This is a genomic window from Vibrio sp. 2092 (assembly GCF_033339635.1).
GTDB lineage: Bacteria > Pseudomonadota > Gammaproteobacteria > Enterobacterales > Vibrionaceae > Vibrio > Vibrio alginolyticus.
Genome location: NZ_JAWOUY010000006.1, coordinates 1 through 57,671, shown reverse-complemented (window position 1 = coordinate 57,671; position 57,671 = coordinate 1). Strand labels below are relative to the sequence as shown.

The 57,671-nt window shown below is 45.5% G+C and carries 51 protein-coding genes and 1 tRNA gene (1 of these 52 running past the window's edge); 29 read left to right on the top strand and 23 right to left on the bottom strand.

The annotated features are described in order from the left end of the window. From R7P80_RS12255 to R7P80_RS12245, 3 genes are all read right to left on the bottom strand, one after another. Positions 1–522, bottom strand: the beginning of a protein-coding gene (locus R7P80_RS12255; protein WP_213868543.1) for a mannitol-1-phosphate 5-dehydrogenase. 627 nt of this gene lie to the left of the window's left edge; only the first 522 of its 1,149 coding nucleotides appear in the window; it begins with the start codon at positions 520–522; the stop codon falls past the left edge of the window. Between the two features lie 111 nt (positions 523–633). Then, positions 634–2,586: a PTS mannitol transporter subunit IICBA gene (locus R7P80_RS12250; protein ID WP_005379710.1), complete on the bottom strand. Its 1,953-nt coding sequence runs from the start codon at positions 2,584–2,586 to the stop codon at positions 634–636. Positions 2,587–3,176: 590 nt separating this feature from the next. Continuing rightward, entirely contained in the window at positions 3,177–4,940 is a 1,764-nt protein-coding gene (locus tag R7P80_RS12245; protein WP_225491726.1) for a lysophospholipid acyltransferase family protein, read from the bottom strand. 233 nt (positions 4,941–5,173) lie between these two features. On the opposite strand from R7P80_RS12245, the gene R7P80_RS12240 reads away from it, so the two are divergent. Then, positions 5,174–5,893 (top strand): SIMPL domain-containing protein, encoded by a 720-nt coding sequence (locus tag R7P80_RS12240; protein WP_225491727.1) that lies wholly within the window; start codon positions 5,174–5,176, stop codon positions 5,891–5,893. Between the two features lie 223 nt (positions 5,894–6,116). Further along, positions 6,117–6,392, top strand: a complete 276-nt coding sequence (locus tag R7P80_RS12235) for a hypothetical protein (RefSeq protein ID WP_005379716.1) — start codon at positions 6,117–6,119, stop codon at positions 6,390–6,392. 95 nt (positions 6,393–6,487) lie between these two features. Here R7P80_RS12235 and R7P80_RS12230 read toward each other — a convergent pair whose 3' ends face one another. The 6 genes from R7P80_RS12230 to rpsU form a co-directional block, all read right to left on the bottom strand. Then, entirely contained in the window at positions 6,488–7,291 is an 804-nt protein-coding gene (locus R7P80_RS12230; RefSeq protein WP_017633488.1) for a MetQ/NlpA family ABC transporter substrate-binding protein, read from the bottom strand. Positions 7,292–7,552: 261 nt separating this feature from the next. Continuing rightward, positions 7,553–7,628: transfer RNA gene (locus R7P80_RS12225), tRNA-Ile, on the bottom strand. Positions 7,629–7,783: 155 nt separating this feature from the next. Continuing rightward, on the bottom strand, positions 7,784–9,646 hold the full coding sequence (gene rpoD / locus R7P80_RS12220; RefSeq protein WP_005395986.1) for an RNA polymerase sigma factor RpoD: 1,863 nt from the start codon (positions 9,644–9,646) through the stop codon (positions 7,784–7,786). Between the two features lie 99 nt (positions 9,647–9,745). Then, on the bottom strand, positions 9,746–11,512 hold the full coding sequence (gene dnaG / locus R7P80_RS12215) for a DNA primase (protein WP_005379719.1): 1,767 nt from the start codon (positions 11,510–11,512) through the stop codon (positions 9,746–9,748). 149 nt (positions 11,513–11,661) lie between these two features. Next, positions 11,662–12,105: a GatB/YqeY domain-containing protein gene (locus R7P80_RS12210; protein WP_054574265.1), complete on the bottom strand. Its 444-nt coding sequence runs from the start codon at positions 12,103–12,105 to the stop codon at positions 11,662–11,664. Positions 12,106–12,132: 27 nt separating this feature from the next. Next, positions 12,133–12,348, bottom strand: a complete 216-nt coding sequence (rpsU, locus tag R7P80_RS12205; protein ID WP_001145625.1) for a 30S ribosomal protein S21 — start codon at positions 12,346–12,348, stop codon at positions 12,133–12,135. 230 nt (positions 12,349–12,578) lie between these two features. On the opposite strand from rpsU, the gene tsaD reads away from it, so the two are divergent. Beyond that, positions 12,579–13,595 (top strand): tRNA (adenosine(37)-N6)-threonylcarbamoyltransferase complex transferase subunit TsaD, encoded by a 1,017-nt coding sequence (gene tsaD, locus R7P80_RS12200; RefSeq protein WP_213972999.1) that lies wholly within the window; start codon positions 12,579–12,581, stop codon positions 13,593–13,595. A gap of 176 nt (positions 13,596–13,771) precedes the next feature. Further along, entirely contained in the window at positions 13,772–14,587 is an 816-nt protein-coding gene (locus tag R7P80_RS12195; RefSeq protein ID WP_017635973.1) for an alpha/beta fold hydrolase, read from the top strand. Positions 14,588–14,621: 34 nt separating this feature from the next. On the opposite strand, the gene plsY is transcribed toward R7P80_RS12195, so the two are convergent. Further along, the gene (gene plsY / locus R7P80_RS12190; protein ID WP_005379857.1) at positions 14,622–15,233 is read right to left on the bottom strand and encodes a glycerol-3-phosphate 1-O-acyltransferase PlsY; all 612 of its coding nucleotides are present in this window, start codon (positions 15,231–15,233) and stop codon (positions 14,622–14,624) included. Positions 15,234–15,483: 250 nt separating this feature from the next. Here plsY and folB point away from each other — a divergent pair, with 250 nt between their 5' ends. From folB to R7P80_RS12175, 3 genes are read left to right on the top strand one after another with little or no spacing between them, the layout of a single operon-like run. Continuing rightward, entirely contained in the window at positions 15,484–15,843 is a 360-nt protein-coding gene (gene folB / locus R7P80_RS12185; protein ID WP_005387458.1) for a bifunctional dihydroneopterin aldolase/7,8-dihydroneopterin epimerase, read from the top strand. Continuing rightward, positions 15,840–16,322, top strand: coding sequence for a 2-amino-4-hydroxy-6-hydroxymethyldihydropteridine diphosphokinase (gene folK / locus R7P80_RS12180; RefSeq protein ID WP_005387457.1), 483 nt, complete (start codon positions 15,840–15,842; stop codon positions 16,320–16,322). The genes folB and folK overlap by 4 nt, the downstream gene beginning before the upstream one ends. 14 nt (positions 16,323–16,336) lie before the next feature. Then, complete coding sequence (locus R7P80_RS12175; protein ID WP_017636143.1) at positions 16,337–17,140, top strand: undecaprenyl-diphosphate phosphatase; 804 nt, start codon at positions 16,337–16,339, stop codon at positions 17,138–17,140. A 52-nt stretch (positions 17,141–17,192) separates the two neighbouring features. On the opposite strand, the gene R7P80_RS12170 is transcribed toward R7P80_RS12175, so the two are convergent. Further along, a complete protein-coding gene (locus R7P80_RS12170) occupies positions 17,193–18,413 on the bottom strand; it encodes a multifunctional CCA addition/repair protein (RefSeq protein WP_064353610.1) in 1,221 nt (406 codons plus the stop codon). Positions 18,414–18,550: 137 nt separating this feature from the next. Here R7P80_RS12170 and R7P80_RS12165 point away from each other — a divergent pair, with 137 nt between their 5' ends. The 3 genes from R7P80_RS12165 to ggt all read left to right on the top strand — a co-directional run bounded on the left by R7P80_RS12165 (position 18,551) and on the right by ggt (position 22,857). Then, positions 18,551–20,167 (top strand): ExeA family protein, encoded by a 1,617-nt coding sequence (locus R7P80_RS12165; RefSeq protein WP_033906082.1) that lies wholly within the window; start codon positions 18,551–18,553, stop codon positions 20,165–20,167. Beyond that, the gene (locus R7P80_RS12160; RefSeq protein WP_005387437.1) at positions 20,167–20,853 is read left to right on the top strand and encodes a general secretion pathway protein GspB; all 687 of its coding nucleotides are present in this window, start codon (positions 20,167–20,169) and stop codon (positions 20,851–20,853) included. Before R7P80_RS12165 ends, R7P80_RS12160 begins: the two co-directional genes overlap by 1 nt. Positions 20,854–21,126: 273 nt before the next feature. Continuing rightward, positions 21,127–22,857, top strand: a complete 1,731-nt coding sequence (gene ggt / locus R7P80_RS12155; protein WP_225492244.1) for a gamma-glutamyltransferase — start codon at positions 21,127–21,129, stop codon at positions 22,855–22,857. 88 nt (positions 22,858–22,945) lie between these two features. On the opposite strand, the gene R7P80_RS12150 is transcribed toward ggt, so the two are convergent. From R7P80_RS12150 to R7P80_RS12140, 3 genes are all read right to left on the bottom strand, one after another. Beyond that, a complete protein-coding gene (locus R7P80_RS12150) occupies positions 22,946–23,557 on the bottom strand; it encodes a TIGR04211 family SH3 domain-containing protein (protein ID WP_005379900.1) in 612 nt (203 codons plus the stop codon). 178 nt (positions 23,558–23,735) lie between these two features. Next, positions 23,736–24,995: an inorganic phosphate transporter gene (locus R7P80_RS12145; protein ID WP_005379898.1), complete on the bottom strand. Its 1,260-nt coding sequence runs from the start codon at positions 24,993–24,995 to the stop codon at positions 23,736–23,738. A 131-nt stretch (positions 24,996–25,126) separates the two neighbouring features. Then, positions 25,127–25,807, bottom strand: coding sequence for a TIGR00153 family protein (locus tag R7P80_RS12140; protein ID WP_005379896.1), 681 nt, complete (start codon positions 25,805–25,807; stop codon positions 25,127–25,129). Between the two features lie 212 nt (positions 25,808–26,019). Between R7P80_RS12140 and R7P80_RS12135 the strand changes: the two genes are divergently transcribed. Continuing rightward, on the top strand, positions 26,020–27,552 hold the full coding sequence (locus R7P80_RS12135) for an inorganic triphosphatase (RefSeq protein WP_158159554.1): 1,533 nt from the start codon (positions 26,020–26,022) through the stop codon (positions 27,550–27,552). 41 nt (positions 27,553–27,593) lie between these two features. Here the strand turns inward: R7P80_RS12135 and R7P80_RS12130 are convergent, their stop codons facing one another. Continuing rightward, the gene (locus R7P80_RS12130; protein ID WP_025768395.1) at positions 27,594–28,367 is read right to left on the bottom strand and encodes a potassium channel family protein; all 774 of its coding nucleotides are present in this window, start codon (positions 28,365–28,367) and stop codon (positions 27,594–27,596) included. A 105-nt stretch (positions 28,368–28,472) separates the two neighbouring features. Between R7P80_RS12130 and R7P80_RS12125 the strand changes: the two genes are divergently transcribed. The 3 genes from R7P80_RS12125 (at position 28,473) to hldE (ending at position 34,184) form a co-directional block, all read left to right on the top strand. Then, a complete protein-coding gene (locus R7P80_RS12125; protein WP_005379890.1) occupies positions 28,473–29,729 on the top strand; it encodes a methyl-accepting chemotaxis protein in 1,257 nt (418 codons plus the stop codon). 113 nt (positions 29,730–29,842) lie between these two features. Then, on the top strand, positions 29,843–32,686 hold the full coding sequence (glnE, locus tag R7P80_RS12120) for a bifunctional [glutamate--ammonia ligase]-adenylyl-L-tyrosine phosphorylase/[glutamate--ammonia-ligase] adenylyltransferase (protein ID WP_225492245.1): 2,844 nt from the start codon (positions 29,843–29,845) through the stop codon (positions 32,684–32,686). A 67-nt stretch (positions 32,687–32,753) separates the two neighbouring features. After that, positions 32,754–34,184 (top strand): bifunctional D-glycero-beta-D-manno-heptose-7-phosphate kinase/D-glycero-beta-D-manno-heptose 1-phosphate adenylyltransferase HldE, encoded by a 1,431-nt coding sequence (gene hldE / locus R7P80_RS12115; protein ID WP_017633601.1) that lies wholly within the window; start codon positions 32,754–32,756, stop codon positions 34,182–34,184. A gap of 178 nt (positions 34,185–34,362) precedes the next feature. Here hldE and tolC read toward each other — a convergent pair whose 3' ends face one another. Further along, the gene (gene tolC / locus R7P80_RS12110) at positions 34,363–35,691 is read right to left on the bottom strand and encodes an outer membrane channel protein TolC (protein ID WP_005379884.1); all 1,329 of its coding nucleotides are present in this window, start codon (positions 35,689–35,691) and stop codon (positions 34,363–34,365) included. 229 nt (positions 35,692–35,920) lie between these two features. Between tolC and nudF the strand changes: the two genes are divergently transcribed. From nudF to parC, 6 genes are all read left to right on the top strand, one after another. Next, positions 35,921–36,571: an ADP-ribose diphosphatase gene (nudF, locus tag R7P80_RS12105; RefSeq protein ID WP_017633602.1), complete on the top strand. Its 651-nt coding sequence runs from the start codon at positions 35,921–35,923 to the stop codon at positions 36,569–36,571. Further along, positions 36,571–37,014, top strand: coding sequence for a DUF1249 family protein (locus tag R7P80_RS12100; RefSeq protein WP_017633603.1), 444 nt, complete (start codon positions 36,571–36,573; stop codon positions 37,012–37,014). The genes nudF and R7P80_RS12100 overlap by 1 nt, the downstream gene beginning before the upstream one ends. A 61-nt stretch (positions 37,015–37,075) precedes the next feature. Next, positions 37,076–37,882, top strand: a complete 807-nt coding sequence (cpdA, locus tag R7P80_RS12095) for a 3',5'-cyclic-AMP phosphodiesterase (protein WP_047101984.1) — start codon at positions 37,076–37,078, stop codon at positions 37,880–37,882. Between the two features lie 47 nt (positions 37,883–37,929). Beyond that, a complete protein-coding gene (yqiA, locus tag R7P80_RS12090; RefSeq protein WP_005379875.1) occupies positions 37,930–38,514 on the top strand; it encodes an esterase YqiA in 585 nt (194 codons plus the stop codon). 249 nt (positions 38,515–38,763) lie between these two features. Further along, positions 38,764–40,644, top strand: a complete 1,881-nt coding sequence (parE, locus tag R7P80_RS12085) for a DNA topoisomerase IV subunit B (RefSeq protein WP_005387417.1) — start codon at positions 38,764–38,766, stop codon at positions 40,642–40,644. Between the two features lie 3 nt (positions 40,645–40,647). Then, complete coding sequence (gene parC / locus R7P80_RS12080; protein WP_017633605.1) at positions 40,648–42,933, top strand: DNA topoisomerase IV subunit A; 2,286 nt, start codon at positions 40,648–40,650, stop codon at positions 42,931–42,933. A 37-nt stretch (positions 42,934–42,970) separates the two neighbouring features. Here the strand turns inward: parC and degS are convergent, their stop codons facing one another. From degS to zapG, 3 genes are all read right to left on the bottom strand, one after another. Beyond that, the gene (gene degS, locus R7P80_RS12075) at positions 42,971–44,035 is read right to left on the bottom strand and encodes an outer membrane-stress sensor serine endopeptidase DegS (protein ID WP_017633606.1); all 1,065 of its coding nucleotides are present in this window, start codon (positions 44,033–44,035) and stop codon (positions 42,971–42,973) included. Between the two features lie 190 nt (positions 44,036–44,225). Beyond that, on the bottom strand, positions 44,226–45,593 hold the full coding sequence (locus R7P80_RS12070) for a Do family serine endopeptidase (protein ID WP_025768400.1): 1,368 nt from the start codon (positions 45,591–45,593) through the stop codon (positions 44,226–44,228). 200 nt (positions 45,594–45,793) lie between these two features. Continuing rightward, on the bottom strand, positions 45,794–46,237 hold the full coding sequence (gene zapG / locus R7P80_RS12065) for a Z-ring associated protein ZapG (RefSeq protein WP_005379861.1): 444 nt from the start codon (positions 46,235–46,237) through the stop codon (positions 45,794–45,796). 195 nt (positions 46,238–46,432) lie between these two features. Here zapG and zapE point away from each other — a divergent pair, with 195 nt between their 5' ends. The 8 genes from zapE to sspB all read left to right on the top strand — a co-directional run bounded on the left by zapE (position 46,433) and on the right by sspB (position 53,123). Continuing rightward, positions 46,433–47,536 (top strand): cell division protein ZapE, encoded by a 1,104-nt coding sequence (zapE, locus tag R7P80_RS12060; RefSeq protein ID WP_005387411.1) that lies wholly within the window; start codon positions 46,433–46,435, stop codon positions 47,534–47,536. Between the two features lie 251 nt (positions 47,537–47,787). Continuing rightward, the gene (gene rplM, locus R7P80_RS12055) at positions 47,788–48,216 is read left to right on the top strand and encodes a 50S ribosomal protein L13 (protein WP_005372872.1); all 429 of its coding nucleotides are present in this window, start codon (positions 47,788–47,790) and stop codon (positions 48,214–48,216) included. Between the two features lie 15 nt (positions 48,217–48,231). Beyond that, positions 48,232–48,624: a 30S ribosomal protein S9 gene (rpsI, locus tag R7P80_RS12050; RefSeq protein ID WP_005372876.1), complete on the top strand. Its 393-nt coding sequence runs from the start codon at positions 48,232–48,234 to the stop codon at positions 48,622–48,624. Positions 48,625–49,298: 674 nt separating this feature from the next. Continuing rightward, entirely contained in the window at positions 49,299–49,889 is a 591-nt protein-coding gene (gene petA, locus R7P80_RS12045) for a ubiquinol-cytochrome c reductase iron-sulfur subunit (protein WP_005372877.1), read from the top strand. Beyond that, positions 49,889–51,154 (top strand): cytochrome b, encoded by a 1,266-nt coding sequence (locus R7P80_RS12040; RefSeq protein WP_005372880.1) that lies wholly within the window; start codon positions 49,889–49,891, stop codon positions 51,152–51,154. The genes petA and R7P80_RS12040 overlap by 1 nt, the downstream gene beginning before the upstream one ends. Then, entirely contained in the window at positions 51,151–51,888 is a 738-nt protein-coding gene (locus R7P80_RS12035; protein WP_005372881.1) for a cytochrome c1, read from the top strand. Before R7P80_RS12040 ends, R7P80_RS12035 begins: the two co-directional genes overlap by 4 nt. Positions 51,889–51,984: 96 nt before the next feature. Continuing rightward, entirely contained in the window at positions 51,985–52,620 is a 636-nt protein-coding gene (gene sspA, locus R7P80_RS12030; protein WP_005372897.1) for a stringent starvation protein SspA, read from the top strand. A gap of 17 nt (positions 52,621–52,637) precedes the next feature. Next, positions 52,638–53,123, top strand: a complete 486-nt coding sequence (sspB, locus tag R7P80_RS12025; RefSeq protein ID WP_213917033.1) for a ClpXP protease specificity-enhancing factor — start codon at positions 52,638–52,640, stop codon at positions 53,121–53,123. Between the two features lie 71 nt (positions 53,124–53,194). On the opposite strand, the gene R7P80_RS12020 is transcribed toward sspB, so the two are convergent. Genes R7P80_RS12020 through R7P80_RS12005 form a run of 4 tightly spaced genes read right to left on the bottom strand, consistent with a single transcriptional unit; the run spans position 53,195 to position 56,645 of the window. Continuing rightward, a complete protein-coding gene (locus R7P80_RS12020; protein WP_017633609.1) occupies positions 53,195–53,863 on the bottom strand; it encodes a BON domain-containing protein in 669 nt (222 codons plus the stop codon). Between the two features lie 21 nt (positions 53,864–53,884). Beyond that, a complete protein-coding gene (locus R7P80_RS12015; protein WP_005372901.1) occupies positions 53,885–54,475 on the bottom strand; it encodes a phosphoheptose isomerase in 591 nt (196 codons plus the stop codon). A 3-nt stretch (positions 54,476–54,478) separates the two neighbouring features. After that, positions 54,479–54,847: a YraN family protein gene (locus R7P80_RS12010; protein ID WP_005372903.1), complete on the bottom strand. Its 369-nt coding sequence runs from the start codon at positions 54,845–54,847 to the stop codon at positions 54,479–54,481. Further along, complete coding sequence (locus R7P80_RS12005) at positions 54,834–56,645, bottom strand: penicillin-binding protein activator (RefSeq protein WP_005372905.1); 1,812 nt, start codon at positions 56,643–56,645, stop codon at positions 54,834–54,836. The genes R7P80_RS12010 and R7P80_RS12005 overlap by 14 nt, the downstream gene beginning before the upstream one ends. Before the next feature lie 68 nt (positions 56,646–56,713). On the opposite strand from R7P80_RS12005, the gene rsmI reads away from it, so the two are divergent. Continuing rightward, positions 56,714–57,577, top strand: a complete 864-nt coding sequence (gene rsmI / locus R7P80_RS12000) for a 16S rRNA (cytidine(1402)-2'-O)-methyltransferase (protein ID WP_005372907.1) — start codon at positions 56,714–56,716, stop codon at positions 57,575–57,577. Positions 57,578–57,671 lie beyond the last annotated feature (94 nt).

Sequence of the window (57,671 nt, the reverse complement as noted above, 5' to 3'; positions counted from 1 at the left end):
TTCTAGTGGGTCATCGTTCGCCGCTTCTGCTGGTGGTACGATACGGTCTACCGCTGAATCGACAAAGCCAACCAACTCGTCTGCTTTCGCGTGCAATGATTCATCCAAGTGTTTGTACACTTCACCTTTTAGGTGTGTGGTGCCACGAACCATGTTTTCACACGCTATGATGTTCAATGGTTTATCGTTACCTGCTGCAAAGCGTTTAGCAATGCCGGTAGCGATGGTTTTTGCAATGATGTCCAGTACGTTAGGGCCAACCGCTGTTGTTACCAAGTCGGTTTTTACAATGCGGTCGATGACATCTTCACTGGCTGAGTTTACCGCGGTGACGTGAGTTACTGTGTCGATTTGGCACTCAGTACCGACCACTTTTACTTTGTATTCTTGCTTGTGACTCAGTTGGTCGACGAGTGGAGCGTCAACGTCTGCAAATGTGACCTCGACTTCTGCATCTGCTAAGAGTTTTCCGATGAAGCCACGACCAATGTTACCTGCGCCAAAATGAACTGCGTTTTTCATAATTCTTACCTACCAATGTCTAAAATGTTGACTTACGAAACTAGGGGGAGGCCAACCGCATAGGGGGTGACAGCTGACCTCATTTGCCTCAGGAGCAAATTAAAGGGGTAATTAAGCCGCTTGTTGACCGCCAAGGATGTTCAGAATCTCTTCCACATCGTTGGTGCTGGTTAGCTTCTCAATTGCCTCCGGCTCATCGAGCGCGTTCGTAATGGTGGTAATCACCTGGATGTGCTCATCGTTCTTAGCGGCAATGCCGATAACCAGTTTCGCTACATCATCGTCGTCTTCAGTAAATTGGATACCCGATGGGTATTGGCAGATTACAATGCCGGTTTTCTTCACGCGGTCTTTCGCTTCTACCGTGCCGTGAGGCACTGCGATAGATTCGCCTAGGTAAGTTGGAACCAATGCTTCACGCTCAAACATTGCGTCTACGTATTCTGGTTCTGCGTAGCCAAGTTCGACCAACTTGTTACCCGCGAAGCGAATCGCTTCTTCTTTGTTGGCAGCTTTCAAACCTAGGTGAATGTTTTCACGCTGGATTTGGAACACCGACGTTTGCTGTGGCTCGAAGTTGTCGTCGTTTGCTGCCACGAGCGAAACTTTTACCATTTGGTCGTCATTGGCTGCGGATTGGTTTTGCGCTGCTAGTAGTTTGGTGACTAGCTGGTTGTACATCTCGCTGTCTAGGAAGTTAGTCAATGAAATGTGGTGTGCGTTTGGAGCATGCTTACGTGCACGATCCGTTAAGTCTTTATGAGTAATCACGATATCTGCACTCTCTGGTAAGCTGTTAATGGCAAGGTTGGTTACGTGGATGTTCAGACCTGCGTCTTGAACCTTTTTGCGTAGCATGCTCGCGCCCATTGCACTCGAGCCCATGCCCGCATCACAAGCGACAATGATGCTTTGTACTGTCGCTAGGTCTACGTCACCTTTGCTTTGGCTGTTTACCACCGCATCGTTTTTAGATGCAGATTTCATGTCTTTCATTTGTGATGTTGCTTTTTCTAGTGCTGCTTCATCACCGTCTTCTTCTGTTGACGTTTGTGTCTTCATTAGCAGTGCTGCTACGGCGAATGACACGCCTGTTGCTGCTGCGATAGACGCTAGAACACCAACGATTGAGCCTTTCTGAGTCATCAACAAGATTGCAAAGATTGAACCTGGTGATGCTGGAGAAACGATACCTGCGTTAAAGATAGTTAGAACGAATACGCCAGTCATACCGCCTGCGATAGCCGCAAGGATTAGGCGAGGGTTCATTAGGATGTATGGGAAGTAAATCTCGTGGATACCGCCGAAGAAGTGGATGATTGATGCACCACCTGCCGTTTGACGAGCCGTACCTTTACCAAATACCATGTAAGCTAGCAGGATACCTAGACCAGGACCTGGGTTTGCTTCGATTAGGAAGAAGATCGATTGACCTGTCTCAGACGCTTGTTGGATACCCAGTGGAGAGAAGATACCGTGGTTGATCGCGTTATTTAGGAACAGGATCTTCGCAGGTTCAACGAAGATTGAAGTCAGTGGTAGTAGGTGAGCAGAAACTAGGAAGTTAACGCCAGCCGCCAAGCCACCAGAAAGAATTTTTACGAATGGACCGATAAAGATGAAAGCAAGGATCGCACATAGCATGCCGATGATGCCCGCAGAGAAGTTGTTAACCAACATCTCGAAGCCACTTTTTACTTTACCATCGATGTAGTTATCGAATTTCTTGATAGCCCAGCCGCCCATTGGGCCGACCATCATTGCACCCATAAACATTGGGATGTCTGTACCGACAATCACACCCATTGTTGTGATTGCACCGACTACCGCACCACGATCGCCACCAACTAATTTACCACCGGTGTAACCGATAAGTAGTGGCAGCAAGTAGGTAATCATTGGGCCAACCATAGAGGCTAACGTTTCGTTTGGTAGCCATCCAGTTGGGATAAATAGAGCAGTGATAAAGCCCCACGCGATAAACGCGCCGATGTTTGGCATTACCATGTTTGACAGAAAACGACCAAAATTTTGTATCTTGATCTTGGCATCTGGTGATATCATAACAATTCCCCGTTCGATGTTCTGATGAATCTTGTTGTAGTAAACGGTTCGCCAAAACCGTTTGTTTGATTGCTTAGTACCCAATCAATTTACCACACATTTTCCAATTGGAACTGACAACGGGTTTTTCGTGATCTACGCCCGCATTTCTTAGGCTGAGAAACGGTTTTTAAGTGACCAAGTTCAACTTATTAACTTGTAACTTAATAACAAAAAGCCACTTTCAAATCTGTCAATAAAAATCTTAGTGATCAATTCGATCTTCTGGCAAATTTAAAATCAAAATACTTTGTGACTTTGATCACTTTTGATTTCTTTTGAAATTCAAATTAAATACCACTGACGATCAATGTCACATTTTGTGTTGATTTGGTCTGGATATAAAATGTGACCTGAGTCGCTTTTGGTGTTTTGTGAAAGTTTGTGACGGGATTGGTGTGATCAATGTCATTGCGACTCTTCGATAGAATGTATTTATAAAAGTCTTTTCGGCGTACTTCACGAAGTGCTCTTATCTAATTGATAGAAAAGTAAAAGAGAGTCGATCCACTGCTTTTATTGACTCACAACTCCCTTCTTACTCACTGCTCTTACTTATGGTTGCAATTAGCATGGTAGGTGAGGTATTCATGAGTTTGCTCGCGTCCCATATACCTTGCCAACGTCTTTTCTTGAACATCGCGCAAATCCACCGTAATCAACCCATCTAGAGCATTATTGAATGCAGGGTCGACATTGAAGCACACCAGTTTGCCATTGAGGCTTAAGTACTGACGCAGTAACACGGGCACACCTTTCCCTTCATCGATTCTGGCAATTACGCGTGATAGTAACTGTAAATCTCCCAGAGCAGTAAGCATGCTGGTGTTCCAGTCACGGTGGTGCTCAGGAAGTGGGTTAGAAGGCGTGACATACTCTGCGCAGTTGCTATCGTAGTGGTGCAGTGTCATTGATTGAGCCAGCAATTGGCGTGCAGTATCGCTATAGTCGTTGCTAATGCTCACCGGACCAAATAGGTGAGTGTAATCTGGGTTTTGATGAACGAAGGTTGCGATGCCTTTCCACAGCAGCAGTAGCGCGCTCATGCTCTTTTGATATTGCTGCGCAATCACCGAGCGCCCCATCTCGATGGATTTACCCATTTGATCGATAAAGCGTTGGTCATAGTTAAACAAGGTTCGTGAATACAGACCTGCTACGCCGCGCTTTTCAATCAGTTGATCAACCAGACCTAAACGATACGCGCCCACCAAGCATTGGTTCTCTCTATCCCACACAAACAGATGCAGGTAATCATGATCGAAATGGTCAATGTCTATTGCTAGTCCCGTCCCTTCGCCAACCTGTCGAAAATTGAGCTCACGTAGGCGACCAATTTCATGCAGTAGGGAAGGTATATTCTGCGACTCCGTGCAGTAAACATCGAACTCACCACTTGTTAGCAGCTTGGACTCTTTTGGTAAGTTGTTCAGCTCTTCAAGCAATTCGCCTACGGGTAACCCTGCCGCTATTGGTGAGAGCCGTTCTGATGAGGAAGAGGGCTTCACTGATTGGGTTTCACGATTGAGTAAGTAAGTGTTGAGCCGCAAATAGTTCACCACTTGATCATCGTTAAGTGTGCTGATTTCTTTGAATTTGATTGATTGGCCAAAAGACAAGTTGATGGTTTGTGCATGTTTGTTCAGCAGTTCTCGCCCGAGCAGTAGGGTACGCAAAAGTGGATGGATTTTCCCTGCCATATAGAAGCGTTTCGAGTTTTGACCGCTGATGAATACCGGAACTGTCGTTGCTTTGTTTTTTCGGATTAGGCTGCTTACGCTTCGACTCCACGCTTTATCTTCCAAGCGTTGCTGTTTGGCATCGACTAACTGGGAAACCTCACCGGCAGGAAAGACAAGCAATAAGCCGCCACTTGCGAGGTGTTTATTGGCCGCTCTGAGGGCCTTCATATTCGATTTGACGGCGTCTTTGCCTTCAAACACATCGACACCAATGAAGAGCTGATCTAACTCCGGCACGGTTTTCAGGTATTGATTGGCTAGAATTTGGATATCGTCTCGTACCATCAACAAGAGTTCGGCCAAGATGACGCCTTCCACACAACCAAGCGGATGGTTCGCCACAATGACGGTAGCACCTTGTTTAGGTACTGAGTCGAGTGAACCATGAGCAATGCGATAATCGATACCTAAGATATCCAGCGTGAAGCGGAGAAAAGTTTTGGTATCGGCATTAACGGGGCGTTGGGCGTAGAACTTATCAAGTTGGTTTAAACCGGTTGCCCATTCAGCAACGTTTTCACCAATGCCAAACGGCGTTTTACGAGGGAGACGAAAAGGGGTTGAACTATCCATATTTACCTCAGCGTACAAGTTGCTGATTGGATAGTAGAAATTACAGATGACAGTTCAGAGGCAAATGCATGAGCCTTTGGTGACAAACTAATGAAGCTTTATTGACTAAAGAAAACGGTATATCACTGTGCTATGAATCAAAACTCGCGTTATGTCTCCCTCTTAAAACAATAGATAGGCTATCTTGTTTAGAACAAAGATTAAGCTAAGTTGATATTTATCAGGGGGAAATAATGGAACGAGTTTCCAATAAAGCAGCACTTTGGATTGGGCTAAGTTTGATACTTGGTCTTGGCATCCTTGGCTATTTTATGCAGCAGACGGCGGTGAAATACCGAGCCTATGAAAGAGTCGTTACAGTAAAAGGTTTGTCGGAGCGTGAGTATCCTGCTGATACGGTGATTTGGCCGATTCAATTTACTCTAGCGAGTAATGATATGGGAGCCATGTTTGATGAAATTGACCAGCAAACCCGTTTGATTTTGGACTTTCTAAGTGCCAAAGGGCTTCCTGAAACCAGCGTTTCCCTCTCTTCCCCAGCGGTCATTGACAGAAAAGCACAGCAATATGGGAGCGAGCAAGACATTGAGTATCGTTATTTGGCCTCGCGAACCGTTACGGTTTACAGCCAGAGTGTTGATGTTGTTCGAGCGGCAATCAATGAAATAGGTGAGTTAGGAAAACAAGGCGTTTTGCTTAACCAAGATCCTTATGCCAATCGTGTTGAGTACAGCTTTACTAAGCTGAATGATGTGAAGCCAGACATGATCGAAGAAGCGACTAAGAATGCGCGTGAAGTGGCTGAGAAATTTGCGACAGACTCACAAAGTTCACTGGGTAAGATCAAACGTGCAACTCAAGGGCAGTTCTCGATTTATGACCGAGACAGCAATACGCCTTACATTAAGAAAGTACGAGTGGTATCGACGGTTCAATATTACTTATCTGATTAAAGTTGCGCTCATATAGTCAATAGTTGGTCGTTCCATCACCTTCTATTTGTAGAGGTATCTATGCTCTGTGATAGGGAAATCAGTCTTCGATGACGCTATATACAAGTACTTTTTTATAAAACTAAGTTCTTAACAGTGATGAGGTGAGTTTGATAATAATCAAGCTCACTTGTTTCTTATGAGCGTAAGTTAGTATGACTTATTGCTAGAAGGAATTAGTATCATGGCATACAAGCACTTTGTTAGAGAACTACTGGGTTTAGCGATTGTTGTCTCTGTCGTCTTTGGCGTATTAGGCGTGATGTTAGAGCTCTTCGCACTGACGGCACTTTGGGAGCATCAGCAAACGATAGCCGATGTTTTTTTCCATGAATCTCTCTACTTCATCGTATTTTTAATCCCACCATACTTCCTCTGGAAGTTGATTAACCGCCCTGAATTGGTTTCTGCTGATCAAGCTTATTTGGCAATGAAGTTAGAGGCTGAAAGTCGACAATGAGTCGATTTAGTGAGTAATGAAAAGAAGAGGCTATGAGAAAACATTAGCCTCTTTTCTATCTGATTCGTGGGGCAAAGTATTCGCTGCTTTATTGATTAAAAAGCTGCTTCGATTGTGCCTTTGAAAGTGCGATCGAGATAATCACGAATCGCTTGAGATTGATAAATAGAAACGAACTTTTTATACGCTTCATTATTTTTGTCTGCGTCACGAGTGGCGATGACCATGACTGCTAATGGGGCGTCTTTTGCTTCAAGATAGATACTTTGTTTCTTCGGATCTAAACCAGAAGACATTACGTAGTTCATTGTAATCGCAGCCGCGTCCACATCATCTAATGTTCTTGGTAGCTGAGCGGCATCTACCTCGACAAATTCAAATGATTTTGCGTTTTTTGTGATATCAGTTAGGGCGGCTTTATGGCCAACACCCTGTTTCAGCTCAATTAAACCTGCATCGGCGAGTAGCAACAGACCACGACCACCGTTGGTAGGGTCATTTGGAAGCGCTATACGTGCATTGTTTGGAAGCTCTTGCAGTGAGCGATACTTATTGGAATAAAGCCCCATACGCATAAGAATGGACTGACCAATTGATACTAATTGGGCGTTATGGCTACTGTTGAAGTTGTCTAAAAATGGCTGGTGCTGATAGCTATTAATATCGATGCTACCATCGCTAAGAGCGGCATTAGGTGTCACGTAGTCAGAAAACTCAATGACTTCGACATTCAAACCTTGCTTCGCTGCCTCCTTCGCTACCGCCTCGACTACTTGTGCATGTGGTCCAACTGTCGCGCCCACTTTAATGACAGAGTCATCTTTTTCTCCACAAGCGCTTAAGCCGACTACTGCCGTGAGAATCAAAGCTAGTTTCTTTAAGTGACCAATACTTTTCATTGTAGCTCCATTTTTGATTTAGACGTCCATACGTTTATATGTCCATACTATCAGAAGTTGTCTGAGGGTCAATGGTTTAAATCACGAGCAGACATTTTGTTTCTATTGCTCGTATAGAAAGCCAGATAATAGTTAAAGAAGAGGGGAAGAAGAAAAGCTATTACGAGGTTAGTGACGAGTTACCGCAACCGAAACTGTACCCAAAGATATAAGATACAAAAAAGGCGTAGTAGGTATTAACCTGCTACGCCTTTCGAAATATGGTGGCCCCTCGCAGACTTGAACTGCGGACCAATCGATTATGAGTCGACTGCTCTAACCACTGAGCTAAGGGGCCTTAATAGGACAACGATTATAGGGGAAGCGTTGCAAGGTGTCTAGATACCAACTAGGGCAATTGCGCTTAGTTTTTATCCACTTAGAACAGTAGATAATAAAAAAGGTGACCTAAAGTCACCTTTTTTGATTTCTAAAAGCTTGTATGCGCTGCGATTATTCGTCTAGGAAGCTGCGCAGAGTCTCTGAGCGGCTTGGGTGACGAAGTTTACGTAGTGCTTTTGCTTCGATCTGACGGATACGCTCACGAGTAACGTCGAACTGCTTACCAACTTCTTCTAGAGTATGGTCAGTGTTCATGTCAATACCAAAGCGCATACGAAGTACTTTCGCTTCACGTGGTGTTAGACCTGCAAGCACGTCTTTTGTTGCCACTTTAAGGCTAGTTGCTGTTGCAGAATCTAGCGGAAGTTCTAGCGTTGTATCTTCGATAAAATCACCTAGATGCGAATCTTCGTCGTCACCGATTGGTGTCTCCATTGAGATAGGCTCTTTAGCGATTTTTAGAACTTTACGAATCTTGTCTTCTGGCATTTGCATGCGCTCTGCCAGTTCTTCCGGTAGTGGCTCGCGACCCATCTCTTGCAACATTTGACGAGAAATACGGTTTAGCTTGTTGATCGTTTCGATCATGTGTACCGGGATACGAATCGTACGTGCTTGGTCCGCGATTGAACGAGTGATTGCCTGACGGATCCACCACGTTGCGTAAGTCGAGAACTTGTAACCACGACGATATTCGAACTTATCTACCGCTTTCATCAGACCGATGTTACCTTCCTGGATCAGATCCAAGAACTGTAGGCCACGGTTGGTGTATTTCTTCGCGATAGAAATTACAAGACGCAAGTTCGCTTCAACCATCTCTTTCTTCGCACGGCGAGCTTTTGCTTCACCGATAGACATACGACGGCTGATGTCTTTAATGTTCTGTACGTTTAGAGAAGTCTCTTCTTCAATCATTTTTAGCTTAGCGATTGAACGACGGATTTCTTCTTCGTTACGTTTGATCTTTTCAGCGTATGGCTTGTCTGAAGCAAGAACTTCATCCAGCCAAGCTTCACTTGATTCATTACCAGTGAACAGCGCGATGAATGATTTCTTCGGCATTTTGCCGTATTCAACCACTGACTTCATGATCAGACGCTCTTGTGTACGAACGCGATCCATAGCAGTACGCAGTTCATTCACTAGGTGATCAAACTGTTTAGGCGTTAGACGAAACTCGCGGAATACGTCTAGCATCATTTCATTAGCAACGGTTGCTTTCGGGCTGTTATAGCCGTACTCGTTGATTGCTAATTGAAGATTTTGATAGGTGCTGCGTAGTTGGTTGAATTTCTCTAGCGCTAATTCTGGATCGATACCTACATCTTCTTCAGAATCATCTGAATCGTCATCGCTATCTTCGTCGTCATCAACGTCTTCATCGTCTTCTTCTTCTAACTGAGATTCAGTCAGTTCAGAACCGATGTGTGTTGCCGTTGGTGCAGCGGTGTCGTCAGCATCTGGATCTACAAAACCTGAAATTAGGTCTGTAAGACGTAGTTCTTCAGCTTGAACTTTGTCAAATTGCTCAAGAATGTACGGAATTGTGCCTGGGTATTCAGCAACAGACGATTGAACTTGGTTAATACCTTCTTCAATACGTTTTGCGATGTCGATTTCGCCTTCGCGAGTTAGAAGTTCGACAGTACCCATCTCACGCATGTACATACGTACTGGGTCTGTTGTACGACCAATCTCACTCTCTACGCTAGAAAGTGCAGCGGCTGCAGCTTCGGCTGCATCTTCATCGGTAATATTTGTGTCATCGTTCAGTGCTAAATCATCAGCATCAGGAGCAGTTTCTACTACCTTAATGCCCATGTCGTTGATCATCTGAATGATGTCTTCTACCTGTTCTGAATCTACGATTTCAGCAGGTAGGTGGTCATTTACTTCGGCGTAGGTCAGATAGCCTTGTTCCTTGCCTTTAATAACAAGTGACTTTAGCTGTGACTGCGGATTGTGATCCATAGACGGTATCCAACTTCGTAATCTGGTGAAGGAATCAGTATGCGAAATGCAAACCACTTACTATAACAAATTAAATCGTTGCTGACTAATTAAACAGGGTTACGCTTTTAAATCTAGCATAAGTGCTAGCAGCTCCCTTTTCTCTTCGGCTGATAAACCGACACTTCTTGCTTTGGCCTGCAGGTTTTCAATTTGTTTTTCTACGCACTGGGCAATAATTTTATCCAGTGAGTCTAAAAAGATTTCTTCTTGGTTGTCCTCATCGAGTGGAATGTCCCAACTCGCGAGACGAGACAGAAGGGTCTCATTTTGGCTGTTTCGCCAATGCTCTAATAATTGGCCTGTGTTGATATGGGGATGCGCTTGGCATTTATCAAGTACATCAACAAATAAACTTAGACCAGGAATGGGCAAATCTCTAACGCTAGTTAGATCTGGCACCATACTTACGTATTGTGGGTTTTGAATCAGTAACGCGATCACTTCTCGCATCGGCGTTCGCTTGATTTCTTTATGAGGTTGAGGCCTTTTATCCTCTTTACCTTGTTTTGAAATTAGCTGCTGTAGTTGGCGTTCATCAACCAAACCCAAACGGCGGCCAAGCAATTCTCTCAAGTATAGTCTTAAAGTGCCGCCAGGGACTTTATCAATGAGAGGAACCGCAAGAGTACTCAGTTTTGCCATGCCTTCTTTCGTGCTCATATCGACCTGCTGAGTCAATGAGCTGAACATGAATTCAGACAAGGGCATCGCATTAGACACTTGCTGCTCAAATGCTTGTTTTCCGTTTTGTCGGATATAAGAGTCGGGATCTTCTCCATCCGGCAAAAACATGAATTTTAACTGGCGACCATCCGTTAGGTAAGGCAATGCATTTTCCATGGCACGCCACGCGGCTTCACGGCCTGCGCGGTCACCGTCATAACAACACACGACGGTGCTTGTTTGCCTGAATAACACTTGCAAGTGATCGCCCGTTGTCGAGGTTCCCAATGAGGCAACGGAATAATCTACGCCATATTGAGCAAGCGCGACAACATCCATATAGCCTTCAACCACTAAAATTTGTGGTGGCTCACGGTACGCTTGTAGTACTTCATAAAGGCCATACAACTCTTTACCTTTATGAAATATCGGGGTTTCGGGTGAGTTGAGATATTTTGGTGTCCCATCACCTAATACTCGACCACCAAAGCCTATTACTCGGCCGCGTCTGTCTCGAATAGGAAACATCACTCGACCACGGAATCGGTCGTAGCGGTTGCCTTTATCGTTTTCAATCAACATACCGCCAGTGACGAGCATGTCTTGGTTTTCTTTATTTTGGCCAAAGTTCTTACGAACTAAATCCCATTCATCAGCCACATAGCCGATGCCAAACTTCTGGACGATTTCACCAGACAGGCCGCGATCTTTTAGATACTCAATCGCCACCTTACTTGCTGGCTGTTTGAGTTGGTTACGATAAAATTGAGCAATGCTGCCCATTAAGTCGTATAGGTTACGTTTTTCACTGCTGCTTGCTTGTGGGCCTGATTGAAACGAACCATTACCGCCGCTACGTTGTTCGCGAGGAACATCTAAACCCAAGTATGAAGCGAGTTCTTCAATGGCTTCGACGAATTCTAGTCGGTCGAATTCCATCAAAAAATCGATGGCATTTCCATGCGCGCCACAACCAAAACAATGGTAGAACTGCTTTTCTTGACTGACACTGAATGAGGGGGTCTTTTCGTTGTGGAAAGGGCAGCATGCGCCGTAGTTTTTGCCTTTTTTCTTAAGTTTCACACGTGCGTCGATGATATCGACAATATCAAGTCGAGCTAGAAGGTCATCGATAAAACTGCGAGGGATGTGTCCAGCCATAAAACCTAACAAAAAAAGAAGATGATGAGTGGAGTGAATGCCTTAAAAGAATGAGCGTATTGCCCATTGATTTCATTCCATCCATCCAGATACAAACAAGCCGTGCGCTCCAAAGGATAGCACGGCTTGCTGCAATTGGGTGGGGTACCTTAAGCCAATTTAGCGCGAACTAAACCGCTTACTTTACCCATATCTGCACGCCCTTGAATTTGCGGTTTCAGAACGCCCATTACTTTGCCCATGTCTTGCATGCCAGCTGCGCCAGATTCAGCAATCGCGTTCTCGATGAGAGCCGCTACTTCTTCGTCTGTCAGTGGTTGAGGCATAAAGTCCTCAAGAACGGTAATTTCTGCTTGTTCCGCATCAGCAAGATCTTGACGACCCGCTGCTTCAAACTGCGTTACAGAGTCGCGACGTTGTTTAACCATCTTGGTCAATACTGCAAGAATGTCGTCATCGTTCAGAGTAATCTGTTCGTCAACTTCACGTTGCTTGATTGCTGATAGGGCTAAACGAATAGTACCAAGGCGCAATTTGTCCTTGGCTTTCATCGCTAATTTTTGCTCTTCTTTGAGTTGATCAATCAGAGCCATAACTAAATTCCTTTTGGAGCTCAGTTATTAGTACAGGCGAACGCGACGAGCGTTTTCGCGAGCTAGCTTCTTAGCGTGACGCTTTTGAGCTGCTGCTTTAGCGCGTTTGCGAACTGTAGTTGGTTTTTCGTAGTGCTCACGACGACGCACTTCAGAAAGGATACCTGCTTTTTCGCAAGAGCGCTTAAAACGACGTAGAGCAACGTCGAACGGTTCGTTTTCACGTACTTTAACTACTGGCATATGCCTTTCACCTCAGGGGTTATTCGTTAACGCTGGTATTCAACAGACCAAATCACAATTGTTAGGTCTCTTACCAGCTTGATCAAAAATGGTGCGGAATTTTAATCCGATCACAACTACTTTGTAAAGCCTTTTGTCGATTATTGTCTGTACAAAATTTGTTTGCAGCACCAAGGCGAGGTAATATGACGCCCAAATTTCCTCTATACAGAAAGCATACTGAGAAAACCATGCGCATTATTGGTATTGAAACCTCTTGTGACGAGACTGGCATCGCAATTTATGACGATGAAAACGGTCTCTTGTCACACAAGCTATACAGCCAAGTAAAACTGCACGCAGATTACGGCGGTGTGGTGCCTGAGTTGGCTTCACGTGACCACGTAAAGAAAACCATTCCTCTTATTAAAGAGGCACTAAGAGAAGCGAACTTAACTTCAAAAGACATCGATGGTGTCGCGTATACCGCGGGGCCTGGTCTTGTTGGGGCGCTATTAGTGGGTGCGACTATCGGTCGCAGTATTGCTTATGCTTGGGGAGTGCCAGCGGTACCTGTTCATCATATGGAAGGTCACCTATTGGCCCCAATGTTGGAAGATAACCCTCCACCGTTCCCGTTTGTGGCGGTATTAGTATCGGGCGGTCACTCTATGATGGTGGAGGTGAGAGGCATCGGTGAGTACAAAATTCTAGGTGAGTCGATTGATGATGCGGCGGGCGAAGCGTTTGATAAAACAGCGAAGCTAATGGGTTTGGATTACCCAGGCGGTCCACTATTATCTAAACTGGCGGAAAAAGGTACACAGGGCCGCTTTAAGTTCCCGCGCCCAATGACGAATGTGCCAGGTTTGGACATGAGTTTCTCTGGTCTAAAAACCTTTACGGCTAACACGATTGCTGCAAACGGTGATGACGAGCAAACTCGCGCGGACATCGCATTAGCATTTGAAGAAGCTGTGTGTGCTACGTTGGCTATTAAATGTAAGCGCGCGCTTGAGCAAACAGGCATGAAACGTATTGTTATTGCTGGTGGTGTGAGTGCTAACCGTCGTTTGCGAGCTGAGTTAGAGAAGTTAGCGAAGAAAGTTGGTGGCGAAGTTTACTACCCACGTACTGAGTTCTGTACAGATAACGGTGCGATGATCGCTTACGCAGGCATGCAGCGCTTGAAGAATGGCGAAGTGGCTGATATGTCAGTAGAGGCTCGTCCACGTTGGCCAATTGATCAACTAACACCTGTCGCTTAGTCAAATTTATGCGGTAGGTTTGAAACCGGTTCTGTGTAATAAAGGTCTCTGCTCCTCAGAGGCCTTTATTTTTAATTATTCAATGAACCGCCTCGTTTTACATTCTGACTGATGCGATCAGTTCGCTATTGTTTCAGTGCTAGGATGACGTGGAAGAATAAGAAATGGATATAACAATGAATAAGTTTGAAATTGAAGGTCAGCAACTTGCTTATCTAGATAAAGGTGAGGGCCCTGTGCTTCTATTTGGTCATAGTTACCTTTGGGATAGCCAAATGTGGGCGCCACAAGTTGAGGTTTTAAGCCAGTCATTCCGTTGTATTGTGCCAGATCTTTGGGCACATGGTGAATCGGACGCTGCACCTGCATCGACACAGTCATTGGCCGACTATGCACAGCATATGTTGGCATTGATGGATCATTTAGATATCGAAGAGTTCTCGATAGTGGGCTTATCTGTTGGCGGCATGTGGGGAGCAGAGCTAACGGCTCAAGCGCCGCAACGTGTTAAGTCACTGGTATTGATGGATACCTTCATTGGCTGGGAGCCAGAAGTTACGTATAAGAAGTATTTTGCAATGCTTGATACCATCAGCCAAGTCCAAGCAGTGCCTGCGCCAATTATTGAAGCCGTTGTGCCGCTGTTCTTTGCCAACAACGTCAATCAGGATAACCCTGAACTTGTCGCTTCATTCAAACGCAGTTTAGAAGAGCTGAACGGTGAGCGTGCGGTGGAAGTCGCTCGCATAGGGCGTATGGTGTTTGGTCGCCGGGATGTGATTGAGGATTCGGAAAAATTTGCTCTGCCGACGTTAATTGCAGTGGGCTGTGAAGATAAACCACGTCCAGTTTTTGAATCTTATTTAATGAAAGACTGTATCACAGGCAGTGAGTTGGTGGAGATTCCCCAAGCGGGACATATCAGTTGTTTAGAACAACCTGAGTTCGTCAACCAGATGTTGTTGAACTTCCTGAATCGAGTTCATGCGTAACCAATGCATCCTTCTTTAAACGAAAAGCTCGGCATTAAGCCGAGTTTTTTTGTGTCAGTTTTTTCTCGCCGATTTTTGGCTCGTCGCCAGATAAAAGCCGCCGAATATTTTGATGATGCTTAAATACGATTAAGCAGCACAGCATAGCAACAGGTAACGTGTATTGCGGTTTAAACATCCAAGTATAAAACGGAGTGACCAAAACCGTGACGAGAGCCGCTAAGGATGAATAGCGGAATAGCGCGGCTACTGACAGCCAAGTTAACATTACCAATCCAGTTAAGTCCAAACCAATCGGAGCGATAGCGCCAAGCGCGGTTGCGACACCTTTTCCGCCTTTAAAGTGGAAAAAGATGGGGTACATGTGGCCAAGACAGGCAGCAATGGCGATGACGCCAAGAATGATAGGGTCGATACCAAGAAAGTATCCGCCCCACACGGGGATAGTGCCTTTGAGCATATCGCACAACAAGACTGAAACAGCGGCTCCTCGTCCGCCAATACGCAATACGTTCGTTGCTCCAGGATTGTTAGATCCCACACTGCGTGGGTCTGGCAGTTTTAAGAGTCGACAGATCAAAACCGCACTGGAAACCGAACCTAATAAATAGGCGGCCATTGTCATTATCAGTGCCAGTGCGTCCATAGAAGTCCTTGATGGATTGGAATTTAATGCTCGGTTCCCGCGTAGTTGCTATCATACCCCGAATTTACATAATGCAGAAATCCTCACTGTGATAGAGCTTGCATTATGTGATTTCTTGTATATAAAGATGCTTTCGCAGTTTATACCTAAGTAACATTGTGATGACCAAAGTAAATGTTACTTAGGTATAGAATACTACGATCAAATTACCCCTCACGGGTATCCGACCTCTGTAATAGAAGGACATAAGATGGCTCTGGATAAAGTTTTTATTGAACAGTTGGAAGTAATCACCACCATTGGCGTGTACGACTGGGAACAACAAATCAAACAAAAGTTGGTTCTAGATATTGAAATGGCACACGATAATAAACCTGCGGGCAAAAGTGATGATGTGCAAGATGCACTGGATTATTCGCAGGTGAGTGAGGCGGTACTTAACCACATTGAAAATGGTCGTTTCTTATTGGTCGAGCGCGTGGCTGAAGAAGTAGCAGAGCTTATCATGCAGCGTTTCTCTGTGCCTTGGGTGAAAATCCGCCTAGCGAAACCTGGCGCCGTGCCACAAGCACGTGCTGTTGGTGTGGTGATTGAGCGAGGCCGAGCATGATCACCACCTATATCGGTGTTGGGACGAACGTAGAAAGAGAGCAACATGTGCTTGCTGCGTATCAGGAGCTGCAACGGCTTGGAGAAAATCTCCTCGTATCACCGATATATGAATGTGAACCTATTGGTTTTAGCAGCAAGAATTTCTACAACTTTGTCGTTGCAATGCGTACCGAGTTGTCATTAGAAGAGTTGAGCCATCAACTACGCGAGATTGAATTTAAGTGGGGACGCGAAGAAAACGCGCAAAAGTATCAGGATCGAACACTGGATCTCGATATAGTGTTGTTCGGTGAGCGCGTCTCCAAGAAAAAACCTGAGCTACCTCGCAGTGATATCTACAAATATCCTTTTGTCACAAAGCCGCTGTATGATCTCGAACCGCAATTAGTGATCCCAGGCGATGGACGCACAGTCGCAGACATTTGGCATGCTATGCAGCCAGTCGATTCGCTCAAACCCGTTTCCTTTCATTTTTAATTTGAGTTGTTTACATGAGTTATTTTGAAGCCTTTATTTTGGCTCTGATTCAGGGGCTGACAGAGTTTTTGCCTATCTCAAGCTCTGCCCATTTGATCCTGCCTTCCGCTATTTTAGGATGGGAAGACCAAGGTCTGGCCTTTGATGTTGCTGTTCACGTCGGTACATTAATGGCTGTCGTGATCTATTTTCGTCATGAAGTAATCACTTTGTTTCAAGCGTTATTTGCTTCGATCTTTAAAGGAGATCGCAGTAAAGAAGCTAAATTGGCTTGGATGATCGTGATTGCGACGATTCCAGCTTGTGTGTTCGGTCTATTGATGAAAGACATCATTGAAGTGTATCTACGTAGCGCTTACGTCATCGCGACTACCACGATCGTATTTGGCTTGTTGCTATGGTGGGTAGACAAAAACGCTAAACTCGTTGCCGATGAATACCAAACGGGTTGGAAGAAAGCTGTATTTATCGGTATTGCTCAAGCCTTAGCGATGATTCCTGGAACTTCACGTTCAGGGGCGACCATCACAGCAGCGCTTTACCTTGGCTTTACTCGAGAAGCGGCTGCCCGATTTTCGTTTTTAATGTCGATCCCAATCATTACATTAGCTGGTAGCTACTTAGGCATGAAGTTAGTGACCAGTGGTGAACCTGTCCATGTTGGTTTCTTACTTACTGGCATTATCACATCGTTTATCAGTGCGTACATCTGTATCCACTTCTTCTTGAAGATGATTTCACGCATGGGCATGACACCGTTTGTGATTTACCGTCTCATTTTGGGCGTCGGTTTGTTCGCTTTTCTATTAAGTGCATAATTGATGCTAACGAAAAACGCCCGCGAAATCCGCGGGCGTTTTTGTTTGTTCGTTACTTCTTAAGTACTGCTTTCACTGCTTCAATACGTCGCTTTTCTTGCTCGTCACGAATCGCAGGGCCTTTAAAGCCCTCTTTGATTATGGTTTGAACGTCAACTGCCGCTGCTGCTTGGTAGGCTTGCCTAAAAATATCCGCCTGTGGATATGGTTGCGTTTCCAGTCCTTTACGACCAGCGTGATCCGCTTGGCAGCAAAGCAAGATATCTTGCAGACGTTCGGACTTACGCCACCCATCAAGCTTATTGAGTATTTTAATTATGGTTTGTGGTTTAAGTTCAGCCGCGCGATGAATATTGGAGTGCTGTTCGCACACCATCAAGGCTAAATCACGAAACTCATTTGGTACCCGGACACGTTCGCACAGCTTTTTGATCAGTTTTAATCCTGTATGGCAATGCATTTTGTGGCTTGGCCATTCGCTCTCTGGCGTCACGCCCTTACCCAAGTCATGCACTTGGGCGGCAAACCTGACGGGGAGTGAGTTACTCAATTTTGCGGCTTGCTCTGCCACCATCAAAGTATGGATGCCAGTATCGATTTCTGGATGCCACTTCTCAGGTTGAGGTACGCCAAATAGTGCATCAATTTCAGGTAACACCACGGTTAATGCACCACAGTCTCGTAGAACCGATAAGAAAATATCAGGGCGAGGAGTAGAGAGAGATTTATGCCATTCTTGCCAAACACGCTCGGGAGTCAGTGTGCTCAGCTCTCCGGACTCTGCCATGTGACGCATTAACCGCATGGTTTCGTCGGCAACCGTAAAGTTTAGATCAGCAAGCTTCGCTGCGAAGCGAGCGACACGTAAAACGCGTAGAGGGTCTTCAATAAAGGCGTCTGATACATGGCGTAGCAGTTTATCGTTGAGATCTTGCTGGCCACCATATGGGTCATGGATCGTGCCATCACTCTCCATTGCCATCGCGTTAATGGTTAAATCACGACGTATCAAATCTTCTTCTAAGGTGACGTTTTGATCGAAGAAACATTCAAAACCAGTGTAACCAGAACCTGACTTTCTCTCTGTTCGTGCAAGGGCATATTCTTCTTTACTTTTGGGATGCAGAAATACAGGAAAGTCTTTACCAACGGCGGTGTATCCTTGGGACAGCATCATCTCAGGCGTCGCGCCTACGACCACCCAGTCGTTGTCATAACTATCAATTCCGAGCAATTTATCTCGAACTGCGCCACCTACTAAATAAACTTGCACGAATTACCTCTTAATTTATGGATATGCCGTTGGACATTGTAGCAAGCAATGGTACTTTTCTTTACTCCTAAGAATAGAAGAAGAGCGTTTATACCATGTCTGACTATTCCCAGGTGGTTTTTTAGCTGGAGAGCCTAATGTATAAGGACTTTTTTGGGTTTGTCGAACAACCATTTTCGATTGTTCCAAACTCACGTTATTTGTATTTAAGCCAACGTCACAAAGAGGCAATCACACATCTCCAAGCTGGGCTAGGCGATGGCGGTGGCTTTGCTATGCTTACTGGCGAAGTAGGTACAGGCAAAACGACCGTCGCAAAAGCGATGCTGGCGAATTTGGGTGATAACACCAAAGCGGGTCTTATTCTCAATCCCACGTTTTCGAGTAGAGACTTGCTCGAAGCCATTTGCGATGAGTTCAAAATCACCTATCCGCCAGATGCAAACCTCAAACAGCTAAACCAGGTTATCCATCAATATTTGCTGCGTAATTATCGTTCAGGCTGGCAGACATTGCTGGTCATTGATGAGGCTCAACACCTTGCTGCCGACGTTCTAGAGCAGTTGCGCTTGTTGACCAACTTGGAAACCGATACCAGAAAATTGCTCAAAGTGTTGTTGGTCGGGCAGCCTGAATTGCAGCGGTTATTACAAACAACACAACTACGCCAACTTGCCCAGCGTATTACCGGGCGTTATCACCTGTTGCCGTTGGATGAAAAAGAGACAGAAGATTACATCGCATTTCGACTACATACAGCAGGTGGCGACCAGCAACTGTTTAATCGTGCTTCTTGTAAACTTATAGCCAAATACAGTCACGGTATACCGCGGCTCATCAACCTTATCTGTGACAAATCCCTCAACATTAGTTATCACCAGGGTAATGTGGTTGTGGATAAGCAAACCGTTCAGCAGGCCTGTGAAGAGGTGATGCAGTTTCAGGCAGATATTTATCAGCAAGATAAAAAAGAGCGCCGGACTTTCCGTTGGCCTGCTTGGGGCTCTGTCACGGTAGGCCTTATTGCTGCATTAAGTACGGGGTGGGCGGTCGTGAATTATATGCCAGCTCAAGCGACGTCAGTGTTGACACAAGTGACGGAGCCAAGAGTAGAGCCAACACCAACCGTCGTCAGCCAACAGTTAACGGATGAGCAGCGTGATTTATTGTTAACACAAAAACAGTCGAACCTCGCTGTAAATGATTTGTATCGTTTGTGGGGATATCAAGCATCGGTTCGCGATAATCTTTGTTTGTCAGAACCGCAGTCGACTATGCGTTGTGAGCGAAAAATGGCGACTTGGCCGCTGTTGATGCAACAAAATCGCCCTGTGATCTTGGAGTTGAATTATCAAGGTGATGTTGGGTATGTCATTCTATATGCCGTCGGTAATGATCAAGCTGAAGTGCTCAATGGTAAGCAGCGTCTCCGTCTGCCAGTTTCGTGGCTAAAGCCGTTGTGGCAGGGCAATATTATCGAACTGTGGCATGCTCCGCTGAATGAAACATTACGTTTAGACATGGAAGGCCCTGCGATTGAAGTATTAGACCGATTATTAGCAGAAGCGGTGAGTGAGCCACTGCTTGAAACGTCTATTTTTGATGGTGCGATGAAAGAGCGAGTCGAGTTATTTCAACGCTGGCAAGGAATTGGTGTCGATGGTATTGCAGGTAAGCGAACGCTAGACCGACTTCAGCAAAATGTTCAGCCAGATGCGCCTCAACTGGCGAGAATCGAGAAGGAGGACGCATAATGTCAGCTGTGAAACATATAGGTCTGTTCTTGCTGCCAATCACTGCTTCTGCTATTGGAGTCGCTTGGTACTTAGATCTCTTTGCACCGAGTGTTGAAGTAGATACAACGTCCCCGATAGAAAAGGTCGAAGTGGTATCACCTTTCAAAGTATTAGACTATCCAGAGAACACCCAGTTGGCCCAATTGCCAAGAGAGTGGCCAAGTGCAGAGCTATCGCGTGATTTTGGTACATTTACCACCCCCGATGAATACACGAGCCATACACCAAGCAGAGATGAAACACGCAACTCAGCATCAACCCAAACGACTTCTGCTGCTGAAGAGGACCTCGGGTTGTCTTTGGATGATCTGGATTTATCCTCATTATCTCCTGATTTAGCTAGGAAGGTCGAAAATGCCTTATCCCGAGATGATGACAATTCGTCATCACAAACGGCACGCGTGAACGATTTAGAGCGCAACGCTCACCAGTGGCAAGGGCGTCTACCTGCGCTTAATTTGCAAACCCATATGTACGCTAGTGATGAAAATCGCCGTTGGGTGAAAATTAACAATGTTGAGTATCATCAAGGGGATGTCGTTGATGATCAGGTCACTCTAAGAGAAATACAACCGCAAGCTGTGATTGTTGAGTTCCAAGGTGAGCAAATTCGTATACCAGCGTTGTATGAGTGGAAAGGGTAACTCTTGTAGAAACACATCAAGCCAGCGAAATCATATCGCTGGCTTTTTATTTTTCAGAGCATCTTTTGCATCTATTCTGGTGATGATTTTTAGATACTCAAACAAGCAAAATATAGCTTTTCTCAGTCGTTTAAATAGCACCAATATCATTCATCTATTGATAGCGCGATTCCAGTCAGCGTTGTGTAAAAAGACACCATCTTCACGAACTTCGGAGTAATGACTTGGTCCACGTTAGACCCCATCACATAATAGGAGCCTAAACAGAGACACATGCGTATTCTGATTTTTTCTTTAAGCATTGTTGCATCGACAAGCTATGCAGCAAAGCCAGACCCATTCCCAGTTACACCAGATAGTCGCGGGCAAGATTTCATGGTCAGTGCGACGAATCCTTACGTGAGCAGTACCGGTTACTCAATATTGAAAGAAGGCGGTAACGCTGTTGATGCTATGGTCGCGATGCAGATGGTGATGTCTGTCGTTGAGCCAGATATGACCGGAATTGGCGGCGGGACTTTCGCGCTGTTTTATCAACATGACGAGAAAAAATTTCTGGCCCTTGATGGTCGAGATGAAGCGCCCTCTAGCGCGAACCCTGAAATGTTTGTTGAGAATGGGGAAGTACTCAGTCGCAACGAAATATTAGGCCCTCGTTCTGTTGCGGTTCCGGGCACATTGCGGTTGCTTTACACCACTCATGAACAATACGGCAAGTTGCCATGGGCAGAGCTGATTAAGCCGGCGATTACATTGGCGAGCAATGGGTACGCGATGAACAGCTACACCTACGACATCGTAGTAAGAGAGCAAAGCCGACTTGAGCAAGATCCGGAAGTGAAAGCCTTGTATTGGCAAGCGGACGATATTAAGCCGACGGGAACCTTGATGAAGAACCCTAAGATGGCTGAGACGCTGAGGAAGATCGCGCAACAAGGCGATCGTTACCTTTATGGTGGTGAGCTTGGTCAGCACATCGTAGAGACGGTTAATAGTCGTATTGATGACCAACACGAGAAGTTGTCTTTAGAAGATTTTAAACATTACCAAGTGAAGCAGCGTGACATCATTGAGAGCGACTACCGTGGGAATAAAATCGTCTCTTTTGGTTACCCAGCTTCGGGCGGTGTGATGGTCGCTCAGAGTCTTGAACTGCTCGCACCCTATGACATTGCCCATATGGCGAAAACGGATGTGGAACCTTGGCGTCTCATGACTGAAGCGATGCGAATTGCAAAAGCCGATCGTATTGCGTATGCCGGAGATCCGGATTATGTGGAAACGCCAGTTGAACAGTTGTTGTCTAAAGCCTATCTAGATCAGAGACGTGATTTAATCCCTGATAATGGCACTTTAAAAGAGGATCCAAAAGCAGGACAGATAACGCAAACTCAGTATGCGCAATATCAAGGCTTCGAGAGCAAAGATACAGGGCATATTTCTATCGTCGATAGAGATGGAAATGCAATTGCGATGACCAGCACGGTAGGAACGGGTATGGGCTCGGGTGTGATGGTCGATGGCGTTATCTTGAATGCGCAGATGGCTAACTTCTCACCTCAGCCAACGGTTAACGGCAAGCCTACGCAAAACTCAATTGAAGCGGGCAAGCGTCCACGTTCGGCTATTACGCCATTAATGGTGATGGACAGTGATGATAACTTGCGTTTGGTGGTTGGGTCACCAGGTAGTTCACAAATCCCGGGGTATGTACTCAAAACCGTGGTTGGGGTGCTGGATTGGAATTTATCAGCGCAAGAGGCTATTGACTTACCAAACATCCAGTATGGCACTAAGATAGACCGCACCAAGTCTTATGACCCGACTGGTTTGCTGGTGGAAAAGAAAACGTTCGCAGAAATGTTGGTGCCTGAGTTTATGGAGCTTGGCTACCCAGTGCACGTTATTCCAGTGGTAAGCGGTTTGAATGCAATTGAGCTAAAAGATGGCAAGCTTTATGGCGCAACGGATCGTCGTCGAGCCTCTAGTTCAATGGGGGAGTAGTACTCACTTCTATCAAACGAAGCAAACTAAAAAGCCAGTCAATATCGACTGGCTTTTGCGTTCTTTTTAAAGATAAAAGCGTAAGGGTTTATGCCCAACCCGCAGGAGAGCGCTTTCTACGAGGCATGACATGCGGAAGAATCAAACCAAATAGTAAACCTAAACCTGCAACACCGCCGCCATAAGTGAAGTACTTAAGCAGCATGTCATCTTTTTGTGTATCCAGCTTTGCGCGTAGCTCGCGGTTTTCTGTTTCAACAGAAGTAAGCTGATCACTGATCTCAGAGTATTTATTTTCTAGATCTGAAATTTGTTGGTTACGTGTTTCGAGAGAGGTAACAAGACCTGCTTTCTCTGCATCAGAAGTTTGACGAGCATTAGCAAGCTGCTCTTTTACTTCGGCTAGCTCTTTCTCAATGCGAGGAAGGCGAATTGCCATGCTCTCTTGGTTTGTCACAAACTTGCTTTGTACCCAACCAGTGCGACCACGGTCATCACGAACTTGCGTGTAGCCAGTATCTCGGTTGGTTTTAATCAGTTGTACTTTAGAACCGGCGTTAACACTACCAATAATACGGTAGGTGTTATTTGGACCTGAGTGCATAAAAGTGAAGAGGTCATCAGAAATATAACGGTCTGCTGCTAGGGCCGCTGGCGCTGCTAGCAAAGTAAACAAAACCGTGATGATTAGTTTTTTCACAGTAAATCCCTTAACGATTTTTCTTGGAGACAGCGTTGGCACCGAATGATTGGAGCCGGAAATAGACGAATAGTATGCAGTTTCAAACTTCGGTGCAACAAAGAAGGGAGGCAAAGCCTCCCTTTCTGTGCGTTTGAGTCAATAATGACAAAGCGCTTACATTCTATTGACGAGTGTCTTAAGCGAACATCGCTTGAAGTCCGTAGAAGAATACTACGGCCAATAACGCACCCGCTGGTAGTGTAACGATCCATGATGCCACGATGTTACGAACTACGCCTAGGTTCAGTGCTGCGATACCACGAGCAAAGCCAACACCGAGAACCGCACCAACCAATGTTTGAGTGGTTGAAATTGGCAGGCCTGTACCAGACGCTAGAACTACCGTACATGCTGTTGCTAGCTGTGCTGCAAAACCGCGGCTAGGCGTTAGCTCAGTGATGCCTGTACCAACGGTTGCCATTACTTTGTGACCTAGTGTTGCAAGACCGACCACGATACCAATACCACCAAGAGGTAGAATCCACCAAGCGATGGTGCTTTTCGTGCTGATTTCGCCCATGTGTTCAACAGTCGATACGACAGCAGACAGTGGACCAATGGCGTTTGCAACGTCGTTTGAACCGTGTGCAAATGCCATCGCACAAGCGGTGATAACCATCAGAACGCTGAAGATACCTTCCACGCCAGAAAAGCTGCGGTCTTCTTCGCGATTAGCGAATTTTTTCTGGATGTATACGTAGCCGCCAATCATCACAAGTGCTGAAACTGCTGCTGCCCACATCCAGGCTTCACCATTGGTCAGGTGAAGACCAACGTGTTTTAGACCTTTTTTGATGGTTACAAGTGCAATCACCATTGTTGTGATGAACATGTAAACAGGTACAAAACGTTTCGCGTTAAACAGAGGGTTCTCAGTATCAAAAATCAGGCGCTGTGCGCTGACAAAGATAACGTAAGCAAAGAAACCTGAAATCACTGGCGTAATAATCCAGCTACCAACAATGCCTTGAACGCTGCCCCAGTCAACCGCTTCAGTACCTACTGATACGCATGCAAAACCAATGATTGCACCGATGATTGAGTGAGTCGTTGATACTGGCCAGCCCATGTAAGAAGCAAGAAGCAGCCATGTACCTGCTGCTAAAAGCGCAGACATCATGCCGTAGACAAGAACATCTGGTTGACTAGCAAATAAAGAAGTTTCGATTACACCTTTACGGATAGTGTCGGTTACTTCACCGCCTGCAAGGTAAGCACCTGCAAATTCGAAGATCATCGCAATGATGATAGCTTGTTTTACAGTTAGCGCTTTTGAACCTACAGATGTACCCATCGCATTAGCAACGTCGTTCGCGCCAATACCAATCGCCATCATGAAACCAAAAATCGCTGCAACAATAATCAGGACAGTGCCGTAGTTCGCAAGGATATCCATCGTAATACCTAGTTGTTTTATAACAAGCGGAACAAAATTTTACGCGCGCCAAACCATAAGACGATGAAAATAGTCATCGTCCCTATGACACGTGTTAATTATGCTCTTCGTTATGTCGTTAACTTTATGTTTTAAGATCGAGATAGCATGACTTCCAAACGAGCACCTACGCGCTGCGCTTGGTCGGCAATACCACCTACCCATTCAAGAATCTTGTATAGGAACATGACATCGATAGGGTTCATGTCAGCTTCAATCACCATCAACTGTTGGCGAAGTTCAATCTGCATGGCATCGGTATCATCTTCGATAACGTCTAATTGATGAATCATTTCAGCGACGAGCGTCACTTCACGGCCTTTGAAGCCGGTTTCTAGCAATTCATCAAGTTCATTGATTACCTTTTGCGCCTGATCGGCAGCATCAAGACAACGTTGAACGTAAGCGAGGAAGTTTGGTTGGAGAGCCTCAGGGATGACAAGTTGACGACCATATACACGGCCAGCAATGTCTTTTGCCAGGTTTGCAAGTTTGTCCTGTTGAGTCAAAAGCTCAAGCATGTCAGTACGGTCGACTGGCATGAACAAACCGCGAGGCAGTTTTAGACGGATTTCACGTTTCAGCACATCCGCCTCTTTCTCTAGGTGAGAAATTTGTGCACGGATTTCTGCTGCTTTTTCCCAATCACCCTTTGAAGATACTTCAAAGAATTTCACCAAGTGTGAACAACATTCGTTGACACACACAACGTGGCGTTGCAAAGGCTTAATTGGGGACTTTGCAAATAACCCCATAATTGTATTTACTGGCATGGTCATTCAACCTAATAACTATAACCTTAAAAAAACATACACCATTTCTGAGTGCTTGGCGAAATGTTGAACGATGGCTATAAAGGCGCGCATGGTAACGCATTAAATCGCTCATTAAAACTGTTTTAGATCATCATTCCGGCGATATTTCTCTCTTGCCGTGTGAGAAATTACGCAATATCCTGTTTCTATCTGCTTTGAAAGGTATAGCTATGGAAACCGAAATAGAACTGAAGTTTTTTGTTTCTCCTGAATTTTCAGAAACTTTAAAAGAAAAAATTTCTGAGACAAAAGTACTTCAGCATAGTTGTCGTGACTTGGGTAACACCTATTTTGATACTGCCGATAAATGGCTTCGAAAGCACGACATTGGTTTAAGAATTCGCCGTTTTGATGATGTATTCGTCCAAACCGTAAAGACAGCAGGACGCGTCGTCGCAGGCTTACATCAAAGACCAGAATACAATGCTGAGCACACTAGCGACGAGCCTAATCTGTCGCTTCATCCTCTAGATATTTGGCCTCCAGGTAAAGATGCAGAAACGCTGCAATCCGAGCTTATGCCATTATTCTCGACCAACTTCACACGTGAACAATGGCTGATTGGCATGCCCGATGGCAGTCAGATTGAAGTTGCCTTTGACCAAGGCTTAGTTGTAGCCAAAGGTGAAGACGAAGAAGAGAAGCAAGAGCCGATTTGCGAAGTTGAACTGGAACTTAAGTCAGGCCAAACCGAAGCTTTATTCACGCTGGCACGCAGCTTTTGCGAGCAAGGCGGTATGCGCTTGGGTAACTTGAGCAAAGCGGCGAAAGGTTATCGACTTGCAAGTGGTTATGCGGGTGATGAAGTAAAATCATTGGCACTTGTGGACAGTAGTCCGACGGATACCGTTGAATTTTGCTTGATCAACTCTTTAGAGCACGCTTTGTCTCATTGGCATTATCACGAGCAAATTTATGCTGAGCGTGACAGCGTGGAAGCACTGCGTGAAATCAATAATGCCATTCGTTTCATTCGTCAAACATTGACTATTTTTGGTGGGATTGTCCCTCGTCGCGCGAGCGCGATTCTGCGCCAAGAGCTTAAATGGTTGGAAGAAGAACTGAGTTGGTTGGATGAGCATGCACACCTTGAAGAGCTTTTAGATGACAAAGGCAATGTGCTGCGCAAGTTGGATGCGCGTAAGTTCTTAGTATCTGAGTTGACTCAGCAGTTACAAGAGTTGCCAAGCCGTGAAGAAGTGCTAGGGTTGCTCAATTCCGCGCGTTACACAGGGTTACTGCTGGATCTAAGCCGCTGGATCTTGGCGCGCGGTTGGCAGCCATTTCTTGATGAAAAAGCACGTGAAAAAATGGCAAGTAACATCATGCCGTTTTCAGTTACTCAGCTCGATCGCACTTGGGCTGAGCTAATGGAAGCTTTCCCAGCAGAGCGCGATTTGACGGCGCAAGAGTACGTTGATCAGCGTTATCGCTTATTGCGTAACCTCTATACTGGTATTGGTTTCGCGAGTTTGTATAACTCGGATGAGCGTAACAGCTTCCGTTTACCATGGGCGGATCTGGTGCATGGTATCGATGATCTGCTAATGCTGAACCACTTGCTCCCGTTGGTTGATATGCTGGAAGACGCAGAAAAAGAGCAGTTAGAACGCTGGTTGCACCGTCAAGAGCGCTCAATTTTGCATGCAATGGATCAAACCCGAGCGATCAGTATGGAAGTACAGCCTTATTGGCGTGAATGATCGTTCTGGTGGTAACGACAAAAAAATAGGACCGCATGGTCCTATTTTTTTGTCTCTGTTTTACGTTGTTGTAGCTCTTTTTCCATGAAATCGAGTCGTTCTAGTATTTGCGCTTGTTGGGTTAGGAGCTGCTCGAGCATACGTTCTTTATTGATTGAACTGTGTGTCTGTTGTTTCGTTGGGGCAGTAAGGATAGAGGTGATAAGACCCGAGATCATACCAAAGATACCCACCCCGCAAACAATGATGATGACAGCCAAAAACTTTCCTATGGAGGTCACAGGATAATGATCGCCGTAACCAACCGTTGAGATCGTTACAAATACCCACCACAAAGCATCGGCGCCAGTGCGAATATTCGCTTCTGGGTTTTTCGCTTCGATAAACAGCATTGCACTAGAACCGAGCGTTATGAGGATAACCATCAATAGCAGTATAGAGGCGACCGTAGTTTCGCGGCGGTTTTCTTTGAGCTGATGCAAAATGAACTTTGACGAACGCAGTACTAATACCACTCGCATAATATGAAAAATACGAGCAAAGCGCAGGGGCTCTATCAATGGGATGCTCGCCACGAAATCTATCCAATGACGTTTAAGGAATAACCAGCGATCTGTGGACCGGATCAAATCAATGGTGAGCTGTAGTAGAAAAATACTACAGATTATGAAATCCAGACCGATAAGAACTTGACGGGTTTCGTGATCGATCGGGAAAAACAACAAGCCAGAGATCACAAATAGTGCCATAAAAGACAATATTAGTGACAACAGGCCCATCGGTCGTGTGCTGTCTTTGATATCATTGTTTTTCATACGAAGCTCAAAATAAATCGCGTAACCACGCAAAGCGCGAACATAACTATAAGTAATATAAAGATTATAGATAAAGACTATATAAGACTCGGTGGAGAACTGACAATGGAAAAGCTGGCATTTAAGCCATGGGAAAGGGTCATATCCGACATTCGACTGGTGCCTAAAATGGTCATGTTGATGGTCTTCAGTACTGTCCTGATCGTGGCAAAACAACTGTGGGACGCAAACACTTTTTACGACTCACTTTTAGCGGCGACACAAAACGCGCAAGTTGCCCAACAGCATTATGAAGCATATTTAACGCAAGTTGCTTGGCAAACCGCCTTATTGATTGTGGTTTTTGTCGTGCTCTTATTAGCGGCGGCTAGAGTGATGTTGCGTCAAACACAGTATCTGAGCGACGCGATCAAACTGATGGCGAGCAAGAACCTCTCTGTTCCATTTGGTATGGATTGTAAAGATGAATACGGAGACGTGGCACGTGAATTAGAAAAGACACGTCGACAATTGCACGATGTGATTCAAATGCAAATTAATGCGTCTGATGAATTATCAACGCTCACCGAAGTAATGACACTGAGCATGTCGGAAACGAAGGAATCGGCGCAAGAAGAGTTTAACGAAATTGATCAACTTGCTACGGCGATGAGTGAAATGTCGTCGACGGTCCAAACGGTTGCGGAACATGCCCAGACGGCATCTTCTCTAACAGAGCAAGCTTCCGCACAAGCAATTTCTGGTCAGCAGTTCTTGCAAAGTACAATGGCGAAAATGAGTGAACTTTCGTCGGATATCGCTTCATCGGCACAAGCGGTTAACCAAGTTGAAGAACGTGTTGAAGCCATTGGTAGCGTTGTGGGGACGATTCAAGGCATTTCTGAGCAAACCAACCTGCTTGCACTGAATGCGGCGATTGAAGCGGCGCGAGCTGGCGAGGCTGGGCGGGGTTTTGCTGTGGTTGCAGATGAAGTTCGTAACCTTGCCCAACGCACACAACAAGCGACGGTAGAAATTCAAGAGATGATCGCACAGCTGCAAACCAGTGCTGAATCTGCGGTAGAACTCATGGAAAAAAGCGTTGTAGAAGCGGCAGATGGAAACGAGCTGGTTTCTAATGCTGGATCTGAGCTCGATGGTATTGTTGGGCAAGTGACGCAAATCAATGACATGAACTTCCAGATCGCGACGGCGTCTGGTCAGCAAAGCAGTGTTGCAGAAGAGATGAGCCAAAACCTCACCAATGTACGTGAGTTGGTGGAAGCCTCAGTTGTTGTTGTTACCGAGCTGCTAGAAACCTCTGAAATGATGCAAAATAATGCAGGTGAGCTAGACAAGAAGATCAAATCTTTCCAAGTTTAATATTCGATCCCGAACTTTTGATAAAACGCCCACAAACCTTTTGTGGGCGTTTTTATTTGCTTTCAGTCTGGTATAAAGAATGAGTTACCGTGCTTTTCAAACAAGGAAGAAAAATGCAGCTGCCTTCGCCACTGATTTCTATCGCTGAATCTGCCGTACAAAACGCCCAAGACGCAGGTTATTTTCCCCTTTGGCCCGATGAGGTTGCGCAGCAATTTCGTTATGTGGCGGGCTTAAGCCAATTTATAACCGAAGCCATTCATCGCGATGAAGTCCTAGCCCGTGAGTTGCCAAGTATGTTAGCGCAGCCAAGTCGTCAGGAGTCTTACCGCTCACGTCTTGCTGAACTGTTGGAACAATGTCCTGATGAGATGTCTGGTCATCGCGTGTTGCGTCAGTTTCGCAACCGAGAAATGGTGTACATTGCGTGGAAGGATTTCACGCATGCATGGTCGCTAGAGACGTCTTTAAGCCACTTATCTGAGTTGGCAGAAGCGATGATTTTTGAAACCTATCAATGGCAATATCAAGTGTGTTGTCAGGAGTGGGGCACGCCAACAAGTGAGGACGGTGAAGTGCAGCCGATGTTAATTATCGGCATGGGGAAACTAGGTGGTGGCGAGTTAAACTTTTCTTCCGATATTGATCTAATTTTCACGTATCCAGAGAATGGCGAAACCCAAGGCGCACGCCGCAGCATTGCCAATGCCCAGTTCTTTACTCGTCTTGGTCAACGCATCATCAAAGCGCTCGACCAACAAACCTTCGATGGTTTTTGCTACCGCGTCGACATGCGACTTCGCCCATTTGGAGAAAGTGGCCCTTTGGTAATGAGCTATGCCGCACTTGAAGATTATTACCAAGAACAGGGGCGAGATTGGGAACGTTACGCGATGATCAAAGCTCGGGTGATGGGATGTGAGATGTACCCGCAGTATCAAGCGCTACGCCAAATGCTGCGCCCTTTTGTTTTTCGTCGTTATATTGATTTCAGTGCGATTCAATCTTTGCGACGAATGAAGTCGATGATCAGTAGCGAGGTTCGCCGCCGAGGGTTGAATAACAACATTAAGCTAGGTGCGGGTGGCATCCGAGAAATTGAATTTATCGCTCAAGTTTTTCAATTGATTCGAGGTGGTCGAGAACCTTCTTTGCGTAATCGAGGGCTGTTGGAAACGCTGCAAGGCATTGAAGAACTGGCATTGCTTACTCCACAAGAAGTCAGCGATCTAGAAGCCGCATACAAGTACTTGCGTCAATTAGAAAACTTGTTGCAAGCAATGGCGGATAAGCAAACCCAGACGCTGCCTGATTGCGAAACCGAACGCTTAAAGCTCGCCACCGCGATGAAAATGAGCTGTTGGGAGCAATTGATTGAGCAAACCCAGCAGCATATGGCAAATGTTCACCAAGTTTTTGAATCACTAATTGGTGATGATGAAGAAGACGAGGGGACTACCGTTGCTCGTCATTTTCATGAGCTATGGGATATGGCCGACAAACAAGATGTTCTTGAGCATATCTTGCAGCAGGATATTCAGATTGAAGACTTTGCTTCATGCGCGAAAACCATCATCAACTTTAAAACCGATCTGGCCAAAAAAACGTTAGGCCCACGTGGACGCGAAGTGCTCAATCGTTTGATGCCGAAAGTGTTTGATGCGGTCTTTGCCCATCCTGATGCACAGTTTGGTTTATCTCGTGTACTTCACTTGCTACACAATATCTGCACTCGCACGACTTACTTGGAATTATTGGATGAGCATCCAGCGGCTCTGGTGCAGCTCGTACGTTTGTGTACCGCAAGCCCAATGATTTCAGAGCAGCTGTCTCGTTATCCTATCTTGCTTGATGAGTTGATCGACCCTGCGCAGCTGTACAATCCCATTCCATTAGACAGTTACCGTACAGAGCTGCGTGATTATTTGGCGCGTATTCCTGAAGATGATATGGAACAGCAAATGGAAGCGTTGCGTCAGTTTAAGCAAATTTGTATTTTGCGTATTGCAGCGGCAGATATTGCTGACGCATTGCCAGTGATGAAAGTGAGTGACCATTTAACTTATTTAGCGGAAGCTATCGTGGATGCGGTGATCAGTCAGGCTTGGTTGCAAGTATCTGAAAAGTATGGCGAGCCAACGCATGTGAAAGATCGTGAAGGCAAAGGCTTTGCTGTAATTGGTTATGGTAAAGTCGGAGGGTGGGAGCTCGGCTATAACTCCGATTTGGATATTGTCTTCATGCATGACTGCCCAGTCAATGTCTACACTGACGGCAAAAAAGAGATTGATGGTCGTCAGTTCTACCTTCGTTTAGCACAGCGTATCATTCATATTTTCTCCACTCGCACCGCTTCCGGTATTTTATACGAGGTCGATACCCGATTGCGTCCGTCCGGTGCATCGGGTTTGTTGGTTAGCCCAACAGACGCGTTCGACGACTACCAACATCAAGACGCGTGGACATGGGAACATCAAGCACTTGTCCGCGCGCGCATGATTTATGGTGATGAACCACTGGCAATTGCATTTCACAATACGCGGCATGATGTGTTGTGCAAAGCACGCGATCAAGCTGAACTGAAAAAAGACGTTGTCGAAATGAGAGAAAAAATGCGCGGTCATCTTGGGGGGAAAAAGCCAGGCCGCTTTATGCTCAAGCAAGATGTAGGTGGGATTACCGATATTGAATTTCTCGCTCAGTACCTAGTGCTCAACTATAGTCACGATAAGCCGAAATTGACGCGTTGGTGTGATAATGTGCGCATCTTTGAAACGCTCATTGCGCAAGATGTTATGGACGAAGACCAAGCAATGCAGTTGATACGTGCTTACACGACAATGCGAAACGAAATACACCGCCGAAATCTACTTAATTTAGACGCTGATGTGGTGGAAGATAAGTTTGTTGCCGAAAGGGAGTGGGTAAAACAGGCTTGGAATCAGTGGTTCAGTTAAGACCATATATTTAGCCTCGATAAGGGCTGTGATAAACTCACTTCGATTTAATTTTTGGAGACCAACAATGAAACCAATTCTACCTGATTACAACAGCGCTGGTGTGCTCATCATCGGTGATGTCATGCTAGATCGTTACTGGTATGGCCCAACCGGACGCATTTCTCCTGAAGCGCCGGTTCCTGTTGTAAAAGTAGAAAACAATGAAGAGCGTCCTGGTGGTGCTGCGAACGTTGCGATGAACATCGCATCACTAGGTGGCCATGCTCACATTGTTGGTCTAACTGGGGAAGATGAGCCTGCAAAAGTGCTGACGGAGACGCTGAGCTCACTCAATGTGAAGTGCGATTTCGTTGCACTGCCTGATTACCCAACGATTACGAAGCTTCGCGTAATGAGCCGTGGACAACAGCTTATTCGTCTCGACTTCGAAGACAAGTTTGAAAACACAGATTCTGCGCCAGTGTTATCTCGAATGGATGCCGCACTGCCAAACGTTAAAGCCGTGATTATGTCTGACTATGCAAAAGGCTCGTTAGAGCATGTTCAGGCATACATTCAAAAAGCGCGCGCAGCAAATATTCCGGTTTTCATTGACCCGAAAGGTGCGGATTTTGAACGCTACCGTGGCGCAACACTTCTTACGCCAAACATGAAAGAGTTCGAAGACGTTGTAGGTAAAGTGAAATCTGACCAAGAGCTAGTAGAGAAAGCACTGGCTTTGGTTGAAGAGTTTGAATTTGAAGCGCTTTTAGTGACACGCAGCGAAAATGGAATGACCTTGATTCGTCGTGGCCAGGAACCCTTCCACCTTCCAACTCAAGCGAAAGAAGTGTACGACGTGACAGGTGCGGGCGACACGGTTATCTCTGTATTGGCAGCGTCTGTTGCCGCAGGCAAATCATTTGAAGAAGCGTGCGCACTAGCAAACGCAGCGGCAGGTGTTGTGGTTGGTAAACTAGGTACGTCAACGCTTTCTGAGATTGAATTAGCAGAAGCGGTACATGGCAGCCAAGACACGGATTACGGTGTGATTTCAGAAAAAGCACTGATCGAAGCGGTGAAAAAAGCACGTGCTCGTGGCGAGAAAGTCGTTATGACAAATGGCTGCTTTGATATTCTACACGCTGGCCATGTGTCTTACTTAAACCATGCTGCTGAACTGGGCGATCGCCTAATCGTTGCGGTAAATACCGATGAGTCAGTAAAACGCCTTAAAGGCCCTGGTCGTCCGGTAAACCCAACCGATCGCCGCATGGCGGTGTTGGCAGGTTTGGGCGCTGTGGATTGGGTTGTACCATTTAGTGAAGATACGCCGCAGCGTTTGATCTCAGAAGTTCTACCAAGCTTGCTAGTAAAAGGCGGTGACTACAAACCAGAAGAGATTGCTGGTGGTAAAGAAGTCATTGCGGCGGGTGGTGAAGTTCGTGTATTGAACTTTGAAGATGGCTGCTCGACCAGTGAAATCATTAATGCAATCAAAGGCGGTAAGGGCTAAGCTTGCTGTTTGTTAGCATTGAAATGCTATTTACTTATAAAGGTCGCTAAGTGCGGCCTTTTTGATACTTGATGCTCAGAGACTCTTTTAGGCTCTGAACTACAAGTAATAAAAAACGCCAGCTGATAACTCAACTGGCGTTTTTTATTTATTAAGACCTGAAGTATTCAGTTAGCGGTTACTTTGCCGCTTTCAAACCTGCATCAACGTCCAAGATGTCTTGTTCGCTTAGCGTACCAACTGCTTGGCGTAGCTGAAGAACACTTAAAATGTAGTCGTAACGAGCGTTCGATAGGTTTTTGTTCGCATCGTATAGACGACGAGTCGCGTCCAGTACATCAACGATAGTACGAGTACCTACATCAAAGCCAGCTTCTGTTGCTTCTAGTGCAGAGCGTGCAGAAATAACCGCTTGCTCATACGCACGTAATGCGCCGATAGAGGCGTTAATGTTGTTGTTTTGTGCGCGAACATCTTTTACTACGCTACGGTACTGTGCTTCAAGATCTTCGCTTGCTGCCACGTACGCGTATTCAGCTTGTTTGGTTTGAGAGGTTACGTTACCACCTGTGTATAGCGGTACAGCAAGGTTCACACCAATATTGAAGTTGTCTGTCGTGTTGTCACGAGAGCTATGAGAAGTATCACCGTAGTTGTAACCACCGTCTAGAGAGAGCGTTGGTAGGTGGCCAGAGCTTGCTAGTGAAATATTGTCACGCGCAATGTCTTGAAGAATACGTGATGATAGCAAGGTCAGGTTTTTGGTTTTTGCTTCATCAATGAGCGATTCAGCTGGTACGGTCGATGGGCTAGCAGTGAAGCGGCCAGTGTCCAAAATGTTGAGATCTTTGTGCTCTTGGCCTGTAATTTCACGCAGTGACTCGTAGCTATTAGTTAGCGCGTTTTCTGCCAACACTTCGTCCGCTAGCACTTGGTCGTACTGAGCTTGTGCGTCATGCACGTCAGTGATTGCAGACAAACCTACTTCAAAACGCTGTTTAGTTTGCTCAAGTTGACGGCCAACCGCGGCTTTTTCTGCACGTACGAAAACAAGATTATCTTGTGCGCGTAGAACTTCAAAATACGCTTGTGACACGCGAAGAATCAGTGCCTGTTGCGTCGCTGCGTAAGTTGCGTCTGCTTGGCGAGCACTTTTCTCAGCAGTATCTAGAGAGATCCAAGATGCGCGGTTGTAAAGTGCTTGTGAAAAGCTAACGCCAGCGGTTAGCGCGTTGCCATCGTTTGATACGTCACTAATTAGATTTGAATCGTATTCAGTATCACCACGAGTTAAATTGTAACCCGCAGTAAGGTTGATCTGTGGTAATAGAGCACTACGGCTTGAGGTGATTGCTTCGAAAGCTTGGTCACGTTGTGCTGCTACACTGAGCAATTGTGGATCATTTTGTTTTGCCAAGTCGTAGATTTCAGCCAAAGAGTCTGCGAACGCAGACGTACTCATGCTACCTAGCGCTGCACTGATAAATAGTGGAAGCAATTTTTTCATTTTCTATTCCCGCGGTCCATAGATTGGTTAATTCTCAGTAGTTTAACTCAATTTGCACGATATTTACTCTAAAGTTTGCACTTTTTTACACGTAATTATCCACTTGTGCAATAAATTTTTAGCAAAGACTTAAATTAATTTGTAACTATTATACAAAAAGTTGAGCCAAGTCCTTTGAGCAAGCGAATAACAATGAGTAAACTACAGGATTCACTCAGAGAGGTGTTGAATGCAACAGCGTGACAAACAACAACAAGATTTTACTTCGCGAGATGTAAAAGTCATCTCGAAAGAAACCTTATTTGAAGGTTTTTTCAAAATGGTGAAATACCGCTTTCAGCATAGGCTATTTGCTGGTGGTTGGAGTGGAGTTGTCGAACGAGAAATGTTCGAGCGTGGTCACGCAGCAGCGATGCTTCCTTATGATCCAAAGACGGACCAGGTCGTAATCATTGAACAGATTCGTATTGGCGCGTTGGAACATGAACACCCTTGGCAGCTAGAAATTGTCGCCGGTATGATTGACCGCGATGAATCTGCTGAAGCCGTAATTCGTCGAGAGGCTGTCGAAGAAGCGGGGATTCAGGTGGGGCGCGTTGTACCTGTTACGTCCTATTATCCTTCGGCTGGTGGTTGCTCGGAAAAGCTAGACGTCTTTGTTGGTGAAGTGGATGCGTCTAAAGCGCACGGCATTCATGGTTTAGACTATGAGAATGAAGATATCCGCGTTCATGTCATGAGTCGTGAAACGGCGTATCAATGGGTGAAGGACGGAAAATTTGAAAATGGTGCGTCGATTATTGCGTTGCAATGGCTGCAATTACACCATCAAGAGTTAAAGTCAGAATGGGGACTATCCCAAACGGTGGAGAGTGAGTAATGGCACAATTGGCTGAAAAACAACAATATCATGTTGATTTGGCTGGTCTTATGAGAACCTATGAGACCAACTACGCTAAGTTGAACGCCTTATTGCCTGCTTCTGCCGAAGTTGGGGATGTACGTTGCTACCAAGCGGCGAACATGGTTTACCAATTGACCGTGAATGAAATCACAAAATACACCACAGTTGTTGAGATATGTCAGAGTGATGAAACGCCAGTGTTTCCTTTACCGACGATGTCTGTCAGGCTTTATCATGATGCGAGAGTAGCCGAAGTATGCTCAAGCGGAGAGTTCTCTCGCATAAAAGCTAAGTATGATTATCCCAATGACCAACTGATGCAGAAAGATGAAAAGCATCAATTAAACACATTCCTCGGTGAATGGCTGACGTTTTGTTTACGAAGTGGTATCAGTAGAACACCACTTGCCTTCAATTGATCGTCACGTCACTAAAGGAAAATAACAAATATCGATATAGTGGACGAATCAGGTTTTCATTTTGCAATCATCTAGTGACAGCATCAAACTTTTACAAATTACGGATACTCATCTGTTTGCTGCCGATGAGGGAAGTTTGCTAAGCGTAAAAACAGTCGATAGCTTTAATGCTGTTGTTGCTGATGTTTTACGCCGCAACGTGGCGTTTGATTACATTTTGGCGACGGGCGATATTTCCCAAGACCATAGTGCAGAATCTTATCAGCGCTTTGCCAACGGCATTGAACCGCTAGAGAAAGACTGTTTTTGGCTACCTGGTAATCATGATTACAAGCCTAATATGGGCAGTGTTTTGCCTTCGCCACAAATCAAAGCCGCAGAGCATGTATTGCTTGGCGAGTATTGGCAGTTAATTCTTTTAGACTCGCAAGTGGTTGGCGTTCCTCATGGGCGCTTGAGTGATCAGCAATTAACGCTACTCGAAGAAAAGCTAGCCGAACACCCAGAAAGACACACACTTGTTTTGTTGCATCATCACCCGTTACTGGTGGGAAGCGCGTGGCTTGATCAACATACTTTAAAAGATGCCGAAGCGTTTTGGCAGGTTGTCGAGCGTTTTGATAACGTGAAAGGCATTCTCTGTGGCCATGTTCATCAAGATATGAATGTGCTTCACAAGGGCATTCGAGTGATGGCAACACCCTCAACTTGTGTTCAGTTTAAGCCTAACTCGGATGATTTTGCCCTTGATACCACTTCGCCTGGTTGGCGGGAGCTGCAACTACACGCTTGTGGCGATATTACGACCCAAGTAGGTCGGCTTCCTGATGGCCAGTTCCAACCAGACTTCTCTTCTAACGGCTACTAACGCGCCCGAGCTCTCTGTTCGGGCTCGCTTTTTTGTGCGAGATATCTATGAGTAAACCTTCACTTCTTCTCTATATCCATGGCTTTAATAGCTCTCCACTCTCCATGAAAGCGAATGTGATGAGAGCCTACTGCGAGCAACATAGGTCTGATATCAAGGTGATTGTTCCCCAGTTACCTTGTTATCCTCAGCAAGCGGCGAAAATGTTGTTGGATATTATCGAGCAATATAAAGATGACTATAAAATTGGTCTAGTGGGCAGCTCATTAGGCGGTTTTATGTCAACGTGGCTAAATGACAAGTTTGGGTTTAAAGCGGTAGTGGTTAACCCCGCAGTCAAGCCTTATGAGTTGCTAGTAGATTATTTGGGTAAGCAAACTAACCCATATACGCATGAAACCTATACACTTGAAGCTTGTCATATTGACGAGTTAAAAGCTCTTGATGTACAAAGCATCGCGTCGCCACATTCTTTTTGGTTATTGCAACAAACAGAAGATGAGGTTTTAGACTATCGACAAGCGGTAGATAAGTTTGCAGACGCTAAGCAAACAGTAGAACAAGGCGGTGATCACAGTTTTGTAGGCTTTGAGCGTTATCCTGCACAGATTATCGAGTTTCTAGAACTGTAATTCGAAAGCGATTGGAAAAGGCTCATAGTTTTTATTGATATATCCAACCGTTTCTTGACATGGGCGGTATGCTTTCCGACTATGTTTTGCCAAAAGATCTTAAGGGTCGAGGACCCTGGCTACTTTGTTATGCATCATGTTTACAAACTCTTAGTGATGTGAACAGGGTGGCTTTTTCGTTTCCTGAGTATGGGTACGCCCATTGGTGATACTCAGGCAACAAGTAAACTTTGAGAATAATTCCGTATTATGACTGAACAATATAATGCTGGTGCCATTGAAGTACTGAATGGCTTAGAGCCAGTACGTCGCCGACCAGGGATGTATACGGATACAGCGCGCCCAAACCATTTGGGCCAAGAAGTTATCGACAACAGTGTCGATGAAGCGCTAGCCGGACATGCCTCAAAAGTACAAGTCATCCTACATGCTGACCAATCACTCGAAGTGATCGATGATGGTCGAGGCATGCCTGTTGATATCCACCCAGAAGAGAAAGTATCAGGCGTAGAGCTAATTCTATGTAAGCTACATGCGGGTGGTAAGTTCTCTAACAAAAACTACCAATTCTCTGGTGGTTTGCACGGGGTAGGTATATCTGTAGTAAACGCGTTGTCAAAACGCGTTGAAGTAACAGTTCGTCGTGATGGTCAAGTGTATGAAATTGCATTTGAACACGGCGAGAAAGTGTCTGATCTGACCGTAACTGGCACATGTGGTCGTCGCAATCGCGGTACCAGCGTGCATTTCTGGCCTGATGCGAAGTACTTCGATTCGGCTAACTTCTCTGTGACGCGCTTAGTCAACAACCTGCGCGCAAAAGCGGTTTTGTGTCCGGGCTTAGAAATCACATTAACCGACAAAGTTAATGGCAAAGACTATAAGTGGTACTACGAAGACGGTCTTAAAGACTATCTTGCGGAAGGCGTAAAAGGCTACCCAGTTATTCCTGAAGAACCATTTACTGGTGAGTTCTTGGCGGATACTGAAGCGGCAAACTGGGCGGTAATTTGGCAGCCAGAAGGCGGTGAGATGATCACCGAAAGCTACGTTAACCTGATCCCAACCGCTCAAGGTGGTACGCACGTTAATGGTTTACGCCAAGGCTTGTTGGAAGCGATGCGCGAATTCTGTGAGTTCCGTAATCTATTACCTCGTGGCGTGAAGCTAACGGGTGATGACGTTTTCGACCGCTGTTCTTACGTGCTGTCGGTTAAGATTCAAGACCCGCAATTTGCAGGCCAGACCAAAGAACGTCTGTCTTCTCGTCAAACCGCGGCATTTGTCTCTGGCGTTGTAAAAGATGCGTTCAGTCTTTGGTTGAACGAAAAGCCTCAGCTCGCAGAGCAATTGGCAGAAGTCTGTATCGCTAACGCGCACCGTCGTATGAGAGCGGCGAAAAAAGTCGTACGTAAGAAAGTAGCGTCCGGCCCGGCACTGCCAGGTAAGTTGACCGACTGTTCTGCACAGGACTTAAGTCGCACGGAAATCTTCTTTGTGGAGGGTGACTCTGCGGGTGGCTCGGCAAAACAGGCACGTGACCGTGAATTCCAAGCTGTGATGCCACTGCGTGGTAAGATCTTGAACACGTGGGAAGTCTCTGCCGATCAAGTTCTTGCGTCTCAAGAAGTACACGATATCTCTGTTGCTTTGGGTATTGACCCAGATAGCGACAACCTCGAGAGTCTTCGTTACGGTAAGATCTGTATCCTTGCCGATGCGGACTCGGATGGTCTTCACATCGCAACGCTGCTTTGTGCTCTATTTACTCGTCACTTCCGCGCACTAGTGGAAGCGGGTCATATCTATGTGGCGATGCCGCCTCTGTATCGAATCGACTGCGGGAAAGAAGTGTTCTACGCCCTCGATGACGATGAAAAAGATGGCATTTTAGAGCGCTTGTCGAAGAAGAAAGCCAAAATCAACGTGCAACGATTCAAAGGTCTGGGTGAGATGAACCCACTTCAGTTGCGTGAAACCACCATGGATCCGAACACGCGTCGCTTAGTGCAGTTAACCATTGACGACTCTACGGCGACCATGGAAATGATGGACATGCTGCTAGGTAAAAAGCGTGCAGATGACCGTCGTTCTTGGCTACAAAACAACGGCGACTTGGCAGAGGTGTAACGGATGTCTACAGAAATTACCTACGATGGCGTCGAACAATTGCCAATGCGCAAGTTCACTGAAGACGCTTATCTGAACTACTCGATGTACGTAATCATGGACCGCGCCTTGCCATACATTGGTGATGGCTTAAAGCCGGTTCAACGACGCATCATTTATGCGATGTCAGAGCTTGGTCTCTCTGCATCAGCAAAATACAAAAAATCTGCACGTACCGTTGGTGACGTGCTAGGTAAATACCATCCGCACGGTGATTCAGCGTGTTACGAAGCGATGGTATTGATGGCTCAGCCATTCTCTTACCGCTATCCATTAGTGGATGGTCAAGGTAACTGGGGTGCGCCAGATGATCCGAAATCATTTGCGGCAATGCGTTATACCGAAGCAAAACTGTCTAAGTTTGCTGAAGTATTGCTTGGCGAACTTGGCCAGGGCACGGTTGAATGGCAACCTAACTTTGATGGCACAATGAAAGAGCCACAAATGTTGCCAGCACGTCTGCCTCATATCCTGCTTAACGGTGTAACCGGCATTGCCGTTGGTATGGCAACAGACATCCCACCGCACAACGTTCGTGAAATCGCAGATGCGACTATTCATTTGATCGACAACCCGAAAGCAGAACTGCCGGACGTGATGCAGTATGTCAAAGGTCCAGATTACCCAACAGAAGCAGAAATTATCTCGCCGCAAGCGGATATCGAGAAGATTTACCGCAACGGTCGTGGCAGCATCAAAATGCGCGCGGTTTGGCATAAAGAAGGTTCTGATATTGTTATCACTTCTTTGCCTCACCAAGTATCGGGTGCCAAACTGCTTGAGCAAATCGCTAACCAGATGCGTGCGAAGAAGCTGCCAATGGTTGACGATCTTCGTGACGAATCGGATCACGAGAACCCAACGCGTATCGTTGTGGTGCCTAAGTCAAACCGCGTCGATTGTGATTTGTTGATGAACCACTTGTTCGCATCAACGGATCTTGAGCGCAGTTACCGCGTTAACTTGAACATGATTGGTTTGGATAACCGTCCTCAAGTTAAAGGTCTGGTGCAAATTCTGTCTGAGTGGATCGAGTTCCGTCGTACGACTGTGCGTCGTCGTCTACAACACCGCCTAGACAAAGTAATGGCTCGTCTACACATCTTGGAAGGTTTGTTGGTTGCTTACCTCAACCTAGATGAAGTGATTGAGATCATCCGTACTGAAGACGATCCAAAAGCGGTGCTGATGGAACGCTTTGGTATTACCGATATCCAAGCGGATGCAATTTTAGATACCAAACTTCGTCATCTAGCAAAACTAGAAGAGATGAAGATCCGTGGTGAGCAAGACGAGCTAGAGAAAGAGCGTGAGAAGCTAGAACAGCTACTCGGTTCTGAGCGTCGTCTGAACACACTACTGAAAAAAGAAATCAAAGCAGACGCAGAGAAATACGGTGATGACCGTCGCTCTCCAATGGTTGAGCGTGCAGAAGCAAAAGCGCTGACTGAACGTGACCTCGTACCAAGTGAGCCAATCACGGTTGTGCTTTCTGAGAAAGGTTGGATTCGTCACGCGAAAGGCCATGACGTGGATGCCGAAGGCTTAAACTATAAGTCGGGTGATAAGTATTTAGCGCATGCTCGAGGTAAGAGTAATCAGCCTGCGGTATTCCTAGGTAGTGACGGTCGAAGTTACTCTCTGGAATCGCACTCACTGCCTTCTGCTCGTAGTCAAGGTGAGCCGATTACCGGGCGCTTGAATATTACGGCTGGTAGCAGTATTCGCCAAGTCATCATGAGTGAAGAAGATCAGCTGTGGCTGGTGGGCTCAGATGCAGGTTACGGCTTTGTATGTAAAGGCGCGGACTTGCTGTCTAAAAACCGCAGTGGTAAAGCGCTCGTCACTTTACCTGCCAACTCTGAGATAATGACGCCAAAAGAGATTGAAGATTTAGACTCTGATGAAATCTTAGCAATCACTAACCAAGGTCGCATGCTGCTGTTCCCAATCAAAGACTTGCCACAACTGGCGAAAGGTAAAGGGAATAAGATCATCAACATTCCTGCTGCTAAAGCAAAAGAGCGAGAAGAAGTACTATCTCACTTAATGTCTTTACCAAAAGGTGCATCGTTAACGCTGTACGCGGGTAAGCGAAAGTTGGGTCTTAAACCGTCTGATCTTGATAACTTCCGTGGCGAACGTGGTCGCCGAGGTGGGTTATTACCGAGAGGTTTGCAGCGAGTCACTCGCATTGAAGTTGAGCTAGATGATTCCGATACGACGGAAACACCGAGCGATAGCGAGTAACGCACAAATAAAAATCCCAGCCAATGGCTGGGATTTTTTATGCTTCTTGCTTGTCTTCGGCAATGGTGACTTTCAAGGTCATCTCTTTTCCTTTGCGAATGATACCGACGTCCACGGTGGTGCCAGGACGTAAATCGGTGACGATATCCATAACGCTCTGACGCCCTTGCACTTTATTGCCATCAATGCTGATAATGATGTCCTGCTTTTGGAAGCCTGCCGCATTGGCTGGACCATTTGGATCAATACCAAGTACGACAATACCACCTATGTGTTCATTTCCAAGTAGGCGAGCAGTGACCGCATTAATGTCTTGGCCGTCGATTCCAATATAACCACGAATCACGCGGCCATCAGCGATGATTTTCTGCATGATCTTACTCGCTAGCGGCGCAGGGATCGCAAAAGAAATACCGTAAGTTTCTAAGTCTGTCGCTTGCTGAAAAGAGGCGGTGTTAATGCCGACGAGCTCGCCTTGTGTGTTCACTAGGGCTCCACCAGAGTTACCTTCATTGATGGCGGCATCGGTTTGAATGAATGCTTGACGACCGTCGCTAATAGATGAACGACCTGTAGCAGAAATAATGCCGAACGTTGTGGTTTGTCCAAGGTTGTATGGGTTACCGATGGCTAGTACTACGTCGCCCACTTGTGGTTTGTAATTAGAGTTCAGAGGGATTACGGGCAAATTCGAACCTTCGACACGCAGCACGGCTATATCAGTACGTTTGTCTGTCCCTACGAGCTGAGCCGCTGCGGCTCTGCCGTCTTGTAATGCCACAACAATTTGATCAGCTTGAGCAACCACATGATAGTTAGTAATGATGTAGCCTTTCTCACTAACAATGACACCTGACCCCAGGCCTTGAGTCGAGAGTTTACTGCGATCATTCTCAACATACTTACGACTGTAGATGTTTACCACTGCAGGCGCTGCTCTTCGGACCGCTTGATTAAACGTCAACTCGACTGATGCGATATTAACAGGTTGAGGATCAAGCGCGGCAGGAATTACGTTGTTGCGCAAAGATGGAACCGCCAGTAATACCACTGCGGCAGTAGCCAAGCCTAAAAAGACAGAACGTAATAAAAAGCTGAGCATATCCTCTCCATGCGTGAGCGCCAAAATGGCATCGAAGATGAAGAATAGCATTACATTGAAAAATAACAAAAGGGCAGCACGTCATCGCGCTGCCCTTTTCATTAGTTATTGAGCGATAAGGAAAAGTGATCGAGCCTTATCACTCAGCATTATGCATCGAAAACCTTATTTTCTATCACTTTGAAAGTGGTTAACGAATGACAAGATAAATAGTACGTTCACCACGTTGAATATTAAGAGCCAGTACACCTTTGTGTTTCTCTACGATTGTACGAAGCTCGGCAAGGTTTTTCACTCGTTGACGGTTCACACCGATAATAATGTCACCTTGTTGTAATTGATATTGAGCCGCTGGAGAGTTATCTGCAACGCTCGATACTTTAACACCTTGGATTACATCACTTGGTGTTGTATTGCTTAACTCCGCACCTTTGAGTCCCTCATGTAATGTCTCCGCTTTAGCTTTCATATTCGTAGATTCGCCAAGCGTTACATCAAAGGTTTTATTCTTACCATCTCGAACCACACCTAATGTGATTTCTTTACCTGCGCCCAGTGTTGCCACTTTTGCGCGGAGCTCTGAGAAAGTATTAATCGCTTTGCCGTTCACCGATACAATTACGTCACCGGCTTTTAACCCTGCTTTATCGGCTGCGCTGTCCGGTACGACTTGACCAATAAAGGCCCCTTTACTTGACTCGTAACCCAATGCATCAGCTAGCTCAGAGGTTACTTCGCCACCTTGCACACCCAACATGCCGCGTTTGACTTCACCAAACTCTAGAATTTGATCAGTGAGGTTTTTCATCATGTTTGATGGAATCGCAAAGCCAATACCCACATTACCGCCGTTAGGGCCTAAAATCGCAGTATTAATACCGATCAGCTCACCATTAAGGTTGACCAATGCACCACCAGAGTTACCGCTGTTAATTGCGGCATCGGTTTGGATGAAGTTTTCGAAGTTTTCAACGTTTAAGCCACTACGACCAAGGGCTGAAACAATACCCGAAGTCACAGTTTGACCGAGTCCAAATGGGTTACCAATCGCAACCGTAAAGTCACCGACACGCAGTTTGTCGGAATCCGCGACTTTAATCTGCGTTAAGTTTTTCGCTTTCTCTAATTTAAGTAACGCAACATCGGCCATTTCATCACCGCCAACGAGCGTAGCGTCATACTCGCGCCCGTCAAAGAGGCGAACTCGAATCTCATCTGCCCCCTTGATCACGTGGTAGTTAGTGACAATATGGCCTTTCTTCGCATCAATAATGACACCAGACCCTAAACCTCTGAACGGGCGCTCTCGCCTTTGTTCCATAGGAAAGTCTGGGCCAAAGAAAAATTGAAATTGCTCGGGAATGCGGCTGGTTTGTACTTGTTTACCTTCTACAGCAATACTCACAACAGCTGGGGTCACCTTCTCAAGCATTGGTGCCAAGCTAGGTAACTGTTGGCCATCCACATTCAAAGGTAATGCGGCAGTGGCTTGAACTGGGGCAATAATCGAACCCAAACTCAGAGATAGAACGGTGAGCGCAAGCAGTGGTTTTTTCATCCAATAACTCCTCTTGAAACATGTCTGCCAAAAAGAAATATCCGAACGGTTAGTTCACTTTGTTAATAACTAATATAGGGTCTAGTTCGGACAATCAAAAGGGGAGGCAGTGCACACCCAAGTTAGAGCGAAGGTGAGGGGAAAAAGTTCAAAAAAGGGCCGATACAAATGTATCGGCCCTAGATAGAAGTAAGAGAGGATTATGATGCTTTTGCGGTTACCGCTTCGGGAGCATTAATGATTTCTTTCTCTTGATCCTTCAAAAGACCGGTGGCGCCATTAGCGTAGTCTTTTGGTTGTTCGTTAAACTCTGGTTGATCTTCTGCAATGGTTTCAGACGACATTGCCGTTTTCTTATCAAACGGGTTGTCTTGTTCTGGTAAGTTTGGCAAAAGCTCAGAAGAGGTCTTGGCCATATGTTGGTATAGCTTGGTGTAATCTTTACCTAGGGTGTCCAACATTTCTGCGGTTTGTGCAAAGTGATCGACGAGCTCTTGACGTTGTTGCTCTAATTCAAACTTGGCCGCTTCAAGTTCTTTCTGCACAGACTTTTGTTTCTTGTATTCAGGGGTGGTTAGTCTACTAATGACTACGCCTACGATTGTACCGACCAGCAAACCCACAATGGCATAAATCCAAGGCATAACTGCTCCTTATAGTTGTTTTAACAAGTCTTTTACTACTTAGTTACACGCGGTGCTCGTCCATGTTACTATGGCTTGAACAGCCGATAAAGAAAAATAGCAGTATGTCTTCGGGGACTGATAACTACTTCTCTCTATTCTCAAAGTTGACCCCGAGGTAACCCTTTTCTCTATACCTCTATACGACTTAATACGATGACACCACTACAACAATATCAAAAAGACATAGCAGAACACGGGTTTCAGCGTGATGAAGCTCAGTATCAAGCGGTCGTTGCATTAGACAAGCTTTACCATGCTATCGTTGAGTTTCAGTCAGCGCCTGTTCCTCAGCTTTCCAAATGGCAAAAGCTAATGGGGAAAAAAATCGACAAGCCTGAACCACCAAAAGGTCTTTACTTTTGGGGTGGGGTAGGTCGCGGTAAAACCTACCTTATGGATGCATTTTTTGATGCTTTACCGACCCAAAGAAAAATGCGCGTCCACTTCCATCGATTTATGTATCGAGTACATGATGAGTTGAAGCTGTTAGGTGATGTCGAAAATCCGCTATCAAAAGTGGCGGATAAATTTAAAGAAGAAGCCGATGTGGTTTGCTTTGATGAATTTTTTGTTTCCGACATTACTGATGCGATGATCCTTGCAACGCTACTTCAAGAAATGTTCAAGCGGCAGATGATCCTAGTCGCGACTTCAAACATTGAGCCGCAGAACTTATATCGTAACGGTTTGCAAAGAGCGCGCTTTTTGCCCGCGATCGATATGATTTTGGCACGTTGTGAAGTGTTGAATGTCGATAGTGGCGTTGATTATCGCTTAAGAACGTTAGAACAGGCTGAAATATACCATTACCCGCTTGATGAGCAGGCTAGCATAAACCTTAACAAATATTATCAGCAGCTGACTGGAGAGCGTCAGTTTGTTGCTCATCAAATCGAAGTTAACCACCGTCAACTAGCGGTGATTGAAGCAAGCGACGGGGTGCTGCATGCGTCGTTTGCTCAGTTGTGTCAAACTGCTCGCAGTCAAAATGACTACATTGAATTGTCTCGTATTTACCACACGGTATTACTGGCAGATGTTCAACAAATGAACCGAAAAATAGATGATGCGGCGAGACGCTTTATCGCGCTGGTCGATGAGTTTTACGAGCGCAATGTTAAGTTGATTATTTCTGCTGAAGTGCCAATGGCCGACTTATATACTGACGGGCAGTTAGAGTTCGAATTTAAGCGCTGTTTGTCTCGGCTTACTGAGATGCAAAGTCATGAGTATCTCGCGCGTGAACATTTGGCCTAGATCCAATGGGTTCTTAAAAAAGTGAAGAAAAAATTAGTGATTTGGCGCAAAAAAAGGTGATTTTTTCTTCGCTCTTCTCTATAATCCTGCGACCCACCGTTACTGCAGACCTGATTATCGAAGTTATTTCGAAATTGAAGGTCGAGAGTACCAACGACTCGAAGGGGTGATGACTGGGCTCTTAGACAGTGTGGGAGCACTATTGGGTGTTCCTTTAAAGTTTAAAATTTAATTAACGGGTTATTGTTAGCATGAAAACTTTCGTTGCTAAACCAGAAACTGTAAAACGCGACTGGTACGTTGTAGACGCTGAAGGTAAAACTCTTGGCCGTCTAGCAAGTGAAATTGCATCTCGCCTACGTGGCAAACATAAAGCTGAATACACTCCTCACGTTGACACTGGTGATTACATCATCGTTATCAACGCTGAGAAAGTTGCTGTAACTGGTAACAAAGCTAAGAACAAAGTGTACTACCGTCACTCTGAATTCCCAGGTGGTCTAAAATCTATCACTTTTGAAAAGTTGATCGATCGTAAACCTGAGATGGCTCTTGAGCTTGCAGTTAAAGGCATGCTTCCACGTGGTCCTCTAGGCCGTGCTATGTACCGTAAGCTAAAAGTTTACGCGGGCGCTGAGCACAACCATGTTGCTCAACAACCACAAGTACTAGACATCTAATTGGGGATTTCGAAAATGGCAGAGAATCAATACTACGGCACTGGCCGTCGCAAAAGCTCAGCTGCACGTGTTTTCATTAAACCAGGCAGCGGTAACATTGTAGTAAACAAGCGTAACCTTGACGAATACTTCGGTCGTCCAACAGCACGTATGGTTGTACAACAACCTCTAGAGCTAGTTGAACTAACTGAAAAGCTAGACCTTTACGTAACAGTTAAAGGCGGCGGTATTTCTGGTCAAGCTGGTGCTATCCGTCACGGTATCACTCGCGCGCTTATGGAATACGATGAGTCTCTACGTCCTGCTCTACGCGCAGCTGGCTACGTTACTCGTGACGCTCGTTGCGTTGAACGTAAGAAAGTTGGTCTACGTAAAGCACGTCGTCGTCCACAGTTCTCTAAGCGTTAATTTCCTCTTATCGGGAATTATGCTTTTCAGAGTTACTCTGGAAACTGTGTACCAAAAGCTCGGCTCTATGCCGGGCTTTTTTGTATTTAAAGCAACGAACAGCCTTCACTTATCATCACACTCCGAGCAGGCCTTCTTATTCGTCCTCTTCGTCGAAAGGTTGCCAGTGCCGTTTTATATCTGTGCCTTATTTAATCGCGACTCACCACGCTTTCTCTTGCGATGCAGCATAGATGTATTCATCAGCAAGAATGTCTTTGTATCTTATTCTTCCTGTAACATGTTTTAAAATGACTTACGCTCCTTTTTGAGCATTCTGCGTGCTACAAAATTGAAAATATAAACACAGTAAGCTGAACGCGTAATACGAAATATTTCTCTGTGTAATTAACTGAAAACTACCAAGATAAAAGGTTTTATCTGCTTTCAGCGGGGCTTCTATGTGGTGCTTTCTTGTTACAAATCACATCAATTTTTTATAATTCTGCCGCTTTTGTGACGACGCGAGCGATTTGCCTCACAAATGTTACAAAAAGGTAGCTTTATCTTGTCAAAAAGTAGGGTTTTCTTTATCATTTCCCTCCAATAAATAGAACTAAATTCATTATTTGTTAGCCATGCTCTTATAAGCGGAATAATAACGATCCAAAGGGAGCAAATGGGAGAATGTTTGGATGAGCAACGCGCCTTTAAATAACGGTCGCAGGCGTTTTCTAACCGCTACAACGGCAGTTGTTGGTGGGTTAGGGGCAGTCGCCGTCGCCGTGCCTTTTATCAAATCATGGAATCCGAGTGCTAAAGCCAAAGCGGCGGGCGCACCGGTGGAAGTGGATATAAGTAAAATTGAACCAGGTCAGCTGGTTCGTGTTGAGTGGCAGGGAAAACCTGTATGGATTGTTCGCCGCACTCAAAGCGTTCTGGATAACTTAAAATCGATCGGTGATAAGCTTCGCGATCCACAATCTGAAATGGAGCAGCAGCCTGAGTACGCTCAGAATGAGTTTCGTTCGATTAAGGAAGAGTTTTTCGTCGCAGTTGGTTTCTGTACCCACTTAGGTTGTTCACCAACCTATCTACCTGACTCTTTCTCAGAGCAGGTGCAGGGCGTAAGATCTGGCTTCTTCTGTCCTTGTCATGGTTCTAAGTTCGACATGGCTGGTCGAGTGTTCCAAGGAGTGCCTGCTCCGTTGAACCTTGTCGTTCCTAAGCACATGTATTTGAGCGATACCAAGCTCATTGTGGGTGTTGATGAGGGAGATGCATAATGCAAGCAATGTTAGATTGGGTTGAAAAGCGTATTCCTGCAATGAATGCTTATAAAAAGCATTTGTCTGAATACCCAATGCCTAAGAACTTCAACTTTTGGTACCTTTTCGGTTCTCTGGCGATGCTGGTTCTTGTTAACCAAATCCTAACGGGTATTTGGCTAACGATGAACTATGTTCCTTCAGGTGACGGTGCATTTGCGTCTATCGAATACATTATGCGTGATGTAGAGTACGGTTGGCTTCTGCGTTACATGCATTCCACTGGCGCGTCAGCGTTTTTCGTTGTTGTGTATCTTCACATGTTCCGTGGTTTGATCTACGGTTCATACCAAAAACCTCGTGAACTATTGTGGATCTTCGGTATGTTGATCTTTCTTGTTCTCATGGCTGAAGCGTTCATGGGTTACCTACTTCCATGGGGTCAGATGTCATACTGGGGTGCACAGGTAATCATTTCCCTGTTTGGTGCTATTCCTGTTATCGGTGATGACCTAACGCTTTGGATTCGTGGTGACTACATCATCTCTGGTGCAACGCTAAACCGTTTCTTCGCACTACACGTTATTGCCCTGCCTATTGTTTTGCTTCTTCTTGTTGTTCTGCACGTATTGGCGCTGCACGAAGTAGGCTCAAACAACCCGGATGGTATCGAAACTAAGCTGCCAAAAGGCTCAATGGGCGACGATTACAAAACGCAATTCAAGTTCCACGATTACTACACGAAGAAATATGACATCATTGATTCGATTCCTTTCCATCCGTACGGCACGGTTAAGGACTTGGTCGGTGTTGCTGGTTTCTTGTTCTTCTTCTGTTACGTGCTGTTCTTTAACCCAGAAATGGGTGGGTACTTCCTTGAGCCGCCTAACTTTGAAGCTGCAAACCCATTGAAGACACCAGAGCATATTGCTCCGGTATGGTACTTCACGCCGTTCTACGCAATCCTACGTGCGGTTCCAGACAAACTATTAGGTGTTATCCTAATGGGTGCGTCAATTGCAGTGCTGTTTGTTCTACCTTGGTTGGATCGTTGTAAAGTTCGTTCATACCGTTACCGTAGCAAACTTCATCTATTGAATATTGTACAGTTCACTATCGCCTTTATCGCTCTGGGTATTTTAGGTGCGTTACCTGCAACACCAACGTACACACTACTATCTCAGATCTTTAGCTTGTGTTACTTCATGTTCTTTGTGTTGCTGTTCTTCTACAGCAAAAATGAAGCAACCAAACCATTACCAGAGAGGGTGACATTCAAATGAAGAAGTGGATTGTAATTCTATTTGCTATGTTGCCATCACTAGCGATGGCAGCTGGGGCCAATGTTCCGCTGGATAAAGCGAATGTTGACCTTACGGATAAAGCTTCGCTACAAAACGGCGCGAAGTTGTTCATGAACTACTGTTTTGCTTGTCACTCTACGCAATACCAGCGTTACGAGCGTGTAGCAACAGACTTGGAAATTCCAACAGACTTAATGAAAGAAAACCTGATTTTCAATCCTGAAGCGAAAATCGGTGATCTAATGGTCAATGCTATGCCACCGAAGCAAGCGGCAAACTGGTTTGGTGCTCCACCACCAGATCTTACGTTGGTTGCACGAGTTCGTGGTGCTGATTGGTTATACACTTACTTACGCTCTTTCTATGTTGATCCATCTCGTCCATTCGGCGTGAACAACATCGTCTTCCCGAGTGTTGGTATGCCGCATGTGCTTGAAGAGCTACAGGGCATCCCGACGCCGATTTACGATACGAAAATCGTAGATGGCGAAGAAGTACAAGTTGTTGTTGGTACTGAAACCGATGGCACGGGTGAGCTGAGTGAAGGCGAATATGACAAAGCGGTTGGCGATCTCGTTAACTTCTTAGTTTATTCAGGTGACCCAGTGCAGCTTGAGCGTCATGCTTTAGGCTGGTGGGTAATGGGCTTCTTAGTGCTTCTAACCATCGTTGTTGTGATGCTCAAGAAAGAGTATTGGCGCGATGTGCATTAATTGTGCTAAAATACCGTGCTAATTCCCAATTTTAATTGATGTACAATGGAGGCTTAGCCTCCATTGTTTTTATTTGTAAGTGTACTGGAGGGCTCCATGGCTGTAGCTGCCAATAAACGTTCTGTGATGACTCTTTTCTCAAGTGCATCAGATTTGTATAGCCATCAGGTTCGCATTGTACTAGCTGAAAAAGGCGTAAGTGTTGAAGTAGAGCTTGTTGACGAAGCAAACCTTCCTGCTGAGCTTGTTGAGCTAAACCCATATAAATCAGTGCCAACTCTTGTTGACCGTGAGCTAGCTCTTTACGATTCAAAAATCATCATGGAGTACTTGGACGAGCGCTTCCCTCATCCACCTCTAATGCCGGTTTACCCTGTTGCTCGTGGCAACAGCCGCTTGATGATGTACCGTATCGAACGCAACTGGTATTCACTCGCTGAAAAAGTGATGAAAGGTAATGCGGAAGAATCAGAAAAAGCACGCACAAAGCTGCGTAATGATCTTCTGACGTTAGCGCCAATTTTTGCTGAATATGAGTACTTCATGAGCGAAGAATTCAGCTTGATCGATTGTTACCTAGCTCCACTATTGTGGCGTTTGCCTCAACTTGGTATCGATCTTGTTGGCCCTGGTTCAAAAGAAATCAAGGTATACATGAACCGCGTATTTGAACGTGATTCGTTCCTTGCTTCTTTGACTGAAGCTGAACGTGAAATGCGCCTAGTTCGCTAAGCGATTTAAAACACGTTATGGATATTGCAAAAATGACTGCTCGCCGCCCGTATATGCTTCGCGCATTTTACGACTGGTTAGTAGACAATGACTTGACTCCTCACTTGGTTGTGGATGCAACAATGCCAAGGGTGCGTGTCCCAGTTGAATTTATTCAAGATGGTCAAATTATTTTGAATATTGCGCCACGTGCAGTGGGTAATCTTGAGTTAGGTAATGATGCGATTACCTTCCATGCTCGCTTTAGCGGTCGTCCGCACTCAGTGATTGTGCCTGTGTATGCTGTTCAAGCTATTTATGCACGTGAGAATGGTGCTGGTACTATGTTTGAACCAGAAGAAGCGTACACTCACATCGAAGAAGAAGCGATGACCGAGGAAGAATCATCCCCATCGTTCACAACGGTTAGCGATGAGCCTTCTGAGTTAGTTTCTGATTCAGATGCCGAAGAGGACGATGCTCCTCGACCAAAAGGCAAACCAAGCTTAAGAGTGATTAAATAATAAAAAAGCAGCGTAACGCTGCTTTTTTCTTTTTAACTTGTTGAAGATGATTTCAAGCCAGACTTTGGAAATTACTCACTAATCGTAAAGACTTCGACGTTCTCTTCACTTTCTGTGCTTGCCTCACTTTCTATTGTTTGTACACCGTCACTCGGTAAGTCCACTTCAACAGGCTCCATTTCGCCGTATTGGAACCCTTTAATGACTTGTTTTACGCCTGAGATATTACGTGCGATTTCTGTCGCTCGATCGCCTTGTTCTGGTGTGACATAACCAAACAGAAAAACATCGCCATCTTCGGTGATCACTTTAACCTTAACACCATTAAGCTCAGAATCAGTAAGTAAAGCTGACTTTACTTTGGTTGTGATCCAGCTGTCATTGCTAATCTGGGTAACAGTGAGTGGCTCTTTTTGTTTGATTTGATTGTGTATGACTTTTACACCACTAACTTCCCTAGCTCTTCGCTCTAAAGCAAGGATAAGGTCTTGTGTCGGAGCTTGTCCCATAAGGACTACAGTCCCATTATATGAACTGGCAACGACACGTACTTCACCTTTAAACGGTGCTTTATTGCCGATCGCCGCAACTTCGAATTCAATGTTATTGTCCTGCCAGATTTGTTTTGTCGTGCGTGTGTCCGTGACAATATTCGCTGTGGTTGCTGCACCTGCGATAAACAAACCTGCGCAACCACTTAAACTCAATGCTGTTAATAAGATAACAAGGCTACGTATCATAATTCTGACTCTCAGTCTTGGTTACTCTTCGTGAGCAGGGAAAAGCACCTGGTCAATAAGATCACAAAGGCAATGGAGTGTTACCATATGTACTTCGTGAATACGTGCAGTGCGGTGTGATGGAATACGAATTTCGACGTCGTTCTCACCGAGCAGTCCTGCCATCTCTCCGCCATCTTTTCCTGTTAGCGCGATAATCGTCATGTCTCGAGTTACGGCTGCTTCCATCGCTTTGATAATATTTTTACTGTTACCGCTAGTCGACATGGCAAGCAAAATGTCGCCTGGTTGACCAAACGCTCGTACCTGTTTTGAGAAGATTTCCTGGTAGTGGTAATCGTTGGCCACTGCGGTTAGGGTAGTATTATCGGCGGTTAAGGCCATTGCTGGTAGGCTAGGGCGCTCAGTTTCAAAACGGTTTAAAAGACAAGAAACAAATTGTTGAGCGTTTGAAGCACTGCCGCCATTACCACAACATAAAATTTTATTGCCATTAAGCAGGCTCGACACCATCGCTTGAGCTGCATGAGTAATGGCATCAGGCAGCGCCTCTGCTGCTGCGATTTGAATTTGAATACTTTCTGTAAAGCTGTCTTTAATGCTGTCTAGCATCGCTTATCCTTCAGAGATTGCGTTTTCTATCCAGTTGATATCTCGCCCATTATCATGAATGGCGATGACATCAAATCGATAATCGATATTGTGTTTTAAGCGCTTTTGTTGGCTAAGCCAAACTTGTGCGGTTTTGACTAGCTTGCGCATTTTAGCGTGCGTCACCATTTCTGCTGCCGAGCCAAAGTGATTGTTCTTACGGTATTTGACTTCAACAAACACAATAGTTTCACCTTGTTGGAAGATTAAATCAATCTCACCGACCTTAGTCAGAAAATTTTGTTCAATAAAGTTTAAGCCCTGGCGTTGTAAATATTGCTTCGCCAGAGCTTCATATTGATTTCCGATTTGGCGCTTGCTAAAGAGCCCCACGCTCAGCCCAGCTTAGCTCACGCTGTACAACACAATTATTGTCGATACTTAAAATACCGGTTTGGCCGCCAACTGAGTAGCCCGGAACGACCTTCATTTGTGGCAGCTCCCCAATCAATTTATACGCATCCATACCCAGTGCTTTCAAACGTTTTTCCATGTTAGATTGCTCTGACCACAACTCGTTCATTTCAGCGGTCACGCTAGGGTCTGGGTCAATCAGTAATGGGATATCGCTGTAGATGATGCCTGTTAGATCTTCGTAAGTCGCGCCGCCACTGTTGCTACGCGAGCTAGAGAAAATTTGAGGAGCTTTGGCGTCTGGGTTAATCGCTACCTCAATAAATGGCTTGATCAAAGTCAGTTCCGTGCTTCTAGCAACAATATAAACCGCATCGACATCACGACGGCTACGTGGCTGTGTTTCAAGCTTGATACGCATTAGTGATTGCATCTGAGCAATACGTTGTTTGCTTTCTTGCAGACCAAATACTTCATTGATGTCTTTTTGAAGTTGGCGCTTGTCGCCAAAATAACTTGCTGCGACTTTATTAGAGCTGTACTTGCGCCATTCTTTGTTGAACGCTTCAGTTACGCGCTCACCAAAGCTGCCCTTTGGTGCCAGGATCAGAGGGAAGTTATAGCCTTCGCTGAACAAGTGTTTCGCTGCTTGTGCGGCTTCTTGTTCTGGTGATAATGCCAAGTAGCAAATATTGCTATCTGGTTGCACATCTTCGGGAATATTTAGCGCAAGGGCTGGAATCGTAGGACCATTTTCTGAGCCATCCATGGTTGTGTGCAATAGCTCAACGTTTTCTTTTTCTAGGGGACCAACAACAAAGTCGATGTTTTCATTGATCAAACGTTGTTTAATTTGGTCGGCGTTATACGCATTAGTGTCTATTACCGTGAGGGTAGCGCTTGGATCACGGTTACGATCATTCATCATCGCAAACACAAAACCATCACGAATTAATTGCGCTTGTGGCGAGAATTTACCAGTAAGCGGCAGTAACAAAGCGGTGTTGTTTGGTTTAACGATGTCTAGAGAGAGAATGTTTTGAATCTCTTCTGGTGTGTAGATAGCGGCTGGGTGCGATGGGTTCTCGTTTAACCAGCGTTCTAGGGTATTTTTTAGTTGAGATAAGTTGCCCGACAACGTTTTCGCATAAATAGCGAGTTGTAGCCAACCATCCAAAACATCTTCATTTGGCTCTGTTTCTAATGAGGTCAGTTCGTACTCGGAATAGCTGCCAAAGTTCATCCAAATACGGCTAGAAATCTCTCTCTGCTCCGCGGACGATGCATATTGGCCAAATGCAACCAGTTGGCGGTTTGCCTCAAACGCTTGGTTAAGACCTTGATAAGCGTCGGCACGCATCAAGTAATAGTCTTTCCATTGCTCATTTGGCAACTTCCACCAAGGTTTAAAATTCAACAATTGCAGCAACTGAGAGTAATTACCCTGTTTTTGCTGTATGGTCGCACGCGCTAGTTGCCACTCTGCTTGCTGAACTTCGGTTAACTGTTGACGAGCCAGGCGCTTGATCAACATTTCTGCTTGATCAAACTGGTTTGCTTGAATCGCGGCTTTGGTTGCCATGATCAACCAGTCATTTTGTAAACTGCCTTCCGTGCTATCAGCTTGGATCATATAGTTCTGAACAGACTGAGTAGGCTCAAGTGTTACATCAACGCCATCAGGCTGTCTTGGACCTGAAGAACAGGCGGCGAGCGTAATTGCTAGTGCAACAGGAGTAAGTATGCGTGGTACACTGAGTCTCTTATGGTTAATCATTGCCGTGAGTTCTCTATAATTTTGTACAAAATTGTCTCTATATTAATCGTTGAAGTGATGGTAAACAAATGACAGATAAAAATAAGTTGCCGAATGAGGGGCCAACTCTCTATATCGTACCGACTCCAATCGGAAATTTAGCGGATATCACCCAACGTGCTATCGAAATTCTGTCGACTGTGGACATCATTGCCGCTGAGGATACTCGACATACGGGCAAATTACTGTCTCACTTCAATATTCAAACCAAAACTTTTGCTCTACACGACCACAATGAGCAGCAAAAAGCACAAGTTTTGGTAGAAAAGCTGCTTTCCGGTCAGTCTATCGCATTAGTTTCTGACGCTGGTACGCCACTTATCAGCGACCCAGGATACCATTTGGTGACAAAATGTCGTCAAGCGGGCGTTAGAGTTGTGCCTCTTCCAGGTGCTTGTGCGGTCATTACGGCGTTAAGTGCCTCTGGCTTGCCATCGGATCGCTTTAGCTTCGAAGGTTTTTTACCACCGAAAAGCAAAGGTCGTAAGGATAAATTCCTAGAGATTGCTTCGGTAGAGCGTACGTGTATTTTTTACGAGTCACCGCACCGTATTTTAGACTCTCTACAAGACATGTTAGACGTTCTTGGCCCAGATAGAGAAGTTGTGTTGGCAAGAGAGCTAACAAAAACCTTTGAAACCATTCAAGGCATGCCGTTAGGTGAGCTGATTGAATGGGTGAAAAGTGACGATAACCAACAGCGTGGTGAAATGGTATTGTTGGTACATGGCCATCGTGAAACAACAGACGACTCACTACCTGAAGATGCTTTACGCACGTTAGGCATTTTGACCAAAGAGCTGCCTTTGAAAAAAGCAGCTGCTTTGGTGGCAGAAATACATAACTTGAAGAAGAATGCGTTATATAAATGGGGCTTAGAAAACTTAGACTAAGTGCCGCTAGCGAGATAAATGACCCGTCCTGATATGGGTTGACACTTTTTAACTAAAACGCTCGATGTACTTCATCGGGCGTTTTGTATTTTAA

Excerpts from the sequence above, each read along its gene's own strand:
- rsmI (WP_005372907.1), top strand. The coding sequence starts at position 56,714 with ATGACAGATAAAAATAAGTTGCCGAATGAGGGGCCAACTCTCTATATC.
- R7P80_RS12235 (WP_005379716.1), top strand. The coding sequence starts at position 6,117 with ATGGCATACAAGCACTTTGTTAGAGAACTACTGGGTTTAGCGATTGTT.
- R7P80_RS12040 (WP_005372880.1), top strand. The coding sequence starts at position 49,889 with ATGCAAGCAATGTTAGATTGGGTTGAAAAGCGTATTCCTGCAATGAAT.
- R7P80_RS12210 (WP_054574265.1), bottom strand. The coding sequence starts at position 12,105 with ATGGCTCTGATTGATCAACTCAAAGAAGAGCAAAAATTAGCGATGAAA.
- yqiA (WP_005379875.1), top strand. The coding sequence starts at position 37,930 with ATGAGTAAACCTTCACTTCTTCTCTATATCCATGGCTTTAATAGCTCT.
- R7P80_RS12130 (WP_025768395.1), bottom strand. The coding sequence starts at position 28,367 with ATGAAAAACAATGATATCAAAGACAGCACACGACCGATGGGCCTGTTG.
- R7P80_RS12245 (WP_225491726.1), bottom strand. The coding sequence starts at position 4,940 with ATGGATAGTTCAACCCCTTTTCGTCTCCCTCGTAAAACGCCGTTTGGC.
- degS (WP_017633606.1), bottom strand. The coding sequence starts at position 44,035 with ATGCTCAGCTTTTTATTACGTTCTGTCTTTTTAGGCTTGGCTACTGCC.
- R7P80_RS12035 (WP_005372881.1), top strand. The coding sequence starts at position 51,151 with ATGAAGAAGTGGATTGTAATTCTATTTGCTATGTTGCCATCACTAGCG.
- R7P80_RS12140 (WP_005379896.1), bottom strand. The coding sequence starts at position 25,807 with ATGCCAGTAAATACAATTATGGGGTTATTTGCAAAGTCCCCAATTAAG.
- rplM (WP_005372872.1), top strand. The coding sequence starts at position 47,788 with ATGAAAACTTTCGTTGCTAAACCAGAAACTGTAAAACGCGACTGGTAC.
- R7P80_RS12020 (WP_017633609.1), bottom strand. The coding sequence starts at position 53,863 with ATGATACGTAGCCTTGTTATCTTATTAACAGCATTGAGTTTAAGTGGT.
- R7P80_RS12145 (WP_005379898.1), bottom strand. The coding sequence starts at position 24,995 with ATGGATATCCTTGCGAACTACGGCACTGTCCTGATTATTGTTGCAGCG.
- nudF (WP_017633602.1), top strand. The coding sequence starts at position 35,921 with ATGCAACAGCGTGACAAACAACAACAAGATTTTACTTCGCGAGATGTA.
- R7P80_RS12195 (WP_017635973.1), top strand. The coding sequence starts at position 13,772 with ATGAATAAGTTTGAAATTGAAGGTCAGCAACTTGCTTATCTAGATAAA.
- folB (WP_005387458.1), top strand. The coding sequence starts at position 15,484 with ATGGCTCTGGATAAAGTTTTTATTGAACAGTTGGAAGTAATCACCACC.
- rpsU (WP_001145625.1), bottom strand. The coding sequence starts at position 12,348 with ATGCCAGTAGTTAAAGTACGTGAAAACGAACCGTTCGACGTTGCTCTA.
- parE (WP_005387417.1), top strand. The coding sequence starts at position 38,764 with ATGACTGAACAATATAATGCTGGTGCCATTGAAGTACTGAATGGCTTA.
- zapG (WP_005379861.1), bottom strand. The coding sequence starts at position 46,237 with ATGCCTTGGATTTATGCCATTGTGGGTTTGCTGGTCGGTACAATCGTA.
- R7P80_RS12100 (WP_017633603.1), top strand. The coding sequence starts at position 36,571 with ATGGCACAATTGGCTGAAAAACAACAATATCATGTTGATTTGGCTGGT.
- plsY (WP_005379857.1), bottom strand. The coding sequence starts at position 15,233 with ATGGACGCACTGGCACTGATAATGACAATGGCCGCCTATTTATTAGGT.
- tsaD (WP_213972999.1), top strand. The coding sequence starts at position 12,579 with ATGCGCATTATTGGTATTGAAACCTCTTGTGACGAGACTGGCATCGCA.
- R7P80_RS12160 (WP_005387437.1), top strand. The coding sequence starts at position 20,167 with ATGTCAGCTGTGAAACATATAGGTCTGTTCTTGCTGCCAATCACTGCT.
- R7P80_RS12240 (WP_225491727.1), top strand. The coding sequence starts at position 5,174 with ATGGAACGAGTTTCCAATAAAGCAGCACTTTGGATTGGGCTAAGTTTG.
- glnE (WP_225492245.1), top strand. The coding sequence starts at position 29,843 with ATGCAGCTGCCTTCGCCACTGATTTCTATCGCTGAATCTGCCGTACAA.
- sspA (WP_005372897.1), top strand. The coding sequence starts at position 51,985 with ATGGCTGTAGCTGCCAATAAACGTTCTGTGATGACTCTTTTCTCAAGT.
- hldE (WP_017633601.1), top strand. The coding sequence starts at position 32,754 with ATGAAACCAATTCTACCTGATTACAACAGCGCTGGTGTGCTCATCATC.
- R7P80_RS12165 (WP_033906082.1), top strand. The coding sequence starts at position 18,551 with ATGTATAAGGACTTTTTTGGGTTTGTCGAACAACCATTTTCGATTGTT.
- R7P80_RS12135 (WP_158159554.1), top strand. The coding sequence starts at position 26,020 with ATGGAAACCGAAATAGAACTGAAGTTTTTTGTTTCTCCTGAATTTTCA.
- sspB (WP_213917033.1), top strand. The coding sequence starts at position 52,638 with ATGGATATTGCAAAAATGACTGCTCGCCGCCCGTATATGCTTCGCGCA.
- R7P80_RS12015 (WP_005372901.1), bottom strand. The coding sequence starts at position 54,475 with ATGCTAGACAGCATTAAAGACAGCTTTACAGAAAGTATTCAAATTCAA.
- folK (WP_005387457.1), top strand. The coding sequence starts at position 15,840 with ATGATCACCACCTATATCGGTGTTGGGACGAACGTAGAAAGAGAGCAA.
- rpsI (WP_005372876.1), top strand. The coding sequence starts at position 48,232 with ATGGCAGAGAATCAATACTACGGCACTGGCCGTCGCAAAAGCTCAGCT.
- rpoD (WP_005395986.1), bottom strand. The coding sequence starts at position 9,646 with ATGGATCACAATCCGCAGTCACAGCTAAAGTCACTTGTTATTAAAGGC.
- R7P80_RS12005 (WP_005372905.1), bottom strand. The coding sequence starts at position 56,645 with ATGATTAACCATAAGAGACTCAGTGTACCACGCATACTTACTCCTGTT.
- R7P80_RS12230 (WP_017633488.1), bottom strand. The coding sequence starts at position 7,291 with ATGAAAAGTATTGGTCACTTAAAGAAACTAGCTTTGATTCTCACGGCA.
- parC (WP_017633605.1), top strand. The coding sequence starts at position 40,648 with ATGTCTACAGAAATTACCTACGATGGCGTCGAACAATTGCCAATGCGC.
- R7P80_RS12175 (WP_017636143.1), top strand. The coding sequence starts at position 16,337 with ATGAGTTATTTTGAAGCCTTTATTTTGGCTCTGATTCAGGGGCTGACA.
- ggt (WP_225492244.1), top strand. The coding sequence starts at position 21,127 with ATGCGTATTCTGATTTTTTCTTTAAGCATTGTTGCATCGACAAGCTAT.
- dnaG (WP_005379719.1), bottom strand. The coding sequence starts at position 11,512 with ATGGCTGGACACATCCCTCGCAGTTTTATCGATGACCTTCTAGCTCGA.
- tolC (WP_005379884.1), bottom strand. The coding sequence starts at position 35,691 with ATGAAAAAATTGCTTCCACTATTTATCAGTGCAGCGCTAGGTAGCATG.
- R7P80_RS12125 (WP_005379890.1), top strand. The coding sequence starts at position 28,473 with ATGGAAAAGCTGGCATTTAAGCCATGGGAAAGGGTCATATCCGACATT.
- zapE (WP_005387411.1), top strand. The coding sequence starts at position 46,433 with ATGACACCACTACAACAATATCAAAAAGACATAGCAGAACACGGGTTT.
- petA (WP_005372877.1), top strand. The coding sequence starts at position 49,299 with ATGAGCAACGCGCCTTTAAATAACGGTCGCAGGCGTTTTCTAACCGCT.
- R7P80_RS12070 (WP_025768400.1), bottom strand. The coding sequence starts at position 45,593 with ATGAAAAAACCACTGCTTGCGCTCACCGTTCTATCTCTGAGTTTGGGT.
- R7P80_RS12250 (WP_005379710.1), bottom strand. The coding sequence starts at position 2,586 with ATGATATCACCAGATGCCAAGATCAAGATACAAAATTTTGGTCGTTTT.